Origin of the sequence: Pelagibius sp. 7325 (assembly GCF_037652055.1) — a bacterium.
GTDB lineage: Bacteria > Pseudomonadota > Alphaproteobacteria > Kiloniellales > Kiloniellaceae > Pelagibius.
In genome coordinates this window covers 1-55,734 of record NZ_JBBKAH010000007.1, presented here as the reverse complement: position 1 = coordinate 55,734, position 55,734 = coordinate 1, and the positions used below count along the sequence as shown (strand labels likewise).

Here is a 55,734-nt window from a genome sequence, read left to right as displayed (position 1 = left end):
CGACACCGCCCTCGGCCGGGCGATCGTGGCGGCGCAGATCGACACCGTCATCGCCCTGCTCGACGCCGGGGCCGATCCCACGCTGCCCGGGGGCGCCGGCCGTCCACCGGTGGTGCTGGCGGCGGCCGCCGGTCAGCCCGGCGCTCTCGTCGTCCTGCTTTCGCGCGGCGCCGATGCCAATGCCCGCGAGGCAGAGACGGGCAACACCGCGCTCATGCTGGCCGCCAACCGGGCCAGACTGGAGGAGGTGAAGCTGCTGCTGCAGGCCGGTGCCGACCCCAATCTGCAGGCTAAGGACGGCTGGACGGCCCTGGCCGCCGCCGAGATGATCGGCGACAGCGAGATCGCCGCCCTGCTGCGCGCCGCCGGCGCCAAGAAGTAGCCGCGGCTTACAGCCGCACGTTGGAGGTCGAGAAGACTTCCGCGGTCGGCATCGAGAACTGCGTCAGCACCACCGCGCCGAGCACGGCGATGAGGATGGCGACGACGGCTCCCATTACGATCGATTTCATAGCTTCGTTATCCTCAACAAAAACTTCCAACAGGTTCGCTTGCTACTGCGCCGCCCCATGGGCGGCGGTGATGCTCTTCAGGTAGGCAATCAGGTCTTCGCGGTCCTTCGCCGAGGGCATGCGCTGCAGCGGCATCTTGCTGCCGGGCGTGAACGCGTCGGGACCCAAGTCAAAGAGCTTGTCGATGGTCTCCTCGGTCCATACCAGCTCGCTGTGGCGCAAGGCCTCGGAATAGTTGTAGCCGTCGATGGTGCCGGCACGGCGGCCGAACACACCGTAGAGCGTCGGCCCTGCCCGGTTGCCCCCGTCGGCGGTGACCGTATGGCAGGCGACGCACTTGCGGAACAGCTTCGCGCCGCGGCTGTCGTTATCCGCCGCCGCCTCGGCGATCCGGGCGGCCTCGCTGTCAGCGCCGGTGACGCCGATTTCACGGCGCGTCGCCAGGTCCCACACGCGCGTCACCGAATCGGACCCGGCCGAGAGCAGCCGCTTGCCGTCGGGCGTGAAAGCCAGCGACCAGACCGGCTGGCCATGGCCGTAGAGCGACGCGACCACGCGGCGCTCGTCGATCTTCCACAGGTTCACGGTGCCGTCGACGCCGCCGGACGCGGCCCACTGGCCATCCGGCGACACGGCAACGGCGAAAACCGGGCCCTTGTGGCCGCGCAGCTCGGCGAGTTCGCTGCCGGTCGCGAGATCCCACAGCCGCACCGTCTCGTCGACCGAGGCAGAGAGCGCCTGGCGGTCGCCGGGCAGGAAGGCCAGCGCGTTGACGCCGAAGTCGTGGCCGTCCATGACGGCGACCAGGCGCGGACGGCTGCCATCGGACGGCAGTTCGAAGGTGCGGATGGTCGAATCATAGCTGCCAGTCAGGAGGTGGCGGCCATCGTGGGAGAAGGCGACGGCGTTCACGTTGCTCTGATGCTCGTCGAGCACATAGAGCTGCTGCCTGGCCTGGAGATCCCACAGACGCACCGTGGCGTCCCAGCCGGCCGAGGCCGCCAGCCGTCCATCCGGCGCCACGGCGACGCCGGCGACCTTGGCGCCATGCCCCGTGAAGACATGCAGCAGCCCGCCGCCGCCTTCGAGGTCCCACAGCCGGAGGGTGCCGTCGTCGCTGGCGGAGAGCGCGCGGCGTCCGCCGTCCAGCAGGGCGACGGCGTTCACCGCGCCCTCGTGGTCGTCCAGCACCTCGACCGCCTCCTGCTTGCCGAGGTCCCACAGGATGAGGCTGTAGTCGAAGCTGGCGGAGATCGCCTGCTCGCCGTCCGGCGTAACCGCAATGCCTTTGACGAAGCCGCCGTGACCCCGCAGTTCGGCCCGCGCCGGCGGGGCCGCCGCAGCCAAGAGCATGGCCAGTAACAGCGGCAGCGCGCGGGCGAAAACCGGCGGCATCAGGCGTCTAGTCGAGCTGAAGCGGTTCGCGGACAACAGATTGACCCATCTTATCCACCAGGGGCGCAACGAGCGCGCGGGCGACCCGTTCGGTCTCCGGCCCGCTGAGATCATAGTAGGCATCGCCCTGCCAGACCACCTCGCCGCTCGCCTTGTCGCGCAGCACGGCATTGATGTGAAACACGCTGCTGCCCAGTTCGCCGGGCTGCTGGCGTCCGCCGAGGACGCTGTCCTGGCTGGACGACCAGACATTCACATTGACCTCGGCACCGCCCTCATCGACGCGCGCAGAGCCCAGGCTCGGCCTGCCGGGCGCCTGCTCCGCCGGAACCACCTCCGACTCGAAGAGAAAGAGGAAGCTGGCGGTCCGCTCCGGCGTGACGCGGGCGCCGAGCTTGTCGGCGAGCCGGCCTTCGAAATCGCCCTGCAGCTTCAGATTCAGTTCGCTGTCGTCATAGGGAGCCACGTAGACGGCGAGATCCTGCGGCGGCGGGCTGAAAGTGCGGGTGGTGAGCATGCCCGGCGCGCGCGGCGTGGCGGCTTCCGCCCCGCCCGCGGCGGCGGGCGCCTGCTGAGCATGGCCGCCGGCCGGTACTACCGCCAGCAGCACGAGACAGGTCGCCGCGGCTGCCACGCTACGGCGCACCGCCCCTTCCCGGGATCTGGCCACGGGGTGGGCGCCCCGGCTCAGGGCCGCTCGCCGCCTGGCGCCGCCGGCGGCAGGGTATAGCCCTCGGTATGGTGACGGAACGAGGGCACCAGGTCGCCGCTTTCCTGGTCGACCGCCAGACGGTGGACCTGGAAGGCACTGTTGCTGTTACCCCCGGGAACCATGACCGTGAGCAGCCAGACCTTGCGGCCGTCGATCTCGCCCGGAGCCACCTTCAGCACCTGGACGTCATAGCGCTCGGCGATCTGCTTGCCGGCCGCCTCGGCACCGACCGCCGCCCGGGCGGGCTGCGGTGCCGCGGAGAAGGCGGCCGCCGCGAGCAGCACGCCCGCGACGGTCAGACATGAAAGACGCCGGCAGTGGGCGGGAGAGCGCGAGCGCATCGCCTACTCCGCCGCCTGCGTACGCCCGCCACCGCGCACCTCGGCAACCCACTCGGCATGGTGTTCCTTCGCCCAGTTCAGGTCGACCTGGCCGCTGCCCATCGCCTCGAAGGCACCTTCCATGCCCAGCGAGCCGATGTAGATGTGGCCGATGACGATGGCGATGAGGACCAGCGCCACGACGCCGTGCCACACCTGGGAAAGCTGCATCTCCTGAATCGGCGCGAGGTTGGTCGGCAGATCCAAGCCGAAGATGTTCAGGAAAGCGAAGGTCTTGCCGAACAGCGCGAACTCGAAGGGAAACATCAGTGCAAGGCCGGAAAGACTGATCGAGACGCCGCCCAGCACGACCGACCAGAAGATCAGCTTCTGGCCGGCATTGAACTTGCCCGCCGGCGGGTGGACGCCTTTCTTGAACAGGCCGCCGCCGACCGCCAGCCATTTCACGTCTTTCTTGTTTGGAATGTTATGGCGCACCCAGAGGAAGAAGATCATCACCACGCCGAGCATGAAGGCGAAGGACAGGAAGTTGTGGGCGTATTTGCCCCAGAGCGTAATCGCCGCGAAGATGTCGGGCCCGAGGATCGGCAGCAGCACATGGCGGCCGTAGAGGATGTTGAGGCCGGTCAGCGCCAGGACCACGAAGGATGTCGCCGTGATCCAGTGCGCCGTACGCTCCAGCATGTTGAAGCGCTCGATCGTGGTGCCGGCTGGCCCCGCGTCGATGCGGATGCGTCCGCGCAGCGCAAAGAACAGCGCGATGACGATGATGATGCCCAGCATCAGCCAGGCGCCGTAGACCGTGACCGGCCCGTTGCGCACCGCGCGCCAGTTGTCGCCTTCCGACTGGATGAGACGGCCGGCCTGAGCGTCCGGAATGGAGACCGATCCGGTCTCACCCTGGCGGATCGCCCGCCAGAGATCGGCATCCGCCTGGTTGCCGAGCGCATTACCGGGCACGTTGCCGCCGGTCGGGCTTTCGGTTGCCGTACCGGGCGCGGTGCCCTGTGCGAGCGCCGGGGAAACCACGGCGGCTCCCGCCGACAGCACAACGGCAGCGAAGAAAAGGGAATAGGCGGCGCGCCGCAGGCGCAACAGGGAGGCAGTCATGGTTTGTCCTCTCGCCGGATCTGGTCTTGTTGACGTCACACGGGAAGCCTTGGTCGCGGCCATCGGGATCACCCCCCTTGAAGCATGGTCCGCGACCGCAGCTCTTCGCGCTGCGCGTCGGTAAGGCCGTTGTCTGACTGGCCCTGATAGGTGCCTTTCTCGTAGTACAAAATGCGGCCCTGTTCGGACTCGTCACAGGCCGCCAAGCCCAGGACGAACCCGGTCGCGGCGAGAAGCGGTATCAGCTTTTGTAAAGCCATCGGTTTCTTCGACCTCCAATCGAGGCGTAACACCAAAGCAACAAGACTCGCGCCTTGTGCGGGGAAGCCGGGGTGCCATGGGAAAGGTGGGGACGGCGATAGACGCCGCCCCCACCCAGAGGCAATCCCGTTACCTGGACCAGGCTGGAACCCAGCCCGGGCTCAAGAGCCCGACTTCTGGTCGTAGGCCGTTCCCCAGCCCCAGGCACCCGATCCAAAACCGCGGGCAACGACACGCTCGCGATAGATGTCGGACACCATATCGCCGTCGCCGGCGAGCAGGGCCTTGGTGGAGCACATCTCCGCACAGAGCGGCAGCTTGCCCTCGGCCAGACGGTTGCGCCCGTACTTCTGGAACTCGGCTGCGGAGTTGTCCGCCTCCGGGCCGCCAGAGCAGAAGGTGCACTTGTCCATCTTGCCGCGGCTGCCGAAGTTGCCCGCCTGTGGGTACTGCGGCGCGCCGAACGGACAGGCGTAGAAGCAGTAACCGCAACCGATGCAGAGATCCTTGGAGTGCAGCACCACACCGTCGTCGGTCTGGTAGAAGCAGTCCACGGGGCAGACAGCCATGCACGGTGCGTCTGAGCAGTGCATGCAGGCGACGGAGATCGACCGCTCGCCGGGCTTGCCGTCATTGATGGTGACGACACGCCGGCGGTTCACGCCCCACGGCACCTCGTGCTCGTTCTTACAGGCCGTGACACAGGCGTTGCATTCGATGCAACGCTCGGCATCACAGAGGAATTTCATACGTGCCATAATTCAATCCCTCCCTTACGCCGGTTCGATCCGGCAGAGCGTGCACTTGGTTTCCTGCATGCCGGTCACCACGTCGTAGCCATAGGTCTGCGCCGTATTGGTCGCCTCGCCCAGGACGTAGGGATCGGCTCCCGCCGGGTACTTGTGACGCTGGTCCTCGCCCTGCCAGTGGCCACCGAAGTGGAACGGCATGAAGGCAACGCCGCTGGCCACACGTTCGGTGACCAGCGCCTTCACCTTGACCTTGGCGCCTTCCGGACCATGCACCCAGACCATCCCGCCGTCGCGCACGCCCGAATTGTTGGCGTCGACCGGATTGATCTCCACGAACATGTCCTGCTGAAGCTCGGCGAGCCAGGGGTTGGAACGGGTCTCGTCGCCACCGCCCTCGTACTCGACCAGACGGCCGGAGGTGAGGATGGTGGGATAGTCGCCCGAGAAGTCCTTGTCCTGGATCGACTTGTAGAGCACCGGCAGGCGGTGGTTCCGGCGATCGTCGTAGGTCGGGTAGTCGGCCACGAGGTCGCGGCGTGGCGTGTAGAGCGGCTCGCGGTGCAGCGGCACCGGATCCGGGAAGTTCCACACCACACAACGTGCCTTGGCATTGCCGAAGGGCGCGCAGCCGTGCTCGATAGCGACCCGCTGGATGCCGCCGGACAGGTCGGTTTTCCAGTTGGTCTTCTCGCCGGCCACCGCGTCGATCGCCTTACGCTCGTCGTCGGTCAGGTCCTTGTCCCAGCCAAGCTTCTGCAGCATGGCCATGGTGAACTCGGGATAACCGTCCTCGATCTCCGAGCCGACGTTGTAGGAGCCTTCGGCCAGCAGGTTGTCGCCGTCGCGTTCCACACCAAAACGGGCGCGGAAACAGAGACCGCCCTCGGCCACCGGCTTGGAGGTGTCGTAGAGGATCGGCGTGCCGGGATGGTTCATCTCCGGCGTACCCCAGCACGGCCACGGCAGACCGTAGTAGTCCCCGTCGGCGGGCCCGCCACGGGCCAGCAGGGTGGTCTTGTCGAAGGTATGCTGGTTCTCCATGTGGGTCCGCATGCGCTCCGGCGACTGGCCGGTGTAGCCGATGGTCCACATGCCGCGATTGAACTCGCGGGTGATGTCCTCGACCAGCGGCTCGTCGTTCTCGACCTTGATGTTCTTGAACATCTGGTCGGCGAAGCCGAACTTCTTGGCGAAGAGATAGATGATCTCGTGGTCTGGCTTGGCTTCGAAGAGCGGCTCGAAGATCTTCTCACGCCACTGCAGCGAGCGGTTGGACGCGGTGACCGAGCCATAGGTCTCGAACTGCGTCGCCGCCGGCAGCAGGTAGGTGCCGTTCTGGCGATCCTGCATGACCGCGGTCATGGTCGGATAGGGATCGACGACGACCAGCAGGTCGAGCTTTTCCATCGCCTTCTTCATGTCGGGCAGGCGCGTCTGCGAGTTCGGCGCGTGACCCCAGAAGACCATGGCCCTCAGATTGTCGGGCTGGTCGATGTTCTCCTTGGCTTCGAGTGCCAGATCGAACCAGCGCGAGACCGGCGTGCCGGCCATTTCCATCAGGTCCTTGCTGGCGAAGCGGCTCTTCAGCCACTCGTAGTCGACGTCCCAAACGCGGGCCCAGTGCTGCCAGGACCCGGCCGCGAGGCCGTAGTAGCCGGGCAGCGTGTCGTTCAGCACGCCCAGATCGGTGGCGCCCTGCACGTTATCGTGGCCGCGGTAGATGTTCGCACCGCCGCCGGCGACGCCGATCGTGCCGAGGGCAAGACCGAGGACGCAGTAGGCGCGCGTGTTGTTGTTGCCGTTGGTGTGCTGGGTACCGCCCATGCACCAGATGATGGTGAAGGGCCGGTTGTTGGCCAGCGTCCGCGCGACGCGCTTCAGCTGCGAGCCCGGCACGCCGGTGACCCGCTCGACCTCTTCAGGCGACCACTTGGCGACCTCGGCCTTGATCTGGTCCATGCCCCAGACGCGCTGGCGGATGAACTCCTTGTCCTCCCAGCCGTTCTCGAAGACATGCCAGAGGATGCCCCAGATCAGCGCGACGTCGGTGCCGGGACGGAACCGCACGTATTCATCGGCATGCGCGGCCGTGCGCGTGAAGCGCGGGTCGCAGACGATGAAGGGCGCGTTGTTCTGTTCCTTGGCCTTCAGCATGTGCTGCATAGAGACCGGGTGCGCTTCCGCGGGATTGCCGCCGATCAGGAAAATGGCGCGCGAATTGTGGATGTCGTTGTAGCTGTTGGTCATCGCGCCATAGCCCCAGGTGTTGGCAACACCCGCGACCGTGGTCGAGTGACAGATGCGCGCCTGGTGGTCGCCGTTGTTGGAGCCCCAGAACGCGTAGAACTTGCGGAAGAGATAGGCCTGCTCGTTGGAGTGCTTGGCCGAGCCCAGCCAGTAAACGGAATCGGGGCCGGATTTCTCGTAGATCTCCAGCATCTTATCGCCGATTTCGTCGATCGCCTGCTCCCAGGAGATCTTGGTCCACTTGCCGTCGACCATCTTGGTCGGATGCTTCAGGCGGCGTTCGCCGTGCGCGTGCTCGCGCACCGAGGCGCCCTTGGCGCAGTGAGAGCCGAGGTTGAAGGGGCTGTCCCAGCCGGGCTCCTGCCCGATCCAGACGCCGTTCTGCACCTCTGCCATTACCGTGCAGCCCACCGAGCAGTGGGTACACACGGATTTGACGATCTTCACTTCGCCTGTCGCCGCAGTGGCCGCTTCGGCCTTTTTCACCATCCCGAGCGGGATCGATGCCGCGGCGATGCCGCCGGCGGTCAATCCGGATCGCTTCAGGAAGCTACGGCGGTCAATGGCGCCACCAGCAATGCCGGCTACCGCCTTTGACAAACGGGGGCCATTCGCAACCCCATTCGTCCTTTTGGTAAGCATTGACCTCTCCCTTAGAGTCGGTTGTCAAAGAGGACCTTACCGGTCCTCCGATCGAGAAAACCGAACGGCCCGGTTCAGAACCGGGCGAGCTCGTAGTACTTCCGCACGTGGTCGGTTTCCGTGTAACCGGACCCCTTCGACGTCGGCGAGGCAGCCTCGACAGCACCCGCGTGGGACGCTGTCACGGCAACGGCGGCCGCGGCACCGGCACCAAGGCCGGCCTTCTTGAAGAAGTCGCGGCGACCCGCATTGATCTCTTCCTTCTTACTCATTCGGTCCACCCTCCTTTGCTAACGTGGTGACCTTACCTGTTGCGACACATCGGCCTAGGACCCGTCGCGTACTTCCGTCACGCCCCTCCCCGGCCCGAGAGCCGGTGCAAGCAGCGCTGGCGCTAGGCCGCCATTTCGAAAGCCTGCGCCTCGATCGCCATGAACAGACGGCCGATGGTTCCAACAGGCATGTAGAGAACGGCCGACTGCGCGGCCTGCAGGTCCTCGAAGAACCGCGGCGCCCAACAGCCGATATGGGTATCGAAGAACGCGCGCTGCTCGGCGAGCTCGGCCGGCCGGCCGAAGCTGCCGGTGATCAGTCCCGCCATCATCTCGCAGAGCGCGGCGATATGGTCTTCCGGCTCGCTGACGTCGTCGGCCCGCGCAATGTGGAGCCGGGCCATGTCGCCGCGCAGCCGTGCCAGGGGCTTCTCGTTGAGAAAGCCGGTCAGATAGTAGGAGGCATAGGGCAGCAGCTCGCCCTGGCCGAGGCCAACGAAGAGATCGAAGTATTCCTGCTTTGCGGTTTCGGCCGACGTACCGCGCGCCGCCGCCGCCAGCGCCTTGATGCCTCGGCCCAGTTCGGACTCGTCGCCCTGCAGGCCCCGCATCATCTGCAGCAGCGCCTCGCTCGGCTCGCGCGACAACAGCTGCGCCAGCAGTGCGTACCACCCGGCCCGCAGCTGGTCCTCTTCGGATATCTGGCTTTGCGCCGCCATACTACCCAAGCGCGACACTCTCCTTAACCTCAGCAGGAGATCGTCGATGGCGTGCCTGCAGGCTGTACCGATCGGTACCGCCGAAACCCCGCCTGACCACCTCTGCTATTGTTATATCCCTGATTTCACCAGGGTTTTTCCTTAGAACCGTTCGAATTAGACCCCCTTTGCGTCACAACTGTCAACTTAATCGCATGTTGCGGCGCACAAGCAGGCGGGGTGAACAATGGCGGGAAATTTCGGCAGGAAATGCATAAAAACGCACCACAGTCGGCAAACCGAAAACAACCTGAAGATGCTCTCAGCTGTCGGTATCGCCCCAGCGGCGCCCACGGGCCGAACGGACGGTTCCGCTGCTGGCCGGATGGGCGCTGCCGGGGGTCGGAGTCGGGGCGGGCTTGACCAGGGGGGTGCCCGGCTTGCGTGGCGCCCGGCGCGGCACCGACGGCGAGCTGGCCGGCTGGGCTTCAGAGCTTTCCGCAGCCGCGACGTCGGCACCCTCCTCTTCCGGCCCTTCCGGGGCCGGCAGCGCGGCAGCTTCTTCAGTGCCGACCGCCTCAGCATCCGACCGCTCGGCCTGCTCCGCCGCCGCTTTCAGTTCAGCCTCCAGTTCCTCAGGCAGGACCATGCCGCGACCGACCTGGTAGGAGGTTTTCAGATTGGGCACCACCATCGCCGCGTCGGTGTAGTCGAGGTTGTAGTCGTCCAGCATGCAGATCTCGTTGAACACCGGATCGACCTGCCACAGCTTGCGCAGGGCGCGGCGTTGCAGGACTGCCGGCACGCCCTGCTTCATGAAGACCGAGAAGTCGGCGCCCGCCTCCAGAGTGTCGATGTCGGGCAGTTCGGCGGGAACCGTGCTTTCGGCATCGGCGCCGGGCACCTGCTGTGCGGGAGCCGCATCGGCCTTGGCGGCCTCGCTGCCCGCTTCCGCCTCCTCCGGCAGCGTGCCGGCCTCCGCCGCCCGCTTGCGCTCCGACCAGCGGGAGAGGAAGCCCTTGTCGTCGCCGTCGGCTTGTCCGCCGCTACCTTGTCCGCTGCCGTGCTGTCGCCTGCGCGTGACCATGCCGCCTCAGCTTTCCCCGCCGGCCGCGCCGTTGCGCCTGCCGTTGGCGCGTCCCAGCGGTGGGCGGTCGACAGGCGCCCGACGGCTGAACGGTTCGTCCTTGCCCTTGGTGCCTTTGCGGCGGCGCTTCACGAAAACCTCTTCGACATGATGCGCGGCGACAAAGTCGCTCACCAGCGCCAGCACCTCCGGCGGCATGGTGATCACTTCGACGGTCTCCTCGCCGCTGTCGAGATAGTGCTGCGCCTCGAAGGGATCGGCGGTGACGAGATAGGGGATCAACTCGTGATCGATGGCGCGGTCGTCGTTGTTGCGCAGCACAACGAAAATGCCGGGCGGCTCCTGCGCGAGATTGACGCGGTAGGCTTCGGTCTCCGAGCGGAACAGGTTGAGCGCCAAGGTGCCGGCATGAAACTGGATCCAGCCATCGCCTTCGCGCAGCAGCGTCCAGGGCCCCTGCGGATCCAGCGCCGGCGCGCCCGGTATCACCGCCACAGGCCGCCAGGAATGATCCTTCCAGGGGTGGTCGATCCGCCGCCGCTCGATTACCACGCCAAGCGGCATGGTCTCGTTCTTCTCCATAACCTCTGCAATCCTGCCCGTCCAACCCGGCAATCACCTTGCCGGAAGCCGCCTGCGCCCTGCGAACTACATAGCCCGAAAACGCGAGGGCGCAAGGCCGTCGGCCGCCCCCGCTTCCATGGGCGGCCACACGGCATCGCAGAGGGTAGAGCTTCGGCCGCCCCTTGACCAGCGCCCCCTGAGACGGGGGCGCCGATCATGGCGTCCGGTCTGCCGGGGAAGTTACTCCCAGGCCGTCTTCACCGGAGCGTCGAGCAGCGCCTCGGCACCGGCCATCTTCGCCGAGTAGGAGCGCGCCAGCCGCACGTAATAGGCGACCTCCTCGCTCTTGGCCTCGCAGCCGTCCATCGCGTTGAAGACGGCGAACTGCAGCAGGCTGCCGAGTTCCTCGCCCTCGATGTGACGGCGACCGGCCTCCTGGAGCGGGCCGCAGGCTTCGTTAAGCTGCTCCTCGACGGTATAGAGCGCGTCAAGCAGCGGCAGGTCATGCGTCTCGGCCTCGACGATGGTCTGCGCCAACGCCGCCGAAACCTGGTTCTGATAGGTGAACGCCGTCGCCGCGCGCTGCTCGATGTCGTCATCGATCAGCATCGGCAGCACCAGCGAGTGAGCCGCACTCACCGAGGTGCCGATCGTCGCCATCGCAACCAGCGCCGCGAAGGCGCGCTTCTTCAGCCGGCCTTTCTGGCTGAATCGCTTCTTCTTCTTGTTGTTCAACATGCCCATATCTTTGTCCTCGCCTGAAGTATTTACATCGCATATCCGGAGGACCTGTTCTGCCGTTCGCGCGGCGGCCCTTTCCGGTTCGTACTCTCGCAAGGAACAGTTTGAAAGATTCAGGCTTTCGCAAATCTTACCGCGCCTCGGAGGCTCCGGGTTTGTCACAGATAGCGGGAACTTGAGGCAAATCGACGGCGGAAAAAGTGCCGAAAGCAGCGCTTCCGGCGTGGCGGGGAATGTTCAATTTTAGAAGAAGTCGCGGTAACACCGCCGACTAGCTGGACGCCCGCAGCTTCAGCTTCAGCCCAACCACCGCGTAGATGTCGAGGCCGGTGATGTTGGAGATCTCGCGGAACGACAGCGAGGTCTCGCGCAGCAGCGTGGCGGCATGTCGGTCCGGATTCATGCGCCGCTGGCGCGTCGACTTGCGCTGGGTGACGCTTGCCGTGACCGCCTTGCGCAGTTCCTCGGCATCCAGTCCGCGCTGCTGCGCGGCGCGCAACGCCTCTTCGCGGCGCACCTTGTCGCTCAGGATGTAGTTGTCCATCAGGTGCATGGCGCGAGCGAAGCGATCGAGCGACTGCGGCCGGAAGCCGAGGTCGTCGGACATGAAGTCGTCGCTGCGTGGCCCGTAGTCCGGGTACTCGTCGCGTGCGCGGCCGCGCGGACGATCCTCCTTGACGCCGCCGCCGGCCGCCGCCTCGTCGAGCGTCATACCGTATCGCCCGGCCAGCCGTGTGGCAGCCGCCAGCGCATTGGCGCGCTCGCCCTCGAAGGGGCTTTCCGCCGCCAGCTGCAGCAGATTGTGAAAACGCTGGCGCTCGGCCTCTGTGAACCCGGTTGAGATTCCCGGTCTCCTAAATCGCGTGACGGGCCACTGGAAGCGGCCGGGTGTTACCTGCCACTCGCAGCGGCGAACGGCAAATCGAAAATGGCAAGTATATCACCAGGCGTTAGCAAAGCCCAAAAGGCCTGCCATGATTCCTTCGTGACATCCCAATGAAATCCGGCCCAATGAAATCCGGCCCAATGAAATCCGGCCCAATGAAATCCGGCCCAATGAAATTCGGCCCAATAAAAGTCGGCCGTGAAGGCTCGATCGCGACGCCCCGCGGAGGTCCGGATCAGTCGCGCTTGTTGACGTCGCGGATGCGCGCGCCCAGGCGGCGGGCAAAGCCGGCGGGATCGCGCAGCGGATCGCTCTCACGGGCAAGGTCGCGCAGCTCATCGCCGGCCGCTTGCAGGCGCGGCTTCACCGCCGTCTCGTAGGAATCGGCGGCGCGCGCCTGGACTTCCGGGTTGGCGGCGATGCGCCGGGCGGCACCGATCAACAGTCTACGCAACAGGGGCACCGCGCTCCTCCTCTTTTACCCGCCCTTCTCCGGCTCTTCTGCCGGCCGCGCCTCGCCATCCAAGATGACGTTTCAGCCCGCCGGTTCAAGGGTCTTTTCGAAACGGCGTACCGCGCGGCTGACGGTGCTGTAGTGTACCGCAAAATGCCGGGCAATGCTGACCTGGCTATAGGCGCCGCTCAAGTAGGCCCGGGCCATCGCCTCGTCGCGGCTGGCCGCTTCGGCAGCGAAGGTTTCGAGCGGTGGCGGCGGCGCCTGCCACTGGGCTTTCGGGATCTCGGCCAGGTTGCCGCGCCCGGCGGCCTCCGCCTTGGCCCGCTCGCGCATCGCCGTGACGAACGCCTCCGACCCGAGAAAGACCTGGTGGCGCAGGTGGTCCCATACCGCCTCGCGATCCGTCGCGGATACGTCGTCGGCATAGCGGGCCGGGTCGCCGCCGTGCAGCGCCAGCAGGGCGTCGACCGCGAGCCAGTCCGGCGCCGGGCGGCCCGGCGGCAGCCGGCCGGCCACCGACCGGTGGCTGCTCCAGCGCCAGGCCAGCGGGTCGTCCGCCAGGCCGCGGGCCAGCGGCTGGCGAACCGTGTCACGGCAGACCGCCGCCATGAAATCCGGGCTTTCCACCATCACCGCCCGGTAGCGCCCCTGGAATACGTGACCGCCGACGCCGTGGCGGCGATTGAAATCCTGGGTATAGCGGCCGTTCAGCTGGCGCATGCCGCGCGCCAGGGTCGCCTGCCGGGTCTCGACCACCAGGTGATAGCGGTCCGGCAGCAGGCAATAGGCCCAGCAGGCCCAGTCGAAGCGGCGGCACACCTCGCCGAGAAACTCGAGAAACCGGGCCGAGTCCTCAGGCAGCCGGAACGCCAGCTGCCCGCCGTTCCCGAAGGAGGTCACGTGATAGGCCGCACCGGGCAGTTCGAGGCGAAGGGGACGTGCCATGGCGGAACCTTAACGGCAGTTGCCGCAAATTCCAAGACCTGACCCTTTTTTGAGCAAAAAGAGGCCGCGGCCAGGAACCAGCCGCCCGCCGGCGCCGGAGGACGGCGGCGCAGTTCAAGAGGAGCCGTGAAGAACGGGATTGGCCAAGAACGGGATCTGCCAAGAACGGGATCCGCGCAAGGGCGGCGGGGCACCGGATCGAGTCCGATGCCCCGCCAATCCAGGGACTGGGTGATCCCTGGTGTTCCGGAGCGCTGGGAGATGGGGTAGCCCTCCGGAACGGGGCAGGTCAATGCGAGCGAAACTAGCCACGCCATGTTTCTGGTGCATGTCGTAACGCCGGAAAAATTGTTTCGATCGCTTCTAACCGGCGGGTTTCCGCGCCGTCCTCACTTCCGGTCCCGGCCTCCGCCCCGCCCTGCCGGGGTCAGCGTCGCTCGCCAGGCCGGCCAGCTGGATGGCGTGGAGCGCCCGGAAACGACCGTCCGCGCGTGCCAGCAGCTCCGCGTGGCTGCCCTGCTCGACGATGGCACCCGCCTCGAAGACCAGAATGCGGTCGGCACTGCGCACCGTGGAAAGACGGTGGGCAATGACGATGGTCGTGCGCCCTTCCATCAGCCCTTCGATGGCGTCCTGGATTTCCGCCTCGGTGATCGAGTCCAGGCTGCTGGTCGCTTCGTCGAGCACCAGAACCGGCGCATCGGCCAGAAAGGCGCGGGCGATGGCGACCCGCTGGCGCTCGCCGCCGGAAAGCTTCACCCCCCTTTCCCCCACCAGGGTTTCGTAGCCTTGCGGCAGCCGTAGGATGAAGTCGTGCGCGTGGGCACGCTTGGCCGCCGCGACCACCGCTTCGAATGACGCCTCCGGCCGGCCATAGGCGATGTTCTCCGCCAGCGAGCGGTGGAACAGGGCCGGGTCCTGCGGCACCACGGCGATGGCTCGGCGCAGGCTTTCCAGCGTGACGCCCGCGATCTCCTGACCGTCGATCAGGATGCGCCCGTCATCGACGTCGTAGAGCCGCTGCAGCAGTTTCACGAAAGTCGACTTGCCGCTGCCCGAGGGCCCGACCAGAGCGACGCGCTCACCCGCGGCAATCTGCAGCGAGAAATCCGCATAGATGGGCCGGCTCTGGTTGCCGTAGGTGAAGGTCACCCGGTCGAGCTCGATGCATCCACGGCCGGCCCGCAGCGCCGTGGCATCCGGCCGCTCGACGATCAGGGGCTTGCGCTGCTGAAACCGCACGAGATCCTGCAACTCGTTCACCGCCTGCTGCAGAGTGCGCACATACTCGCCGATCTGGCGCAGGTATCCGTTGATGACGAAGTAGCTCGTCAGCACGAAGGTAACGTCGCCCGGCGAGGCCTCTCCCCTCGCCCAGTACCAGAGGGTGAGCGTCAGCAGGCCGCCCAGCAGCAACAGCGCCATGACGGACTGCGCTGCGCTGCCGTTGATCTCCCGCGTCCAGGCGTGTCGCGCCAGCTGCCGCCAGCGATCGGCGACGGCGAAGAAGCGGCCGTCCTCGCGGTCCTCGGCGCCGAAGGCCTTGATCGTGGCGTTGCAGCTTACGGCATCGGCCAGCGCGCCGCCCATCTCCGCATCGGCCGCGTTCATCACCACGTTGGCAGGCGAGATGTAGCGTACCGCCAGCACCACGCCGACGCCGACATAGGCGGCGACCGCGCCCAGCACGAAGAGTCCGATCAGCGGCCAGTGGAGCATCAGACTGGTGGTGATGCCGACGACGATCACCGCCGCCGGCAGAAAGCCATGATAGACGATGTCTGCGAAGTCATCGTAGGCCCAAATGCCGCGCGAGATCTTGCGCACCGTGGCGCCGGCGAAGGCGTTGGCGTGCCAGTCCGCGTTGAAGCGCTGCACCCGCATGAAGGCGTCGCAGGCCATGCGGCGCATGGTCAACGTCGCCAAGGGAATCCAGAAGCGGTAGGACAGCTCGCGGAACAGGTGGAACCCGGCGGTCACCGCGAGCACCGCCGCGAGGGCGACAAAGGCACGCCGCACCTCAGACGGCTGCGGGGCCGAAGCGGCCGCGACCAGGGAGTCGATCAGGCTTCCGGCCAGCAGCGGCAGGAACACGTCGCAGACCGTCGCCAGCAGAATCAGCACCATTGCGGCGCTCACCAGCCAGCGGCTGCGCCACCAGTAGCCGAGAACGAAGCCGGCTACCGCACGAAAACGAACGTCATTCATCTCTTGTCCGCACCACGCGCCGATCCTAAAGGCGCGTATCGGTGCCCTCTCCTTGGGAGAAAGGGAAGCGGCGTCGGCGGACACCGCGGGGTGGTCTTGACCGAGTGGCCGGAAAGCTGCGGAGGGTGGTGCGCGCGCACGACGAACACACTTATCGCGTTGCGGCGAACCGGCGGCAGCAAATGTTCGGAGGAAGAATCCGGCGGCCCGGTCTAGGTCCCGGGCCGAACCGTCACCGACCTAATTCGGTGGGCGGATCGCCTGGGAAACGAAATTGCGATAAGCAGCGCTTGGCATTCGCGTTCCCTCTCGTTGCGGCGCAGCGGCCCAGGAGCGGGCCGTGGACGAGCTTTGTGCCACAACACGCCACAGTTGGAAAGTGACAATGTCATTGCACCTGCATCATTGCACCTGCAGCCGCGCGCTTCTCCCGGCACGCTGCCCGATGCTGAAGCGCCTATTCGAATTCCATCTGCTCGAAGACGCGCCCGGCGTTGCGCTTGGCCAGTTCGTCGAAGGTGTCGAGCCGGGCGTAGGGTGACTGGTCGACGTAGAAGGCGTCTTCCAGGCCGCCGCCGGCATCGGTCAGTTCGCCGATCTTGCCGCGCAGGTAGAGGAGGTAGTCCTTGGTGTAGCGGCGCACCTGGTCCATGTTCGTCGGGTGGCCGTGGCCGGGAATCACGTAGACCGCGCCCAGCGCCTCGAAGTTCTCCCAGCTTTCCAGCCAGGCAGCGGTGTCGGTGTCCTCGAAGATCGGCAGCATGCGTTCGTGAAACGCCATGTCGCCGGCAATCACCAGGCGCGGCTCCGGCAGCCAGACGGCGATATCGCCCGGTGAATGGGCGGGGCCGAGATTCTTCACCTCAATGCGGAAGCGGCCCATCTCGACGATGCGCTCATCCTCGAAGGTGTCGGTTGGTCCTTGCACCACCGTGCCGGCGGCCTTCTCTTTATTGAAGGCCTGCATCTGCGCGAGGCTCTGGGCACCGCGCTCCTCAAACTCTGCCGCGGCATCGACATGGGCGAGGATCGGGACGCCCTGCTCCGCCCAGTAGGCGTTGCCGAGCATGGCGTGGCCCTGGCCGTTCTCGTTGATCACCAGCTTCACCGGCTCGTCGGTGATCTGATTGATCTCTTCATGCAGCGCCTTGGCCAGCAGATAGCAGCCGCCGCCGTTGACCACGACCACGCCATCGCCGGTGACGATGAAGGAGAGATTGTTGTTGTGCCCGGAATTGTCGTAGCCCGGCGGCGCCGTGGCGCCGATCGCCGACCAGACGTCGGGGATCACCTCCACCGGCTTGCTGTAGAGCGCCGACTGCGGATACTGGTCGGGAATGTCCTCGCTGGCGGCGCAGGGCGTGGCCGCAATCATCAGCATTGCGGCAGGAATCAAAGCGCGCATTCTCCCAAACCTCCTACGGTCTGACGTAGGCGTAGCCGCCTTCCTGCAACTCCACCAGCCGCACGACACCGGAAGGCACCGTCCGCGACTCCGAGAGTAGCGTGATGTCTTTGCCTTCGTTCTTCGCCATGCCCTGCAGTGTGTTGGCGCAGGCCGAAAATGTCAGGCCCTCGATCTCCAGCGACATGGCCGAGATGCGATTCTTCACCGGCGAGGTGTCGGCGCGCAGCATGTGCAGGCCGGGACCATAGGCGACCACTTCGATCTCCACCTTCTGGCCGGCCGATTCATAGAAGGACTGCATGTTCTGCACGTTATTGAGAGCCATGTTCATGCGCTGCGGATCGTTCTCATTGACGTGCACTGCGACTTTGTGAACTGGCTCCGCGGCGAACGCTTCGGTGCCCTGCAATGCCGGTCCGGCCAGCAGCCACCCGCTCAAAGCGAGTCCGAGGGCGAGGACGAAAGTCGGGAAGAGTCTGATCATGGGGATTTCCTCGCTGTTTTGTTATTTGTTCTTCACCGCTGCCGGGATCGCGGCTGGCGCAGTCCAGGCAGGGCCGTATCTTGATCACGATAACATATTCGAGTATTCAAATGTTAGCATAAGAATGACGGACGGGGCCTTATGGCCCCCGAAAGGCGGCGCTGGCACGCAGCGGGCCGGGTGCCCTAGACTGATCGCTGGACCCGAACGATCGAGGTGGCGCCATGGCCTGCCGTTTTGCCCTCCGCCCTGCCCTGGCCTGCGCCCTCGCGCTGGTTCTGGCCGGCTGTGCGACCGGCGGAAATCCCGCGCCGCGGCAGATCGAGGGCGTCGACGGCGAACTGGCCGCCTATCTTAACGAGCAGGTCGCCGCCTATCAGCAGCGGCTCGCCGACCTTCCCGACAACGCGGCGATGGACGTCACCGTGGCTGCCTACGACACGGTCATCGATCTCACTTTCAAGTATCTGCGTGACGATGCCGCCAAGGCCGCATTCGTCGCGCAGTTCACCAGCGCCGTGCTGGTGAAGCACAGCTGCGCCGATCCCAAAGCGACTTACTGGATGGCAAAGGGCGTCGTCTTCCGTTTCAGTTTCCGTGACCGCGATGACGACTTGATGGTGCGTTCCGACGTCACGGACGGCACTTGTGCGGAGCTTCGCACGCGGGGCGAGACGTTGTCGTCATGACCGGACACCTTTAGCGCGGCCGCTTCCGCTTCATCGATCAGGACGACGACGACATCATGGCCAACAAGCCGCCTTCCTATCGGCCGGTCTCCGGCTTCGTGCTGCCGCGCTTTGCCGGCATCGCCACCTTCATGCGCCTGCCTCACGTGCCGCTGGAGGACCTGGCCGACATCGGCGAGGTCGACATCGGGCTGATCGGCGTGCCGTGGGACGGTGGCACCACCAACCGCGCCGGCGCGCGCCACGGACCGCGGCAGATGCGCGACCTCTCGACGCTGATGCGCAACGTGCATCATGTCTTGGGCATCGCACCGTTTGAAATCGCCAACTGCGCAGACATCGGCGACACGCCGTCGAATCCCATCGATCTCAACGAGTCCATCGCCCTCATCGAGGCGTTCTATGCCGAAGTGCACAAGGCCGGTGTCATTCCGCTGTCGGCCGGCGGCGACCACTTGATCACGCTGCCGATCATGCGCGCCATCGCCAAGCACCGCCCCGTCGGCATGGTGCATTTCGACGCACACACCGATACCAACGACCGCTACTTCGGAGAACACAAGCTGACCCACGGCACGCCCTTTCGCCGCGCCATCGAGGAAGGCCTGCTCGATCCCCGGCGCACGGTGCAGATCGGCATCCGCGGCTCGCTCTATACGGCCAAAGACATGGACTGGGGCCGCGAACAGGGCATCCGCGTCATCACCATCGAGGAGTACTTCGACCTCGGGGTCGAGGCGGTGATCGCCGAGGCGCGGCGGGTGGTCGGCGACGAACCGACCTACATCTCCTTTGATGTCGACGGCCTCGATCCCGTCTACGCGCCGGGCACCGGGACGCCGGAGATCGGCGGCTACAGCACGCACGAAGCCCAGCGCATGCTGCGTGGCCTGCGCGGCGTTAACCTTGTCGGCGCCGATGTCGTCGAAGTTTCCCCGCCGTTCGACCCCTCGGGCTCGACCGCACTGGTCGGCGCAACGCTTATGTATGAGATTCTCTGCCTGCTCGCGGAAACCGTCGCCAAACGGTAAAAATTCGCTTAAAATATTTAATAATTTCAAGGGAATGGTTAACGGCCATGCCCTCCTGGGCCGGCCGTCTCATGAAAAAGGGGCGAAAATGGACAGGCATACGAGGAACAGGAAGCCAGTGGCCCGGGCGCGCGCCGTCGCCGCATCGGGCCGCCGGCAGAGTGCACTGCTCGGCGTCGTCATCACCGTTCTCATGGCGCTGCTGCTGCTCATGGGGGCACAGCAGGTGCGCGCCGCCGTCGGCAACGCCGAGATCGCCAACGGCCAGATCGACGAGAGCCTGGCGATGGCGAAGTCGCCGCGCGAGATCTTCGTCGGCCGCTGGTACGGCGAGATGGCCAAGACCGACGGAGGCGCCAAGCGCTGGATCGTCGATGCCTTTCCCGACGGTGTGTTCCGCATCACCTTCCGCTTCTACGAAGAGGACGGCAGCTACCGCGAGCAGATCGAAGTCGGCGAGTGGGGCATCTCCGGCCCGGTCTACTTCCTCTCGACCAAAGGCTGGGTCGACGACGGCATGTTCCTGAAGGCCGATACGCGCAACGGCGAGCTCTACGACGCCTACAAGATCCTGAAGCTGGACACCGCGGTTTTCGAGTACGAGCACTACGTGAACGGCAACCGCTACCAGATCCGCAAGGTCGACACCGGCTTCGCGCTGCCGGAATAGACTCGCCTAGGTCGCGTAGTCGACCGGCAGGGCTGTGGTGTACTTCAGCGTCTCCATCGCGAAGCTGGAACTGACGTCGAACAGCGGCACGGCGGCGATCAGCCGCTTGTAGACCGTGTCATAGGCTTTGATGTCCGGCACCACCACGCGCATCATGTAGTCGATCTCGCCGCTCATGCGGTAGAGTTCCACCACCTCCGGAATGCGCGTCACCCGCTCGGCGAAGTCGCGCAGCCATTGTTCGTCGTGCTGGCTGGTACGGATCGCAACGAAGACCGTCACGCCGACATTCATCTTCTCCGGATCGAGCAGCGCCACGCGGCGCTCGATCACCCCCTCCGCCTCCAGCTTCTGAATGCGCCGCCAGCAGGGCGAGGCGGACAGACCCACCTTCTCGGCGATCTCGGCCACAGGCAGGTCTGCCGCGACCTGCAGGACCCGAAGGATTCTCCGATCAATCTCATCCATGGAATAATTTTCCATTTTGTTAGTTTTATTAGCTAAATTTTTCCAGATATTGGTCATTAAGAAGCAAGATTGCAATCCTATTTCCACTCCGCCGGGCTATCATGGCTTGCCACTTCAGCAAGGAGAGCCCGCAGGTGTCCGTCCACAATCCCTTTACCGACCATCCGGCCACCGTCGGGGAGACCTACTGGCAGCACCTGGCCTCGGCCTGGGGTTTTTCCTGGCGCATGATGCTGGCCTCCCTGGCCTGTCTGGTGCATGCCCTGCTGCCCTTCCTGTTCGAGAAGACCGGTAGCCGCGCGATCACCCAGTTGCACGACCGCATGGTGGTGAACCGTCACCGCCAGGCCGTGGCCACGGCGGCTTCCAACGTGACCCCGGCGCAGGGCGAGCGGCGCGAAGCGACCGCCTGAGTGCTCCGCCGGACCGGTGGTCCGGTTCTCCTTGACCGCCCAGTTCTCCTTGACCGCCCAGTTCTCCTTGACCGCAGGGCGCTTGCCACGATCTAAGGAAGGCAACCGATACTCAAGGAGGCGATAGCCCGTCTTGCGCCGTTCCCTTTGCCTCGTCGCGCTCATCGCCGTCCTCGGCAGCGGCCCCGCCGCGGCCGCCCCCGCCACCCTGCTGCACGATCACCCGCTCAACGCCACCCTGTGGGACACCCGCAGCGGTCTCGCCGTTGAGGAGAACGCCCTGTTCGCCGAAGCAGCCGCTGCGCGCTGGGTGCTGGTCGGCGAAAAGCACGACAACGCCGAGCACCATCGCCTGCAGGCCCGCGTGGTCGACGCCCTGGGCCGTGCGGGGCGCCGCGTGGCGGTGGTGTGGGAGATGGCCGAGCCGGAGCACACGACGATCCTGCGCGACGCACGCCCGGACGGCGCCGTCGCCCTGGGTGACGCCCTCGCCTGGGAAGCACGCGGCTGGCCGGCGTGGGCCGAGTACCAACCGATCGCCGAGGCGGCGTTGCGCCATGGCCTGCCGATGCTACCAGGCAAGCCCTCGCGGCAGATGGTGCGCGCTGTCTCGAAGGACGGTCAACTGGCGCCGGACCTCGCCGAACGTCTCGATTGGACACGCCGCTATCCGGCGGACGTGGAGGCCGCGGTACAGGAAGAAATGCAGGACAGCCATTGCGGCGCGCTGCCGCAGACGGCCCTCGCTCCGATGGCCCGGGTGCAGCGCTTGTGGGATGCCTGGATGGCCAACAGCATGCGCAAGGCAGTGGCGCCCGAGGGCGGCGCCGAGGCGGCGATCCTCATTGCCGGCGCCGGCCATGTGCGCGAGGACCGCGCGGTGCCCTGGTTCCTGCCGGGCGACAGCGTGACCGTCGCGATGGTCGAGGTGATCGCCGGCCGCGAAGAGCCAAATGCCTACTCCGCTTTTGATCCTCGGCTTTTCGACTATGTCTGGTTCACTGCGCGCGTCGACGACGAGGATCCCTGCGCGGATTTTAGCGCCAAGTCCGGCTAGCGCATCGCGTTACGTCAGGCGCCGGCACCGTTGCGCAAGCGCACGAGCGTGGCCCCGGCCCCGTCGAGCAGCATCAGGCTGCCGTCCTGCAGGCGATAGCCGCGCGTGCCATCGAGGGCACGCAACAGGCGGTCCTCCTGGCTCATCACCGGTTCCGGACAAGCCCGGCGGGTGGCGCCGAGGTTGCCGAAGGACATCGCCTCGCCGTCGATGATAACTGACCCGAAGTAGCCGTTGCAGCCGCCGTTGCCGCTGACCTTGCCGTCGGATTCTACCAGCAGGCTGGGCTCGACGCCGGCAGCCACGGCTTCGCCGCCGACTTCTTCGGCAATCCAGGTCGTGCCGTAGAGGCGCTCCGCCTGCACGTCGGTTTCCTCTTCCACCAGTGAACAGGCGGCAAGGGACAAAGTGGAGACTGCGATCAGCAGGCGGGCAAGGCGCGGCAACGCCGGATTGATCCCCGTCACGTCAACGTTTCCTCTACAGCTCGCACTCTGCCACGCCCTTGGGGGCACCATCGGGCAATCAGGCTATCCCCGACTCGCTCTGCAATGCTACCACTGTCTTCGCTGGGTCTAGCGCTTTTTCCCCAGAAAGGATTCTTCCCATGCCTGCTGCTTTTCCCGACCGTTCCACCGGTCTGCGCCTGGCTCTCGCCGCATCGCTTGCGATCGCCGCGGGCGTCGTCGCGGGCCCCCTCGCCGCCCAGGACACGGGTGCCATGGCGGAGAAGCGAAAGATGGTCGTTCCGCTGGCCAGCGCCGAGGAGGGGCTGAAACTCTTCGTCGGCAAGGGTTGCGTGGTCTGTCATCAGGTCAACGGCGTCGGCGGCAAGGCCGCGCCCGCCCTCGATGCCGACAGCGAGATGCCCTACTTCGACGTCTTCGAATTTGCCGCACGCATGTGGCGCGGCGCTCCGACCATGATCCTGCTGCAGGAAATGGAGCTGGGGTACCAGATCGAGCTGACCGGCGACGACCTGGCCAATCTGGCCGCCTTCGCCGCCGACCCGGACGTTCAGAGCCGGTTCAGCGACAAGGACATCCCCGAGGTAATCCGCGACTGGATGGTCGACGAGGTCTACCAGGAACTGGATCCCGACTACATGGCGCGCTGACCGTGGTCCGTCGGGAGGAAACCGCGCGATGACGGTAACGCGGGGCCGCTGTCTTTGTGGATCGGTGCGCTATGAGTACAGCGGCCCGGAGAACTGGCGCGCCTATTGCCATTGCGAAAGCTGCCGGCGCAATACCGCCTCGCCGGTGACCGCCTTCCTGGGGGTGCCTTGCGAGACCTTCCGCTACACCGGGGCGGCACCGAAGGTTTATCATTCTTCGCCCGGCGTCAGGCGCTCGTTTTGTGCGGACTGCGGCACGCCGATGGCCTACCAGTCGGATCGCTTCCCCGGCGAGATCCATCTCTACGCCGCCAGCCTGGAGAACCCTGAAGCCTACGCACCGCAAAGCCACGTGCACTGCGACGAGCGGCTCTCGTGGTTCGACGTGAAGGACGACCTGCCGCGCCATCCCGCCGGCGACGCAGCGCCCTGACGGCCGCCGGTCCGCCAGACCTTGGACCTGTCCCGATGACGCGCCGACGACGCTTTCCGCACTATCGCCGTGCTTCAGCGCAGTCGAAAAGTAATTGCTTGGCGAGTGAACTCGGCCTTGGCAGAGTATTAACCATTTTTCGGCATGAATTTCTTTGCTTTTCAGCGCGTTCTTTGTTTTGCAGCTCGGGTACAGGGTGAAAGCGGTGCTGGTTTTCGGGCGGAGAAGTACAATGCAACATGGCAATCTTGCCTTCGCCAGGGAAAGTGGGGCGACTTGGTAAGCTTTGCGCTGGAAGGCATCCCCGAGACGGCCTGCGCGGAAGTCCGGTACTTCTGCGACTATTGGCTTAAGCTCAAGGGAGATGCCGCCTTGCCGTCCTGCGACGTGCTGGATCCTCTTGATTTCTTTCACTATCTCTCGCGGGTGTTCATCCTGGAGGGCGGCACGATCGACGATCTGCGGGTCCGCCTGGCCGGGACCGTGTACCGGGAACTCTATGGCTTTGAGGCCACCGGCATGCGGGTTGGCGAACTGATCCCCTTCGAAAGCCGCAACGACCTGCTGGGCAGCTATGACCGCTGCCTGCGCCAGCAGGTGCCCGTCTATGACGTCGACAAGATGACCTGGCGCGAGCGCGGCTCGGAAGTCTGCTTCGAGCGCATCCTGCTGCCTTTCGGCCAGCCACAGAAGACCGAGCGGATCCTGGGTTTCGCGCAGTTCTTCGACAGTGATGGTAAGAAAATATTCACCTAATAGTAAAATTTTCATAGACGTTACGATGATGTTAAGTAAATAAATTGTTTAATCTAATAGATTCAATTTTATTTTAATTCAACCCAAGTAACCTAGAAGCTCTAGTTGCGTGCATTCGGGGGGCTCGCGCCCGCACGCGACGAACTTTCGGGGGGCTGGGTTGCCATGTCGTATTCATCCTGTGTCAAAAAAGGGCTATGGCAGCCTGCGCTGTCGCGGGAAGCGGACGGCTACACCATCGCCGGCTTCACCGCCCGGGACGCGGCCGATATCCCACGCGCCTTCACCTCGGTCTACGGCCGCGACTATCTGAGTTCGGTGGTCTACGACCCCGAAGCCTTCAAGGCGCTGATCGCTTCAGGCGAGCAGATCTCCTTCATCGCCCGCGACGGCCAGGGCGACATCGCCGGACATATCGCCCTCGCCTTCTCGGCGCCAAACCGCGGCCTGGTGGAGTTGTGCCAGGGCATCGTGACCCCGGAGCACCGCAAGTCCGGCATCTTCGTGCGCATGATCGACCGCGCGCTCGACTTCGCGCGCGACGACCTCGGCGCGCACGCCGTCTATGGTATCTCGCTGACCAATCATATCGTTTCGCAGAAGGTGGTGGCGCGGCGCGGCTTTCGTGATGTCGGCATGGAGGTCGACTACGTGCCGCAGCGCATGCTGACCCGTGAAGGCCACGGCGGCGCGGCCGCCACGCTGGTGCAGTACCTCGACTACGGGCAGCACGACTACCTGCCCTGCCATCTGCCGCCCTCCTATGCCGTGTGGTTCACGCGCCTGCTGGAAGGCGCCGCGATCGGCGGACAGCGCCAGATCACGCTGGCGACCGGCCTGGACCGCCGCGCCACGGTGAGTGAGCTGATGGACATGCCGCGCTTCGACATGGCCCGCCTGCTGGTGCGTCGTGCAGGCTTCGACTTCTGGAGCCTGGTCGGCGATCACGAGGCGGCGGCCGAGGCGAACGGCCGGCGCAGCTTCCAGGTGCTGATCAATCTGGGCAATGCCGAAGGCGCCGCCGCGGTGGAGCTGCTGCGCGGCTGGGGCTATGCCTGCAGCGGCCTGCTGCCGGGCTACCTGGAAGGCGGCCAGCACGCCGCCATCATGTACCGCAACTTCGAGGCCCCCTACTTCGAGGGTATCAAGCTGCACGACGAAGGTGCCCAGCGCCTGCTCGCCAACATCTCCAATGACTGGCAGCGTGCCGAACGGCTGGGCAGCGAGCTGCGCCACCTCATCGACGAGCAGGCAGCGGAAGCCCCCGCCGCCATCAGCCTGGCGCGCCAGCCCGATGCCGGCGTGCCGAGCCTGGATATGGCCCGCGAACTGCTGGGCATCGGCGGCCGCGTGCCGCTGGAGAGCGGCGGCATGTCGCCCGTCACGCTGAACGAAAGCGCCAGCGCCGCGAACAAGGACGACGTGCCAGTGCCAGCGGCGGAAACCGGCTTGGAACATGACGTGCCCGGCAGCAGCACCGCCGCGAACTGAGGGCACCTTCTTCTTCTGCCCCCCTTGCTCCCCTGGCCTGGCCTGGCTTGGCCGGGCAGGACTGGGGTCGCTTGCCGCAGACTAATATATTAGTATCTTGGTGGCCGCGCGGTTCTATGATAAGCGAATAGAATTCAGCACTTGGCGATATCCACAGGTTTCATGTCCCAAAGTCAGGCCCGCGATCCCTTCCTCCAAGTCCTGCAAGCCACGCCTTTTGCCATCGACCGCAAACGGCTGGCCGCGCAGCAGATCTACGACGACTTGCGCGAGCGCATCATCGGGCTGGATCTGAAACCGGGCACCGGGCTGTCGCGCCCCGCCCTCACCGAGTTCTACCGGGTCAGCCAGACGCCGATCCGCGACGCCATCCTGAAGCTGGAGCAGGAAGGTCTTGTCGAGATCTATCCGCAGTCGAAGACCCTGGTCGCCCGCATCGACGTCGCCGATGCCAAGGAAACCCAATTCCTGCGCACCGCCATCGAACTGGAGGTCGCCCGCGCCCTGGCGCTCGATGGCGACAAGATGAAGCTGGCGCCGGCGCGCCGGCTGCTCGATCAGCAGCGCGAGGCCATCGCGCGCGGCGACCTCGGCGGCTTCATCCACCTCGATCGCCAGTTCCATGCCAGCCTCGCCGCGGCCTCCGGCCACGGCGGGCTGTGGGACCTGATCCGCACGCGCAGCGGCCACCTCGACCGCCTGCGCCAGCTCCACCTGCCGTCGCCCGGCAAGGGCCAGGCCATCCTGGCCGACCACCGCGAGATCCTCACCGCCATCGACGGCGGCCACGAGGAGGCGGCGCGCAAGGCGGTGCGCAAGCACCTGTCCGGCACCCTGCGGGCAATCGACCAGATCGTCGCCAAGCACCCCGGCTATTTCTGAAGTTCGCGCCGCAACGAGCGGATCAGAAGTTCCGCGCCGTCATCGCCTTCTGGATCTCATAGATCGAGCCGACCGTCGGCGGCTGCGGCTGCGGCAGGCGAACGGGAACCTCGGCGACCCGAGGCGTGATGGTCGGCGTGCCGCAGAGCAGGCGCTTGTCGTACTCCGCTAGGCTCTCGAAGGACGACATCGACCCATGGACCGGAAAGGCGTCCGCCGCGGTGATCTCGAGAAACAGCATGCGGCGGTCGCGCGGCGACAGGTTCGGCGCCGAGCCGTGGACCGCGCGCACGTGGTGCAGCGAGATCGAGCCGGCCGGCCCGGTCAGCGTCACCGCTTCGCGGGTGTCGAGGCCGTTGGCGGCCAGATTGATCGCACCGGCGAAGTAGCCGCCGGCATGGTGATCGTAGACCGGCCCCCTGTGGCTGCCGGGGAATACCATCAGCGGGCCGTTCTCGACGTCCATGTCGTCGATGATGACACCGACCGCCAGGATGTCGTCGTTGGTGTGGGGGTAGAAGGCCCAGTCCTGATGCCATTCCACCGCGGCGCCGTAGCCAGCCGATTTCATGTTCAGCTTGGAGGTGTGCAGGCGCAGGCCGGGGCCGATGAGATCGCGCACCGGCGCCAGGATCCAGTCGGAGCGCAGCAGCTCGTCGAAGACCGGCGAGAGCCTGTGCGGCAGCTTGATGCGCCTGACGCGCGGCGCCTCCGGCGTATGGCTGTCCTCCAGGTCGAGGCGGTCGTTCGACACGGTCATGCCGCGCGCTTCTTCGACGAAGCGCGCGATCTCCGCGCGCACCCGGCCGATCAGATCGTCGGGAACGCGCTTTTCCAGCAGGAGATAACCGTTGTCCCGGTAAGACTGGACCTGGTCCTCGCTCAACACTTCGGCCATGGCCAAAAGCTCCCTCAACAGAGCGCTCAGCATATACCCGGCGCGGCCACCCGGCTACTCCGTGAGCGCGTCCTTCACGGTCTGCAGCTTGTTGGCGAGGTGATCCTTCAGCAGCACGGCCAGACGCTTGCCGTCGCGCGCGCTGAGCGCCTCCAGAATCTTCTCATGCTCGGCGACCGCCCGGGACCAGCGCGCCGGGGACATGTTGGCCATGTAGCGCGCCCGGCGCACGCGGCCGGAAAGGCTGAGCTGCATCTGCGCCAGGGTCGGGTTGCGCGCGGCGTTCAGAATCAGCTGGTGGATCTGCTCGTTGAGCTTGAAGTAATCCCTCAGGGCGCCGGCTTCGTACTTCTTCACCATGCGCTCGTGCAGATCGCGAATGCGCGCGATCTCCGCGTCGGTGATATGGCGGCAAGCGAGCTCGCCGGAGAGCGCCTCCAGGGCGCCCATGATCGGGAAAGCCTCGTCGAGATCGGCCAGCGTCAGCTTCGCCACGGCGCAGCCACGGTTGGGTGTCAGCAGCACGAGGCCCTCGGTCGCCAGCACCTTCATCGCCTCGCGCAGCGGCGTGCGGGAGACGCCGAACTGCTCGCAGAGCTCCTTCTCGGCCAGCTTCTCGCCGGGCGCCAGCTCGCCCTCGACGATCATGTGGCGCAGGCGGTCGGCCAGCTCGTTGTGGAGCGGTCGGCGCTGAATCGGGGCTGCAATCTCGATGCTCATGGCAGGCTCTGGTTCGGTGCCTAGTTTAGCGTCTAGTTTAGCGCCTAGTTTAACGCAAGATCGGAGGATTCGCGAAGCAAGCGCGCGACGTGCACCGCCTCGCGCGCGGCGCCTTCGGCGATCTGGTGGCGGCAGGACGTGCCGTCGGCGATGACAAGGGCCTCTGCCCCCGCCGCACGCACCCTCGGCAGCAGGTTCAACTCGCCCATCGCCAGGGAGACCGCCGCCGTCTCGGCCTGGTATCCGAAGTTGCCGGCCATGCCGCAGCAGGAGGTGTTCACCAGCTCGACCTCCAGCTCCGGCACGAGCCCCAAGACCTCCTGGATCGGCGCCACCGCGTTGAAGGCCTTCTGGTGGCAATGGCCGTGCAGCAGGGCCGAGCGCTGCGGCAGCGGCGCCAACGGCAGGTCGAAGCCGCCGCCTTCCGGGTCGAGCCGCGCGGCGATGTATTCCTCGAACAGCATGACCTGCTTGGCCTGCTCCGCCGTCCACTCGTCGCCCAGCAGGGCCGGCATCTCATCGCGGAAGGTCAGCATGCAGGAAGGCTCCAGGCCCACCACCGGCACGCCGCGCGCCACCGCCGGGCCGATCACCGTCAAGGTGCGGCGCATCTCGGCCTTGGCCTCCTCGATCATGCCCGCGGCCAGGAAAGTGCGCCCGCAGCACAGAGGACGCCGGCTGCCCCCAGGCCCATGGCGCACCGCCTCGCCCACCGGCGGGCGCGCCTCGACCGGTGCGAAGCCGGCACGCTGCAGCACCACCTCGGCGTCGCGCAGGTTCTGCGGCTCGAAGTAGCGGTTGAAGGTATCGGCAAAAAGCATGACCTCTTCGCCCTGCATCGGCAGTTCCTGCTGGCGGTAGATGTCGCGGCGCCACTGCGGCAGCCGGCGGCCGGCGGCGAGGCCGAGGAAGCGTTCGGAGAGCTTGGCGAAACCCGGCACGCGGTCGCGCAGGTTCCCGAGCCAGGGCGCCTTGGCCGCATAGGGTGCATAGCGCGGCAGGTAGGCGACCAGCATCTCGCGCAGCGCCACGCCCTGCTTTGCCGCACGGGCGGCCAGCACTTCGATCTTCATCTTGGCCATGTCGACGCCGGTCGGGCATTCGCGCTTGCAGCCCTTGCAGGAGACACAGAGCGCCAGCGTCTCGGCCATCTCCTCCGACGTGAAGGCGTCGGGGCCGAGCTGGCCGGAGATCGCGAGACGCAGGGTGTTGGCGCGGCCCCGCGTCAGGTCACGCTCGTTGCGCGTCACCCGGTAGGAGGGGCACATGACGCCCTCCACCTTGCGGCAGGCGCCGTTGTTGTTGCACATCTCCACGGCGCCCTGGAAACCGCCGCCGGCACCACTGTAGGCTGACCAGTCGAACACGGTCTCAAGCTCCGGCACCACGTAGTCCGGCGCAAAGCGGAACAGGCTGCGGTCGTCCATCTTCGGCGGGCGCACCACGCGGCCGGGGTTCAGCACGCCGGCCGGATCCATGCGATCCTTCACCCACTCGAAGCTCTCGACCATGCGATCGCCAAACATGGCGCGATGGAACTCCGAGCGCACGATGCCGTCGCCGTGCTCGCCGGAATGCGAGCCCTTGTATTCGCGCACCATCTCGAAGGCTTCCTCGGCGATGGCGCGCATCGCCTTCACATCCTGGTCCAGCTTCAGGTTCAGCACCGGACGCACATGCAGCGTGCCGACCGAGGCGTGGGCGTACCAGGTGCCGTCGGTGCCGTGCTTGTGGAAGATCTCGGTAAGCCGGCGGGTATACTCGGCAAGGTCGGGCAGGTTGACGGCACAGTCCTCGACGAAAGAGACCGGCTTCCGCTCCGCCTTCATCGACATCATGATGTTGAGGCCCTGCTTGCGAACCTCCCAGATCTGCTTCTGGAAACCCGGATCGACAGCCTCCACAACGCCGCCATCCTTCTTGCCCGCATCGCCCCAGCGGAATCCCAGCTGCGCCATCATGTCGCCCAGCATGGCCAGGCGGCGCAGGTTCTCGGCCTGGTCCTCCTCGGCGAACTCGACCAGCAGGATGGCGCCCGGCTCGCCGCGCACGAAGCGGTCGACCACCGGGCGGAACATGGCGATGTCGCGGCTGAGCTCGATCATCGTGCGGTCGACCAGCTCGACCGCCGTCGGCCCCAGGGTTACCAGATGCTGGGCCGCGTCCATGGCATCGTAAAGCGTCGGGAAATGGCAGGCGCCCAGGGTCTTGTTGGCGAGGATCGGGCTGAGCTTGAGGGTGAGGCGCTCACTGAGCGCCAGGGTGCCTTCCGAACCGACCAGCAGATGCGCCAGGTTGTTGGTGCCGCCGTTGTCCGGCACGCCATTGGGCACCAAGGCATCTATGTTATAGCCGCCGACCCGGCGCAGGACGCTTGGGAAGCGCGCGCGGATCTCCTCGGCCTCGCGGCCGCCAAGATCCAGCAGATCCTGGAACAGCGTGGCGACGGCGTTGTTCTCCGGCATGGCGTCGCGCGACAGCTCGCCGAACACCGCCTTGCTGCCGTCGGCGAGCAGCGCTTCGATAGAGGTCACGTTATCGCGCATGAGGCCGTAGCGGATCGACCGCGAGCCGCAGGAATTGTTGGCCGCCATGCCGCCGATGGTGGCGCGCGATGCCGTCGAGACGTCGACCGGAAACCACAGGCCGGTCGGCTTCAGCGCTGCGTTCAGTTGATCAAGCACCAGACCCGGCTCGACCACGCAGCTGCGGTTTTCGCTGTCGACCTCGACCACCTTGTTGAGGTGCTTGGAGAGGTCGATGACGACGGCGCGGTTCACCGTCTGGCCGCACTGCGAGGTGCCGCCGCCGCGCGGCAGCACGGGCACGCCCGCCTCGCGTGCGATGGCCAGGGTCGCCTCCACGTCGGCCCAGGTCTTCGGCACCACCACGCCCAGCGGCACCACTTGGTAGATCGAGGCATCGGTGGCATAGCGCCCGCGGCTGAAGAGATCGAAGAGCACCTCGCCCTCGACGTTATTCTCCAGGCTTCTCGCCAGTTCGCCGCCGCCGCGCATTATTGACATTCGCTCCGATCTTGTATTTTGTATTCAATATTCATAACGACAAAGCCTGCCGCCACGCAAGCACCCGATGGTCCGGGCGGGCAACAAGCAGAGTGATTGGGGAAGCATGCCAGGGCGTCATTTTCTGCAGATTCCGGGTCCAACCAACGTCCCCGACCGCGTGCTGCGGGCGATGGACCTGCCGACCATGGACCACCGCGGACCCAAGTTCGGCGAACTGGGCCAACGGGTGCTGGACGGCATGCGCGTCATCTTCAAGACCAAGGGCCGCGTGGTGATCTACCCCGCGTCGGGCACCGGCGCCTGGGAAGCCGCACTGGTCAACACCCTCTCTCCCGGCGACCGCGTGCTGATGTACGAGACCGGCCACTTCGCGTCCCTGTGGAAGGGCCTCGCCGAGCGCCTCGGCGTGGTGCCGGAGTTCATCGCCGGCGACTGGCGCAGCGGCGCCGACCCGGCCGCCATCGGCCAGCACCTCGCCGCGGACAAGAAGCACGCGATCAAGGCGGTCTGCGTCGTCCACAACGAGACCTCGACCGGCTGCACCAGCCGCATCGCCGAAGTGCGCAAGGCGATCGACGACGCCGGCCACCCCGCCCTGCTGATGGTCGACACCATCTCCTCGCTGGCTTCGATCGACTACCGCCACGACGAATGGGGCGTCGACGTTACCGTCGCCGGCTCGCAAAAGGGCCTGATGCTGCCGCCGGGGCTCTCCTTCAACGCGGTCAGCGACAAGGCGCTGGAGGCCTCCAAGAAAGCAAAGCTGCCGCGCTCCTACTGGTCGTGGGACGAGATGGAAGGCCCCAACGACAAGGGCTTCTTCCCCTACACGCCAGCCACCAACCTGCTCTACGGCCTCGCCGAGGCCCTCGACATGCTGCACGAGGAGGGCCTCGACAAGGTCTTCGCCCGCCACGACCGCCATGCCGAGGCGACGCGCCGCGCGGTGCGCGCCTGGGGCCTGGAAGTGCTGTGCAAGAACCCGCGCCACTATTCCAGTTCGCTGACCGCGGTGCTGGTCCCGGAAGGCCAGAGCGCTGATCACTTCCGCAAGGTGACGCTGGAAAATTACGACATGTCGCTCGGCAACGGCCTCTCGAAGATCGCCGACAAGGTGTTCCGCATCGGCCACCTGGGCGACTTCAACGACCTCATGCTCATGGGTACCCTCTCCGGCGTGGAGATGGGGCTCGAGCTTTCCGGCATGCCCTATCGGCGCGGTGGGGTGCAGGCGGCCCTCGGCTATCTCAGCGGCCAGGACCAGACTTTGGCGGAGGGTGCCGCCGACTGAACAGAAAGCCGCGCCCCCTTGCGGAACCACGACAACGATAAACACGAAACCTGGGGAGGAAATGATGAAAATACTCGGTCTAGTGAGTGCCCTTGCGGTAACGACGCTGCTTGCCGGCCCGGCAGCGGCGCAGCAACTCACCCTGAAGTTCGGCCACGTCGGCGAGCCCGGCTCGCTGTTCGAAGCGAGCGCCAACGAGTTCGCCCGCTGTGCCAACGCCTCGCTCGGCGACAAGGCGGAAGTGCAGGTCTTCGGTTCGTCACAGCTCGGCAGCGACACCGAACTGCTGCAGAAGCTGAAGCTCGGCCAGGTCGACTTCGCCCTGCCGTCTTCGGTCATGTCGTCGGTCGCAGAGATCTTCGGTGTGTTCGAGATGCCCTACATCATCAAGAGCCGCGAACACATGAAGCGGGTCGAAGCGGCAGTGTTGGACAGCAAGCTGCAGCCGGCCGTCCAGGAGAAGGGCTACCGCATCATCGGCATATGGGAGAACGGCTTCCGCCACATCACCAACAACGTGCGGCCGATCAACGAGCCGGCGGATCTGAAGGGCGTGAAGTTGCGCACGCCCAAGGGCGAGTGGCGCGTGAAGATGTTCCAGCTCTATGGCGCCAATCCCTCGCCGATGGCGTTCTCGGAGGTCTTCACGGCGCTGCAGACCGGCGTGATGGACGGCCAGGAAAACCCCTATACCCAGATCTGGTCGGCCAAGTTCCAGGAGGTGCAGAAGTACCTTTCCATCACGGGCCACGTCTACACGCCGGCCTATGCCCTGGTCTCCGACAAGCACTACGGGAACCTGCCCCAGGACGTGCGCTCGGTGCTCGACCGCTGTGGCAAGGAGACCCAGGCCTTCGTCCATGAGACGGCCGCCAACATGGAGACCGACCTTCTCGACAAGCTGAAGGCCGGCGGCATCCAGGTGAACGAAGCGAATAAGGACGCCTTCATTTCGGCCTCGCAGCCCGTCTACGACGACTTCGCCACTTCCGTCGACGGCGGACAGGAACTGATCGACACCCTGCTGAAGCTCGGCGAGGGCGCCTGACACCTCCCAAGACGCGGGGGCCCGGAACGCGACGGTTGCGGGCCCCCTCCCAATCCAGTTAGCGGCGGCTTCGCCCGCCGCCGAGATCAACCCGCCGGCGGTGCGTCGCCAGCGGTGCCCTAAGGAGTACCCCTGCCGATGCTGAGGCAGACACACAGCGCCATGCAATGGCTGCTGGAGTGGGTCATGATAGCGCTGATGCTTGCCTTGACCATCGTGGTGATCGTCGGCGTGACCTACCGCCTCGCCGGCAACTCACTCTCCTGGTACGACGAAATCGCCTCCGTGCTGCTCGCCTGGATCACCTACTACGGTGCAGCCCTGGCCGCTCTCAAGCGCCGCCACATCGGCTTCGATACCGCGCTGCTCGCCTTGCCGGTGCAACTGCGCATGGCGGGGCTAATCGCCGCCGAAGTCCTGGTTATCGGCTTCTTCGTGCTGATGACCTGGGCCGGCCTCGAGGTACTGGACGTTCTGGAGGGCATGCGCCTGGTAGCCCTCAACTGGATGCCGATCCAGGTCACGCAATCGGTGATCCCGATCGGCGGCGCCCTCTTCATTCTCTGTGAATTGATCAGCCTGCCGGATTATTGGCGCATGACCGCCGCCGGCATCTCCCTCGAACACGCGGAGATCGAAGAGGAAGTGGCACAGGAACTGAAGCAGGCGGGGCAGCGCTGAGCCATGCTTATACTCGCCATGTTCATTGCTCTGGTCGTGATGGTCTGCCTCAACGTGCCGATCGCCATTGCGCTCGCCATCACCGCCATCGTCGGCCTGCTGGCCAGCGAAGGTCCCAGCAGCCTGGTCACCGTCGCGCTCGATATGTACAACGGCGCGACGAACTTCTCGCTGATCGCAATTCCCATGTTCGTGCTGGCCGGTGCCATCATGAACGCGAGCGGCATCACCGACCGCCTGATCAACTTCGTCTCCGCACTCATCGGCTTCGTGCGCGGCGGCCTGGCGATGATCAACATCGGCGTCTCGCTGTTCTTTGCCGAGATCTCAGGCTCTGCCGTGGCCGACGTGGCGGCGCTGGGCTCCATCCTCATCCCACAGATGAAGAAGCGCGGCTACAGCGGCGCGTTCTCGGCGGCGGTAACCTCTTCCTCCGCCTCACTGGCGATCATCATTCCGCCCTCGATTCCGATGATCCTTTACGCCGTATCGGCCGGCACCTCGGTGGAGCAGCTCTTCGTCGCCGGCGTCGTGCCCGGCCTTCTGGGGGCGGCCGGCCTTATGCTCGTCGCCTACATCTTCGCGCGGCGCTACGACCTGCCGGTCGAGGAAGCCTTCGAGCTGGCCCGCCTGCGGCGCACCTTCATTGAGGCGCTGCCCGCCTTCAGCCTGCCGGTAATCATCCTCGGCGGCATCTTCGGCGGCTTCGTGACCGCTACCGAGGCCGCGGGCCTGGCGGTGCTGGCTGCCCTGCTGGTCGGTTTGCTCTACCGGCAGTTCGACCTGCGCCACATGAAGCGGGCAATGCTCGACGGCGGGATGCAGACGGCTGTGGTCATGCTGCTGGTCGCCGCCTCGGTTCTCATGGGCGGCTTCCTGACCCGGGCCCAGGTACCGCAGGACCTGGCGGCGGCGATCATCGATTTCACCGACAACAAATACGTCATCCTGCTGATCCTCAACGTCTTCTTTCTGGTGATCGGCTTCTTTCTGCACTCGGCTGCCGCGATCATCCTGGTGGTGCCGATCGTGATCCCGCTGATCGGCGCCGTCGGCATAGACCCGGTCCACTTCGGCTTGGTAGTGACCCTCAATCTGGCCATCGGCCAGCAGACGCCGCCGGTCGCCAGCGTGCTGATCACCGCCTGCGCCGTGGCGCGCGCCAACATCTGGGAGGTCTCGAAGGTCAACATCTGGTTCGTCGCCGTGCTATTGGTGGTGCTGATGATCTGCACCTACGTGCCGGCCATCCCGATGTTCCTGGTCGAGTATTTCTACAGATAGGAAAAGCCCCATGAGCGACGAGCTGCTCTACGAAGTCCGCGACGACATCGGCGTCGTCACGTTCAACCGGCCGCAGGCGCGCAACGCCCTGACCTTCGCTATGTACGAGGGCCTCGCCGAAATCTGCGAGACGGCGCCGGGCCGGGGGGATGCCAAGGCCCTGGTGGTGATCGGCGCCGGCGACAAGGCCTTCGCCGCCGGCACCGACATCGCCCAGTTCCGCAGCTTCAAGACGCCGCAGGACGCCATCGACTACGAGCAGCGCATCGACAAGGTGCTGAGCGCGGTGGAGCGCTGCCCGCTTCCCACGGTCGCCGCCCTGGCCGGCGCTTGCACCGGCGGCGGTGCCGGCATCGCTGCGGCCTGCGACATCCGCATTGCCGCACGCGACCTGAAGTTCGGCTTCCCCATCGCGCGCACCCTCGGCAACTGCCTTTCCGCGCGCAACCTCGCCCGCCTCTCGGCCTTGATCGGCGCCGGGCGCACGAAGGAGATCATCTTCACCAGCCGCCTGATGGGCGCCGAGGAGGCGCTGGCCGGCGGCCTCGTCACCGAACTGCTGGGCGACCGGGCCGCCGTCGAGGCGCGCGCCCTGGAACTGTCCGCGCTGCTGGCCGGCCAGGCGCCGCTCACCCTGCAGGCGACCAAGGAAGCGCTGCGCCGTCTCACCGCCGCCACGGCTGCGGTCGACGACCAGGACCTCATCGTGCAGTGCTACACCAGCGCTGACTTCCGCGAGGGCCTGGAAGCCTTCCTCGGCAAGCGCAAGCCGCAGTGGACGGGCCGCTAAGGTGGCCCAGAAGCCCACAGGCCCGCTTGAAGGCTGCCGGGTCGTCGAACTGGCGCACATCATGGCGGGGCCGGTCTGCGGCATGATGCTGGCCGACATGGGCGCCGAAGTGATCAAGGTGGAAAAGCTGGGCGGCGACGACACCCGCCGCATGCTGCCGCCGGATATCGCGGGCGAGCCCGCCGCCTTCATGATGATGAACCGCAACAAGCGCGGCATTGCGCTGGATCTCAAGCACCCCGACGGGAAAGAGGCCCTGCTGCGCCTGCTCGACAGAGCCGACGTGGTGATCGAGAACTACCGCAAGGGCACGATGGAAAAGCTCGGCCTCGGCTACGAGGCGCTGAAGGCACGCAATCCCGGGCTCATTTACTGCGAGATTTCCGGCTTCGGGCGCACGGGACCCTATGCCGAGCGTGGCGGTTTCGACCTTATCGCGCAGGGCATGTCCGGCCTCATGTCGATCACAGGCGAGGGCCCGGGGCGCCCGCCGGTGAAGGTCGGCGCCCCGGTGACCGATATCACCGCCGGCATCCTAGCCGCCATGGGCGTTGCCGCCGCCTATGCCCGCAAGCTGCAGACCGGCGAGGGCCAGAAGGTCGACACCTCGCTGTTTGAGGCCGGCATCGTGCACAGCTACTGGCAGTCGGCCATCGCCTTCGCCACCGGTGTCTCGCCGGGCGCCATGGGCTCCGCACATCCGTTGAACGCACCCTACCAGGCGTTCAGAACCGCGGATGGCTGGATCAACATCGGCGCCGCCAACCAGAAGAACTGGGAGCGCCTGGTGGGCATCCTCGGCCACCCGGAGCTGGGCGAGGACCCGCGCTTCCTCACCAACGACAGGCGCATGGCGAACCGGGCGGCGCTGGAGGCCGCGCTCAACGCGATCTTCGAGGCCAGGAGCACCGACGACTGGCTGACGATCCTGGAACAAGGCGGCTTCCCCGCCGGCCCCGTCCTCTCGATCGGCGAAATGCATGCCGACCCCCAGGCCCTCGCCCGCGAGATGATCGTAGAGACCGACCATCCGACCGCCGGCCGCGTGAAGGCCATCGGCCTGCCGGTGAAGTTCTCCGCGACCCCCGGCGGCGTCACCCGCGCGGCGCCGCTGCTCGGCCAGCACAGCCGCGCGGTGCTGGCCGAGGCCGGCTTCTCCAAGGTCGAGATCGATCGCATGGTCGCCGAGGGCGCCGTCCTCGCAGCCGATAGGGCCGCCGGCGGACCTGCCAATTCATAACCGCTTTCCGGAGAGTACCGCCATGCGCGTCATCACCCTGGCCGAGGCCAACCGCATCATCGAGGTCACCCTTACCACCGCCGCCGCGATGAAGCTGAAACCGCTGACCGTCGCCGTGCTCGACGCCGGCGGCCACCTGAAGGCGCTGGTTCGCCAGGACGGCACCTCGACGCTCAGGCCCGAGGTGGCGCAGGGCAAGGCGCGCGGCGCGATCTCGCTCGGCATCGGCTCGCGCGCGATCTTCAGGCGCGCGCAGGAACAGGCTTTCTTCATCCAGGCGATCAATGGCCTCGCCGGCGGCTCGCTGGTGCCGGTGCCCGGCGGCGTGTTGGTGCGCGACGAAGCCGGCGACATCGTCGGCGCCGTCGGTGTGACGGGCGACTCCTCGGACAACGACGAGGCCTGCGCCATCGCCGGCATCGAGGCCGCCGGATACAGCGCCGATCCCGGCTGAACTCGCCGCGCTAGCCGGTGACCTGCGCGGCGAGCGCACCGTAGGGGCCCAGGGTGATTGCCCCCTCTGCGACCTCTGCTCCGACACAGACATCGTCCAGAGGCGTCAACGCCCCGCCCTGCCATGGCAGGGTGACGTTCTCTTCGGCGAGGTTCACCGCGATCAGCAGTGTCTCCGCGTCGCTGCGGCGCAAGAAGCTCACCTGACGCTCGCTGACATACTGGAACTCGATGCGGCCGCGGCGCAGGGCAGGACGCGCCTTGCGCAGCGCCACCATGCGCCTGGTGAAGTGCAGCACGGAATCGCTGTCCGCCTCCTGCGCGGCCACGCAATGGGCGATGTGATCGTTCGGGATCGGCAGCCAGGGCTCCACGTCGGTGAAGTGCGCGAGGGGATCGGTGTCGCTCCACGGCATCGGCGTGCGACAACCATCGCGCCCCTTGAACTCTGGATAGAAAGTCAGGCCGTAGGGATCGACGATACCGCTGTAGGGCACGTCGACCTCGCTGAGGCCGAGTTCCTCTCCCTGATAAAGAAACACCGTCCCGCGCAGGCTCAGCAGCAGGAACAGCAGCGCCCGCGCGAAAGCCGCCGGCGCCTGCTGCCCACCCCAACGGGTGATCACCCGCGCCACGTCGTGGTTCGAGAACGCCCAGGCCGGCCAGCCCTGGCGTTCCTCGTCCATGAAGGCCTCCAGGTTCTGGCGCAGCACATGGAGGTCCAGCGTATCGCCCAGCAGCGCGAAGGAATAGCCGGTGTGCAGCGGACCGCCGGGCCCAGCGTACTCCGCGATACGGGCAATCGAGTCGTCGTCGGCGATCTCGGCCAGCAGCACGATATCGCTGTACTTCTCGGCAAGCTCGCGCAGGCGACGCAGGAAATCGACCGTCTGCGGCTGCGACTTGTCGTGGACATGGAGCTGGAAGTTATAAGGATTGCCGGGCTTCACCGCATCGGTCGGTGGATGGCCGGGCGGGCGCGGCGGGTTGTCACGCAGTTGCCGATCATGGGTCAGGAAGTTGCAGGCATCCAGACGGAAGCCGTCGACGCCGCGGTCGAGCCAGAACTGGCATTCGGCCAGCATGGCGTCCTGAACTTCCGGATTGTGCAGGTTCAGGTCCGGCTGACTCGGCAGGAAATTGTGCAGATAATACTGCTCGCGCCGCGGCTCCCAGCTCCAGGCCACACCGCCGAACATCGACAGCCAGTTGTTGGGCGGCATGCCGTCAGACCGGGCGTCGGCCCAGACGTACCAGTCGGCATGGGCGTTGTCGCGGCTGCGCCGGCTTTCCTCGAACCAGGCGTGGCGGTCGGAGGTGTGACTGAGCACCATGTCGACCAGCACCTTGAGGCCCTGACGGTGCGCCGCCTGCACCAGTTCGTCGAAATCGGCCAGAGTGCCGAACAGCGGATCGACCTGCCGGTAGTCCTCGACGTCATAGCCGAAGTCGCGCATCGGCGACTTGAAGAAGGGAGAGACCCAGATGGCATCGACACCAAGGCGCGCGACATACGCCATGCGCTGCGTAATTCCGGGTAAATCTCCGATTCCATCATGGTTGGTATCTTGAAAACTTCTCGGATAGATCTGATAGAATACCGCTCCGCGCCACCAATCGTTTGACATCAAACTACTCCGCCGGAGAAATTTTATTCTCCGCTGAATCCTGCGAATATCTGGGAATTTTCGATCATCGGTGAAACTATATCGATCATCTGGGTAGAATTTCAACGCCCAAGCCTCTATTATTACATAACGACGAGATTCGATGCGTCGCATGGGCTCTGGCCTCGCGCCTGGCGGGCTCCGACGCCGAGAAGTGACAAGCAAAGTCGCACTGTCTCGCGGCCGGGCACGGCATAACATCTGCCGCTCAGCCCGGTCCCTAGGGGGAAATGCCAAACCGATGAACGCTGATGCGCCGAGCGGCGCCACGGATAGGTTTGGAATGCACCCGCAAAGAGATTTCACCGACATCGCCGTCATCGGCGCCGGCGCCTGGGGAACGGCCCTGGCCATCACCGCCGCGCGTGCCGGACGCCGCGTGCGGCTTTGGGCGCGCGAACCCGACGTCGCCGCCGCCGTCGAGCAAGACGGCGAGAACACGCCTTTCCTGCCCGGCCACACCGTGCCGGCCGACGTGAGCGTAACGGCGGACATGGCCAAAGCGGTCCACGGCGCCGACCTGATGCTGCTGGTCGTCCCCTCGCAGTTCTTGCGCCGCGTCGCCGCAGAGGTTCAAGTACTGGCACCGGCCGGCGTACCCGTGGTGATCTGCTCCAAGGGCATCGAACGAGACAGCGGCAAACTGATGTCCGCAATCGTCGAAGAGGAGATGCCCGGTCGCCGCCTCGCGGTGCTGTCCGGCCCGACCTTCGCCGAGGAGGTCGCTGCCGGGTTGCCGTCCGCGGTCACCGTCGCCTCCGTCTGCGCTGGCAGCGGCCACGGCAAGCAGTCCCTCGCCGCCCGCATCGCCGTTGCCTTCGGTTCGGCGACCTTCCGGCCCTACATCTCCGACGACGTCATCGGCGTCGAGGTCGGCGGTGCCGTGAAGAACGTCCTGGCGATCGCCTGTGGCATCGCGACGGGCCTCGGGTTCCGCTCCAATACCCGCGCCGCGCTGATCACCCGCGGCCTCGACGAGATGAAGAGCTTGGCCGAGACCCTGGGCGGGCGCCGCGAGACGGTGACCGGTCTCGCCGGCATCGGCGACCTGATGCTCACCTGCTCCAGCGAGCAATCGCGCAACATGTCCTTCGGCCTGGCGCTTGGTTGCGGCAAGAGCAGAGATGAGATTCTGGCTGGCAAGGCCCAAGTCGTCGAAGGTGTCGTCAACAGCGGCTCGGTCACCGGCCTGGCCCGCCAGCTCGGCCTGGAAATGCCCATCTGCGAAGCCGTCCACGCGGTGGTCGAGCAGGGTATGGATGTCGGCGATGCCCTCGCGGCATTGCTCGGCCGGCCGCTGAAGGCCGAGCCGAAAGCTCTGAACATCGCGCTGCCGCATCCTGCCGCCAAGACCATCGACCAAGAGATCGCGGCCCTCGCGCCATGACACACTCTTTGATTCTGGCAACCGATCTCGACGGCACGTTCCTGGGCGGCTCCGACGACGCGCGCCAACGCCTCTACGATGCCATAGCGGCGCGGCGCGCGGAGATGCTGCTGATCTTTGTCACCGGGCGTGACCTGCCCTTCATCCGCGAGCTCTGCGCCACGACGGCGGTGCCATGGCCCGACTATGTCATCGGTGATGTCGGCACCACCATCGCAGGGGGCGACAACCTGGTACCGATCGAGGCGCTGGAAATCCCGATCGCCGAGGCCTGGGGAAATCGCGGCGACACGGTGCGCGCCATGCTGGACGGCGTGCCTGGCCTCAGCCTGCAGGCGACGCCCTTCCGCTACCGTGTCAGTTACGACTACGACCCCGCCGCCTTCGATCACAGCCTGGTGCCGGAGATCGAGGCCAAGGGCTTCGATGTGCTGATCTCGGCGGACCGCTTCCTCGACGTGTTGCCCTCCGGTGTCGCCAAGGGGCCAACGCTGCTGCGCCTGATCGACCACCTGGGGATCGCACCCGGGCGCGTGCTGGTTGCCGGCGATACCCTGAACGACCTGTCGCTCTTCGAGACCGGCCTTACCGGCGTCGCCGTCGGCAACAGCGAGCCGGCGCTGAAGCGCCGCCTTCAGGGACGCGGCACCGTCTATCACAGCCAGGGCGCCGGTGCTGCCGGCATCCTGGAAGCCATCGATCACCTGCAACTGCTGCCGGAGCTTACAGCGTGAAAAAATCTGAACTGGTAATCGTCTATCACCGCCAGCCCATGGAAGAAGCCGTCGTCGACGGCAAGACGGTTTACCGGCCGCACAGCAGCCCAAACGGCATCGTGCCGACGCTGAAGAGCTTCTTCGGCGAGATCGACCGCGGCGCCTGGATCGCCTGGACCCAGGTGAAGGCCAAGGAACAGTCAACCTTCGAGCAGGTCGTCACCGTCAGCGACTCGGTGGGCGAATACAACGTCTCGCGCCTGCCGCTGACCCCACAGCAGGTAAAGAGCTTCTACAGCGTCACCTCCAAAGAAGCCCTATGGCCCATCTTGCACAGTTTTCCGGAAACCTACGACTACGAGCCCGTGGACTGGCCGACCTACCGAGAGGTGAACTGGCGCTTTGCCGAGGCGGCGGCATCGCAGGCTGCCGATGATGCGCTGATCTGGATTCACGACTATAATCTCTGGCTGGTGCCGGCCTACCTCCGCAAGCTCAAGCCCAACGCCCGCATCGCCTTCTTCCACCACACTCCCTTTCCCTCGGCCGATGTCTTCAACGTCCTGCCGTGGCGCGGGGAGATTATGGAAAGCCTGCTGCATTGCGACCTGGTTGGCTTCCATATCCCGCGCTATGCGGTGAACTTCGTGGCCGCCGCACGTTCCCTCTGCGGTGTCTCCATCACCGAGGAAACCCAGACCGAAGCCGGCATGTCACCTACCGGGATGGCGCTGTCCGAGCCTAGCGTGCCGACGCGCATCGGCCACCAGGGCCGCACCATCAACATCGACGCCTTCCCGGTTGGCACCAACGCGGACTACATCGAGGAGGTGGTGTCGAAACCCGAGACCGACCGGCTGGTCGCGGAAATCCAGCAGGCCCTGCATGGGCGCCGCCTGATCGTCTCCGTCGGCCGCACCGATTACACCAAGGGCACCCGCGAGATGCTGGAAACCTACGAGCGGCTGCTGGCGCGCAGACCCGACCTGCGCGACAAGGTGTCCCTCATGGTCACCTCCGTCTCCGCAAATCCGCACATGGCCGTCTACCGCAAGGCCCAGCGCGAGATAGAAGCTCTGGTCGGCCGCATCAACGGGCGCTACGGCAATCTCGGCTGGCAGCCTATTATCCTCTTCACCACGGCGATCCCCTTTGAAAAGCTGATCGCCTACTACCGTGCCGCCGACGTCTGCTGGATCGCGCCGCTGCGCGATGGCCTGAACCTGGTGGCCAAGGAGTTCTGCGCCGCGCGTCCCGACGGGCAGGGCGTGCTGGTGCTCTCCGAATTCGCCGGCGCCGCGGTCGAATTGCCCAACGCAGTGCTCACCAATCCCTATTCCCACCGCTCCATGGACGCCGCCATCGACCAAGCCCTCGACATGGGCGAGGAAGAACAGCGCGCCCGCATGAAGCGCCTGCGTGCCAGCGTGAAGCACTACGACATCGGACACTGGGCCCACCATGTCATGCAGCGCTTCGACGAGATCAAGCGGCCGGCCGCGCCCCTGCCCTTCGCCGCCAATGCCTGACTCTCCCCGCCGTCCGGTCCCAACCGCGCATAGGCCTTTGGCACTATAGGCAGGCCGGCGCCGCGGACGTTACCCTCTCGGCAAATAGAACAACTCCAAGGTAGCCATACAAAGCCTTGGAAAGCCGGGAGGAAACGATGCGCTTGCTGCTCCGCGCGGCAGGACGGCTCGCCGCTCTGCTTGCCCTCGTGACGGCGATGGGAAGCGTCCCCACGCTTGCCGCCGACGACGTGCGAGTCGCAGTGCTGAAGTTCGGCACCGTCAACTGGGAGCTGAGCACCATCCAGCGCCACGATCTCGACCGGCAGCACGGCTTCACCCTCGAGGTGCTGGAGCTGGCCGGCGACCAAGCGACAAAGGTCGCGCTGCAGACCGGCGAGGTCGACATGATCGTCTCCGACTGGCTGTGGGTGTCGCGCCAGCGTGCCGAAGGCAGACCCTACACCTTCGTACCCTTCTCCTCCTCGGTCGGCGCACTCATGGTTCCGCCGGACTCCGAGATCCGCTCGCTCGCCGACATCAGAGGCAAAAAAATCGCCGTCGCCGGCGGGCCGCTGGACAAAGGCTGGTTGCTGCTGCGCGGACTGACGCGGCGCGACTACGGGTTCGACCTGGAGGCAGAGAACGAAGCGGTGTACGGAGCGCCGCCGTTGCTGGCCAAGAAGGCCGAGCAGGGCGAGGTCGACGCTGTGCTGAACTACTGGCACTACAGCGCGCGCCTGGAGGCCAAGGGCTTCCGCCGCATCATCGGCGCCAACGAGGCCGCGATGGCGCTCGGCGCCGAGGGGCCGGTCTCCGCCATCGGCTATGTCTTCGACGAGGACTGGGCCGCGCGCAATACCGAGACCGTGCGCGGCTTCGTCGCCGCTTCGCGCGACGCCAAGGAACTGCTGCGCCGCTCCGACGCCGAGTGGGAGGTGCTGCGGGAGATGACCGGCGCCAACGACGACGCCACCCTGGCGGCCCTGCGCGAACGCTTCCGCGAAGGCATACCGTCGCGCCCGCTGAGCGAGGAAATAGCCGACACCGCCCGGGTCTACGACCTGCTGGCCGAGTTGGGCGGCGACAAGCTGGTCGGCCGATCCGAGACCATGGCGCCGGGCACCTTCTGGCCGGTCCTGGTCAACGGCTACTGAGCGGACGGCAGCCGGGCGTGGCGGCGGGACCCGAAGCCTCGCACCGCGTGCCGCTGCGCCTGCTCTCCATCCTGGCCTTCCTCGCGTTGTGGGCAGGAGCGGCCGCGCTGGCCGACAGTCCGGAGGTGCCGGGTCCTCTGGCCGTGGCCGCCTTCGTTGCCGCGGAGGCCGCCAGCGGAGAGCTCTTCTACCACCTCGCCGTGACCCTGGCGCGGGTCGCCGCCGCGTTCCTCATCGCCATGGGTGTCGGCACTGCCATCGGCATGCTGATGGGCCAGCACCGCGACCTCAACCGCCTGCTTGATCCCTGGGTGATCCTGATGATCAACATGCCGGCGCTGGTGGTGATCGTGCTGTGCTACATCTGGATCGGCCTCACCGAGGCCGCCGCCATCACCGCGGTGGCGCTGAACAAGATCCCCAACGTGGTCGTCACTCTGCGCGAAGGCGCCCGCGCGCTTGACCCCAAGTTGATGGAGATGGCCGCCGTGTTCCGCTTCTCGCGGGCGCGTCTATTACGCCACGTGATATTGCCGCAGCTGTTTCCCTTCATCGCCGCGGCCGGACGCTCCGGACTCGCCCTGATCTGGAAGATCGTGCTGGTGGTCGAACTGCTGGGACGCTCCAACGGCGTCGGCTTCCAGATCCACCTCTACTTCCAGCTCTTCGACGTGGCCGCCATTCTCGGCTATGCCCTCGCCTTCGTCTCAGTCATGCTGCTCATCGAATTCGTCGTGGTTCAGCCTCTTGAAACCCATCTCAACCGCTGGCGGCCCGGCCCAGCCACCCGGCCGGCTTAGGGTCCAGATCGACAGCAAGGCCTTCCGCTCCGCCGACGGCGCGGCGACGGAGGTGCTGCGCGACATCGACTTCACGCTGGAACCGGAGACCTTCACCTGTCTCATCGGCCCATCCGGCTGCGGCAAGACGACGACCCTCAGGATCATTCTCGGCCTCGACCGCGACTTCACCGGCCAGGTGGAACGGGCGCCGCAGCGCCCGCGCATGGCCGCGGTGTTCCAGGAACCGCGCCTGCTGCCCTGGCGAACGGTGGAGCAGAACGTGCGCCTCGCCCTGCCGGCCCAGGAAAAGAAGCCGCAAGAAACGCCCGCGGGCGCGCCGAACCTCGATGCGCTGTTCGGCGCCCTCGGCCTGCAGGAAATGCGCGAGCGCTTTCCCGCCGAGCTTTCGCTCGGCCTCGAGCGCCGCGTCGCTCTCGCCCGCGCCTTCGCCGTGATGCCCGACATCCTGCTGCTCGACGAGCCCTTCGTCTCCCTCGACGAACACACCGCCGACCGCCTGCGCGCGCTGCTGATCGAGCTGTGGCAGGCGCGGCGGACGACCGTGCTGATGGTGACGCACAACGTGCGCGAGGCGGCACGCCTGGCCGACCGCCTGCTGCTGATGAACGGCCGCCCGGCACGGCTCGTCGGCGATGTCACCGTGCCGGTGGCGCGGTCCCAGCGAGGCGGCGAAACTCTCCGCCACTTCCTCGCGGAACTGGCCGCCGCACACCCCGAAACCATCCTCGCCTGACCTCACGGGCAGGGGAGCGGAAGCGCGTGTCGGAGATGTTGCGGCGCACCACGCCAAAGCGCGCTTTTCGGCTTATCTCCTGAGCTTAGTACTATGGTTCTATCGACATTTTGCGGGTCTGTTCGCAGACTTCCAGCGCTAAATGGCGCCTTCTATTTGGGCTCGGTTTTGGCAACGAGAATCGTGGGCAGCTTTCTTGAGCGAATGCGTGCCAACCACACACATCAGGGGACGGGAAATGCAACGGTTTAGACTCTTTGCGGCCTTGTCAGCGGTCGCTCTGACCGCGTCATCGGCTGCGCTCGCCAACGACGAGCTGCTGAAGATGCAGGAGAACCCGAGTGACTGGGTGATGCCGCTCGGCGACTACTCCAGCACGCGCTACAGCGAGCTCGACCAGATCAACAAGAGCAACGTGGGTGACCTGCAGGTCGCCTGGACGTTCTCGACCGGCGTGCTGCGCGGCCACGAAGGCGGCCCGCTGGTAATCGGCGACGTGATGTACATCCACTCGCCGTTCCCGAACAAGGTCTTCGCGCTCGACCTCAATGACAACGGGCGCATCATCTGGAAGTACGAGCCGCGCCAGGATCCCAACGTCATCCCGGTGATGTGCTGCGACACCGTCAACCGCGGCGTCGCCTACGGCAATGGCATGATCTTCTTGCACCAGGCCGACACCACGCTTGTCGCGCTTGACGCCGCCACCGGCGAGGTCAAGTGGTCGAAGAAGAACGGCGACCCCGGCAAGGGCGAGACCGGCACCTCCGCGCCGCTGGTGGCGGGCGACAAGGTCCTGATCGGCATTTCCGGCGGCGAGTTCGGCATCCAGGGCCATCTCACTGCCTACAACATGAGCGACGGCTCCATCGCGTGGCGCGGCTATACGCAGGGCCCGGACGATATGCTGCTGGTCGACCCGCAGAAGACCACCCACCTGGGCCAGCCGATCGGCAAGGACTCGAGCCTGAAGACCTGGGAAGGCGACCAATGGAAACTGGGTGGCGGCGCCACCTGGGGCTGGCTGTCCTACGACCCGGAACTGAACCTGGTTTACTACGGCTCCGGCAACCCCGGCACCTGGAACCCGGTGCAGCGGCCCGGCGACAACCGCTGGTCCATGACCATCTTCGCCCGCGACCTCGACACCGGCATGGCCAAGTGGCTCTACCAGATGACCCCGCATGACGAGTGGGACTACGACGGCGTCAACGAGATGATCCTTGCCGACCTCGAGATCGACGGGCAACAGCGCAAGACCCTGGTTCACTTCGACCGCAACGGTTTCGCCTACACCATGGACCGCGTGACCGGCGAACTGCTGGTGGCCGAGAAGTACGATCCGGCAGTTAACTGGGCGACCCACGTTGACATGCAGACCGGCCGTCCGCAGGTGGTCGCCGAGTACTCCACTCACCAGAACGGCGCTGACGTGAACTCCACCGGCATCTGCCCGGCGGCGCTCGGCACCAAGGACCAGCAGCCTTCCGCCTACTCGCCGAAGACCGGCCTGTTCTATGTGCCGACCAACCACGTCTGCATGGACTACGAGCCCTTCCAGGTCTCCTACACGGCCGGCCAGCCCTACGTCGGCGCGACGCTGTCCATGTATCCGGCCCCCGGCGGCGATCACCTGGGCAACTTCATCGCCTGGGACGCCGCCAAGGGTGAGATCGTGTGGTCGAAGGCGGAGCCCTTCTCGGTGTGGTCGGGTGCCCTGGCCACTGCCGGCGACGTCGTCTTCTACGGCACGCTCGAGGGCTATCTGAAGGCGGTCGATCCGGCGAACGGCGATGAACTGTTCCGCTTCAAGACCCCGTCCGGCATCATCGGCAACGTGAACACCTTCGAGCACGGCGGCAAGCAGTACGTCGCCGTCCTCTCGGGCATCGGTGGCTGGGCCGGCATCGGCCTCGCCGCGGGGCTGACGGAGGACACCGCCGGCCTGGGCGCGGTGGGGGCTTACAAGTCCCTGTCGAGCTACACCAACCTCGGTGGCCAGCTGACGGTGTTTGCGCTCCCCAACTGAAGGCCTCCCTGTGAAAAGACCTGACGTTTGAGTCCAACCTGCGGGCCGATGAAACCACCATCGGCCCGCATCCTTGTCAGGGGGCCGATCCCAGAGCCGGGCCCCCTGTTCCCGGCGCCACGCGACAAATAAGGCCCGGATAACCAAAACCCTTAGGGAGACGGAGTTGATGCGTTCTTGGAAGATGACCTTGCCGCTGGCTGGCGGCGCCATGATGGCCCTTACCCTGGCGTGCGGCATTGTGCTGCCCGGCAGCGCCGCCGCGCAGAGCGGTGAGGTGGATTGGGAGAAGAAGCCCTACATCGTCGAGGACGGCAAGGTCGACTACGGCACCTACAACGGCTACCGCCGCTATCACTCCTACTGCCACGTCTGCCATGGCCCGGACGGCATGGGCAGTTCCTACGCGCCGGCGCTCAAGGATTCGATGAAATCCCTGAGCTATTCCGAATTCCTCGACGTCGTGGTGAACGGCCGTCAGAACCTTTCGGCCGGCAAAGAGTCGGTGATGCCCGGCTTTGCCGAGGCGCAGGACGTGATGCTCTACATCGACCACATCTATGCCTACCTGAAGGCGCGCTCCGACGATGCTGTCGGCCGCGGGCGCCCGGACCGGCTGCCGCCTGATCAGGATCCCGTCTTCCAGGAGTGGAAAGCCAGCCAATGACCGCGCCGCGGCCCCGTCCCCCCTTCGCCTTCCGACGCCTCGTACTGGCGGCGGGGCTGCTGGCCGGCGCGGCGGCGCTCGGGGTGGCGGGCGGAGCCGGGCCGGGACCGGCGCGGGCCGCAACCGGCGAGATCGTGGACCTCTCGAAGCTGCGCGTCTGCGCCGACCCCGGCAATCTGCCCTACTCGAACGACCAGGGCGAGGGCTTCGAGAACAAGATCGCAGAGCTGATCGCCGCCGAACTCGGCGTGCCCTTGGAGTACACTTGGTTCCCGCAGACCATCGGCTTCGTGCGCCAGACCCTGGCGGCCAAGCGCTGCGACCTCATCATCGGCGTCGCGACGACCAACGAGCTGATGCAGAACACCAACCCTTACTACCGCTCGGGCTACGTCATCGTGCACCGCGCTGATGTGCCGGTCGGCACCGGGCAGCTGAACGATCCCGCCTTCAAGGACCTGCGCCTCGGCCTGCAGCCGCGCACGCCGGTGGCGACCCTGGCCGCACGCAACGGCCTGCTCACCCACGCGAAGAGCTACAAGCTGATCGTTGACACCCGGCTGGAGAAGCCGGCACGCGACATGGTGACCGATGTCGCCAAGGGTGAGATCGACGCCGCCCTCGCCTGGGGGCCGCTGGCCGGCTACTGGGTGAAAGAACTGGCGCCCGATCTAGTGATCACCCCGCTGGCGCCGGATCCCGGCCACGAGCGCCTCGACTTCCGCGTTTCCATGGGCATCCGTTACAACGAGCCGGACTGGAAGCACCTGCTCAACGGCCTGCTGGAAAAGCACGCCGACGAGATCGAGGCGATCCTCACCGGCTACGGCGTTCCCTTGCTGGACGGCCAGGGTAAGCTGATCCAGCGCGCCAGTGCCGATCCCAAGGAAAGCTTTGCGCCCAGCGGCGACGCGGTACCCGAGCCGGCAACCTATCGCACGGACGACTACCGCGCGCCGGTGCCGGCGGGCCTGGCCGGGGCGCGCACCGTCGACGTCGACGGACTGCAGGCGCTACTGACGAAGGACGGTGCGCTGCTGGTCGACGTCATGCCGACCCAGCGCAAGCCGGAGAAGCTCCCGGAAGGATCGATCTGGCGCGACCCCAAGCGGGAGACCATCGCCGGCGCCGTCTGGCTGGCGAATATGGGCTATGGAAAATTGCCCGACTCGGAAGAAGCTGCCTTCAAGGCGGAGCTGCTGAGGCGCGCCGGCAGCCTGGATCGACCCCTCGTGTTCTTTTGCGAGCCGGACTGCTGGATGTCGTGGAACGCGGCAAAACGGGCACTTAGCTATGGATTTAGGAATGTGGTCTGGTTTCCGGATGGTGTTGAAGCGTGGCGAAACGCTGGATTGGCGGCTGAAATGGTGACACCATGGCGCCCGTAGAAGCGCGTCAGGCGCCAACGAAGTCCCGGGAGGAGTGCGGCAGTGGCGCAACCCTTCCTGGCCTTTTAATATATATTTAGGCCTTCTGATTAGGATGTTGCGTCATGGATTCGTCCCACGGCGCACGTCCGGTCTCCACCGAGGCGCGGCTTGGCGCCCCAGAGAAAGGTGGAGAACCGATGTACGAAGTCCTGATCGTAGCCTGCCTGATCTCCAGCCCGGCCGACTGCAAGACATTCGAAGTACCGCTGTACCACTACGAGACGCTGCACCAATGTTCCGTCATGGCTCAGCTCAACGTGGTCGAATGGGCCTCGCACGAACCGGATTGGCTGATCCGGCGCTTTACCTGCTCGCCCATGGGGTCCAGCATTTAGCAGGCAAGCCTGACCGGCGGCCGTCGCTCACCCGGCGCGCGTTACTGCGGGCCACCGGTGGCCTTGGTCTGCTTGGCGCCCTGACGCTCCCGGCGGCCGGCCTGTTCTCTCCCGCCCAGGCGGCGCTTCCCTTCAGCGAAGTCGCCGACGGGGTCTATGTCCGCTACGGCGTCCACGAAGAGGTCACCGCCGCCAATTGCGGTGCCATCGCCAACATCGGTTTCGTCGTGGGCGAAGACAGCGTCGCCGTCATCGACACCGGCACGACGCACAGTCAGGGCATGTCCTTGCGCGCGGCCGTCGCGGCGGCGACCGATAAGCCGATCAGCCACGTCATCAACACCCACGTCCATTTCGACCACTGCTTCGGCAACGCTGCCTTCAGCGCGCTGACGGTCCCCATCATCGGCCACAAGAACCTGCCGCGCGCCCTGGCCGACCGCGGTACCTTCTACGCCGAACTGCTGACCGATCTCTGCCCGGATTTTGCCGGCACCACGGTCGTGGCGCCGACCGCAACCGTCGCCGAAACGCTCGACATCGACCTCGGCAATCGGCCGCTGCGCCTGACCGCCTGGCCGACCGCGCATACCAACACCGATCTCACCGTGTTCGACGGCAGGACCGGCACCCTGTGGACCGGTGACCTGGTCTTTGCCGAGCGTTTGCCCACTCTGGACGGCAGCATCAACGGCTGGCTGACGGTGCTGGACAGCCTGCTGCCGGAGAACGTCCGCCAGATCGTTCCGGGCCATGGCCCCGTCAGCGATGGCCGCGCCGCGCTGGACGCCGAGCGCGCCTACCTGGAGGCGCTGCGCGACGGCGTGCGCCAGGCGCTTGCCGACGACCTCGACATTCCGGACGCCCTGGCACGGCTCGACAGCGACGACTGGCCCGGCTGGCCACGTGATTGGCAGGTCGTCGAGAACGTGCACGGCCGCAACATCGTCAGTGCCTACACGGAACTGGAGTGGGAATAATGAAGACCCCCGTGAGACCGACCTCAAGGACATCCGCCGCCGACGGCCCCCGCCGCGTCGTTGCCGCCACCGCGGCGCTGCTGCTGGGGGCGGCTCTGCTGCTTGCCGCCGGTGCGGCCCGTGCCGAAAGCACGGCCTGGGACGACATCCGCGACAGCCTTTTCGGCAGCGAACGCGCGATCCTGCCTGCCGAAGGCATCATCGCGCTGGAGGCGCCCTACCGCGCACTGGACGCCTCGACGGTGCCCATCACCGTCACCTCGGAGATTCCGCAATCCGAAGGGCGCTACATAAAGAGCCTGACGCTGATCGTGGACGAGAACCCGGCGCCGGTCGTCGGCACCTTCCACTTTTCACCCGCCAACGGCATCGCCAGCGTTTCCACCCGCGTGCGCGTGAACGCCTACACCAACATCCGCGCCATCGCCGAAACCAGCGACGGCACGCTCTACATGGCCGCCGAGTACGTGAAGGCCTCGGGTGGCTGCTCGGCACCGGCCTCCAGCGACCAGGACCTGGCCATGGCGCGCATCGGCAAGATGAAGCTGAAGCAGCTCGGCGCCTGGAAACAGAACGAGATTGCGGAGGCGCAGTTCCAGGTCAGCCATCCCAACTATTCCGGCATGCAGCAGGACCAGGTCTCGCAGCTGTGGATCCCCGCCCACTACGTGCGTTCGATCGAGCTGACCCTGGGCGGGCGCGAGATCCTGCGCTTCGAGGGCGATATCTCGATCAGCGAGAACCCGACCTTCCGCTTCTTCGTGAAGCCGCAGGGCCCCGAAACGCTGCATGCCAAGGTGATTGATTCAGAAGACAAGGTTTTCGAGCAGTCCTGGCCGATCCTGGTCGAACCCTCGTCGTGATGCGCTTCGCCGTTTTCCCACTCCTCGCGCTGCTCATCGCCCTCCCGGCCGCAGCCTCGCCGGGGGCCGCGCCGGTGAAGGTCGCCGTCTTCGACCTGGAGCTCTACGACACCAGCCTGGAAGGGGAGATGCGCGGCAAGGACCCGGCGGAGACCGCCCGCCTGGAAGAACTCACCGCCCTGCTGCGCGAAGCGGTGGCGCACCGTGACGACATGGTCGCCGTCGACATCGGCCCGCTGCGTGAGCGCCTGGCCAGGATGCCGGCACTCTACAGCTGCAGCGGATGCGAGGCTAAGCTTGCCGGCGAACTGGGTGCCGAGCGCTCGGTCAGCGGCTTCGTCTACAAGATCTCGACCCTCATTCTTTATATCACCATCGCGGTGCGTGACACCGCCACCGGCAAGCTCATCGAGGAGGGCAGCGTCAGCATCCGCGGCAACACCGACGAGAGTTGGCGCCACGGCATGGATTCTCTGTTGCAGCGTCAGATATTCAAAGCAAGCATGGAGTAGTACAGTAAGGTGACCGCGGCATAAGAAGCGCGGCATCCGTGAGGGAGTGTGGATGGACGCGGCAGAGAACAGAAGCGAGCCCCGTGAAGAGGCTGCGGCCGGCGCCGCGCCGACCCTCCAGGTCCGCGATCTTTCCTACAGCTACGGCAAGGCCAAGGCGCTGGACGGCGTCTCCCTATCCGCCCGTGCGGGCCGCGTCACCGCGCTGCTCGGCCCCAACGGCGCCGGTAAGACCACCCTCTTCTCACTCATCACCGGCCTCTTTGACAGCCGCCGGGGCGAGATCGTCATCGCCGGCCACCCGATCCGCCGGGCACGCAGCAAGGCGCTTGCGGCGATGGGCATCGTGTTCCAGGCACAGACCCTCGACATCGACCTCACCGTCGATCAGAACCTGCGCTACTTCGCGGCCCTGCGCGGCCTGCCGGGGCGTCACGCGCGCGACCGCATCGCCGCGCTGCTGGCGGAGATCGGACTCGCCGACAAGGCCAAGGCGAAGGTCCGCACCCTGAGCGGCGGCCAGCGCCGCCGCGTCGAGGTAGCGCGCGCCCTGCTGGACCGCCCGGCCCTGCTGCTGCTCGACGAACCGAGTACCGGCCTGGACATCGCGACGCGCCGCTGGCTTACGACGCACATCCACAGCCTCGCCCGCGACCACGGCATGGCGGTGCTCATGGCCACCCACCTGGTCGATGAGGTGCTGGCCGAGGACGATCTCATCGTGCTGGACAAAGGCAGCGTGGTCGCATCCGGGCCGGTCGGCGAAGTCGTCCTGCGCAGCGGTGCCGCCGACCTCGATGCCGCCTTTACCCGCCTCACCGCCGGCAAGCCGGAGGCGAAGCCATGAATGCCGCCCATGCCGGCCGCGCCTTCCGTGCCATCCTGTGGCGCGAGCTGCTGCGCTTCGTGCAGCAGCGCGAGCGCTTCTTCGCCGCCCTGGTGCGCCCCCTGGTGTGGCTGCTGGTCTTCGCAGCGGGCTTCCGCGCCACCCTCGGCCTCTCGATCATCCCGCCCTACGAGACCTACATCACTTACGACGTCTACGTGGTACCGGGCCTCATCGGGCTGATCCAGCTGTTCAACGGCATGCAGAATTCGCTCTCCATGGTCTACGACCGCGAGATGGGTTCCATGCGGGTGCTGCTGGCAACACCGCTGCCGCGCGGCTACCTGCTGGTCGCGCGCATGCTCTCGGGCACGGCGGTCTCGATCATCCAGGTCTATGCCTTCCTCGCCATCGCCGCGCTCTGCGGCACCGAGATGCCCCCCTCGGGCCTGCTGCCGCTGCTGCCGGTGCTGGTGCTGACCGGCCTCACCCTCTCGGCACTCGGCATGTTCCTCTCCTCGCGCATCCGCCAGCTCGAGAACTTCGCCGGGGTGATGAACTTCCTCATTTTCCCGATGTTCTTCATGTCGTCGGCGCTCTACCCGCTGTGGCGCGTGCGCGAGGGCAGCGTCACGCTCTACGAGCTCTGCCGCTTCAACCCCTTCACCTACATCGTGGAACTCGTGCGTTCGACGCTTTACCTGCAGTTCAATGCCACCGCGCTGGCCGTCGTCGCCGGCACCCTCGTGGTGTTCGGCGCCCTGGCCCTCATCGGCTACACCCCGGCCCGCGGCGGCCCCGCTGCGGGCCGCGCGGGTGGCGGCGGCTGACAGAATCGACCTCATCCTGAGGAGCGGTCTGAAAGACCGCATCTCGCAGGACTTCGGCGCAAAACGCCGACTTACAGCGCCTTCAGTATCCGGGCGTGGTGGCGCAGGTGGTCGTCGATGAAGGTGGCGATGAAGTGGTAGGAGTGATCGTAGCCGTGCTGCATGCGCACCTTGGCCGACTGGCCGGTTTCCTTCAGCACGGCGATCAGCCGCCAGGTCTGCAGCTGCTCATCCAGGAAGGGATCGGCGTCGCCCTGGTCCACCAGGATCTGCGAGGAGAAGCTGCGCGAGCGCAGCAGGTGGCAGGCGTCGTGCTGCTGCCAGATCTTCTCGTCGGGACCGAGGTAGGCGGTGAACGCTTTCCGGCCCCAAGGCACCTGGCTGGGCGCCACGATCGGCGCGAAGGCGGAAACCGACTTGAAGAGCTCCTGGTGCCGTAGCGCCAGGGTCAGCGCGCCGTGGCCGCCCATCGAATGGCCGCAGATACCCAACGCCCCCGGCTTCACCGGGAAGCTCTCGGCGATCAGGGCCGGCAGTTCCTCGGTGACGTAGGAGTACATCCTGAAATGCTTGGCCCAGGGCTGCACCGCGGCGTCGACATAGAAGCCGGCGCCCTGGCCCAGGTCGTAGTCCGGTGCATTGGCGACGCCGTCGCCGCGCGGTGAGGTATCGGGCGCGACGACGATAAGGCCGCATTCTGCGGCCATGCGCTGCGCCCCGGCCTTGACGGTGAAGTTCTCCTCCGTGCAGGTGAGGCCCGAGAGGTAGAATACCACCGGCAGGGGCTCGTTCTTGACCGTCGGCGGCAGGTAGACGCTAAGACGCATCCTGGTGCCGGTCGCCGCGCTGTCATGGGCAAGGGTGAGCTGGGTCCCACCGAAGCACTGGGTACTCGCGACTTCCTCAAAGACATTCGCGCTACGAACGCCGTTCTGCCCGGCTGCACTCACGGCCTCTGACATAATCCTATCCGTTCCTGTCCCGCGGCCCCTCCCCAGAAACGCGCGGTCTGCTCCTCACCCTCTGTGCAGCAGATGCTGCGGCCCCGCCCCCCGAGGCCCCGTGTTCAGTAGACGACGACCGATCGGATTGACTTGCCCTCGTGCATGAGGTCGAAGCCCTTGTTGA

At 66.1% G+C, this 55,734-nt stretch carries 58 protein-coding genes and 2 pseudogenes (1 of these 60 only partly in view); 33 read left to right on the top strand and 27 right to left on the bottom strand.

Annotated features, from left to right (window positions below):
• A protein-coding gene (locus WDC82_RS17075) for an ankyrin repeat domain-containing protein (RefSeq protein ID WP_340118572.1) crosses the window boundary here: on the top strand, positions 1-382 show its final stretch. Its footprint begins 842 nt before the window's first position; only the last 382 of its 1,224 coding nucleotides appear in the window; its start codon lies off the left edge, out of view; the stop codon is at positions 380-382.
• 7 nt (positions 383-389) lie between these two features.
• On the opposite strand, the gene WDC82_RS17070 is transcribed toward WDC82_RS17075, so the two are convergent.
• The 20 genes and pseudogenes from WDC82_RS17070 to WDC82_RS16980 form a co-directional block, all read right to left on the bottom strand.
• On the bottom strand, positions 390-512 hold the full coding sequence (locus WDC82_RS17070; RefSeq protein ID WP_340118571.1) for a hypothetical protein: 123 nt from the start codon (positions 510-512) through the stop codon (positions 390-392).
• A 42-nt stretch (positions 513-554) separates the two neighbouring features.
• On the bottom strand, positions 555-1,907 hold the full coding sequence (locus WDC82_RS17065) for a c-type cytochrome (RefSeq protein ID WP_340118570.1): 1,353 nt from the start codon (positions 1,905-1,907) through the stop codon (positions 555-557).
• A gap of 7 nt (positions 1,908-1,914) precedes the next feature.
• Positions 1,915-2,553: a hypothetical protein gene (locus WDC82_RS17060; protein ID WP_340118569.1), complete on the bottom strand. Its 639-nt coding sequence runs from the start codon at positions 2,551-2,553 to the stop codon at positions 1,915-1,917.
• Positions 2,554-2,594: 41 nt separating this feature from the next.
• A complete protein-coding gene (locus tag WDC82_RS17055; RefSeq protein WP_340118568.1) occupies positions 2,595-2,960 on the bottom strand; it encodes a hypothetical protein in 366 nt (121 codons plus the stop codon).
• A 3-nt stretch (positions 2,961-2,963) separates the two neighbouring features.
• Positions 2,964-4,070 (bottom strand): formate dehydrogenase subunit gamma, encoded by a 1,107-nt coding sequence (locus WDC82_RS17050; RefSeq protein WP_340118567.1) that lies wholly within the window; start codon positions 4,068-4,070, stop codon positions 2,964-2,966.
• A gap of 68 nt (positions 4,071-4,138) precedes the next feature.
• Positions 4,139-4,330: a hypothetical protein gene (locus tag WDC82_RS17045; RefSeq protein WP_340118566.1), complete on the bottom strand. Its 192-nt coding sequence runs from the start codon at positions 4,328-4,330 to the stop codon at positions 4,139-4,141.
• Between the two features lie 162 nt (positions 4,331-4,492).
• Entirely contained in the window at positions 4,493-5,089 is a 597-nt protein-coding gene (gene fdh3B, locus WDC82_RS17040; protein WP_340118565.1) for a formate dehydrogenase FDH3 subunit beta, read from the bottom strand.
• 15 nt (positions 5,090-5,104) lie between these two features.
• Positions 5,105-7,972, bottom strand: a complete 2,868-nt coding sequence (locus WDC82_RS17035) for a formate dehydrogenase subunit alpha (protein ID WP_340118564.1) — start codon at positions 7,970-7,972, stop codon at positions 5,105-5,107.
• Between the two features lie 74 nt (positions 7,973-8,046).
• Entirely contained in the window at positions 8,047-8,244 is a 198-nt protein-coding gene (locus tag WDC82_RS17030) for a formate dehydrogenase (protein ID WP_340118563.1), read from the bottom strand.
• 122 nt (positions 8,245-8,366) lie between these two features.
• Entirely contained in the window at positions 8,367-8,963 is a 597-nt protein-coding gene (locus WDC82_RS17025) for a molecular chaperone TorD family protein (protein ID WP_340118607.1), read from the bottom strand.
• Between the two features lie 301 nt (positions 8,964-9,264).
• Entirely contained in the window at positions 9,265-10,029 is a 765-nt protein-coding gene (locus WDC82_RS17020; RefSeq protein WP_340118562.1) for a DUF3306 domain-containing protein, read from the bottom strand.
• 6 nt (positions 10,030-10,035) lie between these two features.
• Positions 10,036-10,611 (bottom strand): DUF3305 domain-containing protein, encoded by a 576-nt coding sequence (locus WDC82_RS17015; RefSeq protein ID WP_340118561.1) that lies wholly within the window; start codon positions 10,609-10,611, stop codon positions 10,036-10,038.
• Between the two features lie 222 nt (positions 10,612-10,833).
• Positions 10,834-11,331 carry a hypothetical protein gene (locus tag WDC82_RS17010; protein WP_340118560.1) on the bottom strand — a complete coding sequence of 166 codons (498 nt, stop codon included), beginning with the start codon at positions 11,329-11,331 and terminating at the stop codon, positions 10,834-10,836.
• 274 nt (positions 11,332-11,605) lie between these two features.
• Positions 11,606-12,046 carry a hypothetical protein gene (locus tag WDC82_RS17005; RefSeq protein WP_340118559.1) on the bottom strand — a complete coding sequence of 147 codons (441 nt, stop codon included), beginning with the start codon at positions 12,044-12,046 and terminating at the stop codon, positions 11,606-11,608.
• 9 nt (positions 12,047-12,055) lie between these two features.
• Positions 12,056-12,124: pseudogene (locus WDC82_RS25205) on the bottom strand (hypothetical protein); the annotation flags it as partial.
• A gap of 331 nt (positions 12,125-12,455) precedes the next feature.
• Entirely contained in the window at positions 12,456-12,674 is a 219-nt protein-coding gene (locus tag WDC82_RS17000) for a hypothetical protein (protein WP_340118558.1), read from the bottom strand.
• Between the two features lie 81 nt (positions 12,675-12,755).
• Positions 12,756-13,622 carry a transposase gene (locus tag WDC82_RS16995; RefSeq protein ID WP_340118557.1) on the bottom strand — a complete coding sequence of 289 codons (867 nt, stop codon included), beginning with the start codon at positions 13,620-13,622 and terminating at the stop codon, positions 12,756-12,758.
• Positions 13,623-14,300: 678 nt separating this feature from the next.
• A pseudogene (locus tag WDC82_RS16990) lies at positions 14,301-15,749 on the bottom strand (ABC transporter ATP-binding protein); the annotation flags it as partial.
• Positions 15,750-16,287: 538 nt separating this feature from the next.
• A complete protein-coding gene (locus tag WDC82_RS16985; protein ID WP_340118555.1) occupies positions 16,288-17,235 on the bottom strand; it encodes an MBL fold metallo-hydrolase in 948 nt (315 codons plus the stop codon).
• 13 nt (positions 17,236-17,248) lie between these two features.
• Positions 17,249-17,722: a DsrE family protein gene (locus tag WDC82_RS16980; RefSeq protein WP_340118554.1), complete on the bottom strand. Its 474-nt coding sequence runs from the start codon at positions 17,720-17,722 to the stop codon at positions 17,249-17,251.
• Positions 17,723-17,946: 224 nt separating this feature from the next.
• Between WDC82_RS16980 and WDC82_RS16975 the strand changes: the two genes are divergently transcribed.
• The 3 genes from WDC82_RS16975 to WDC82_RS16965 all read left to right on the top strand — a co-directional run bounded on the left by WDC82_RS16975 (position 17,947) and on the right by WDC82_RS16965 (position 20,112).
• Positions 17,947-18,411: a hypothetical protein gene (locus tag WDC82_RS16975; RefSeq protein ID WP_340118553.1), complete on the top strand. Its 465-nt coding sequence runs from the start codon at positions 17,947-17,949 to the stop codon at positions 18,409-18,411.
• 56 nt (positions 18,412-18,467) lie between these two features.
• A complete protein-coding gene (gene speB, locus WDC82_RS16970) occupies positions 18,468-19,442 on the top strand; it encodes an agmatinase (RefSeq protein ID WP_340118552.1) in 975 nt (324 codons plus the stop codon).
• Between the two features lie 118 nt (positions 19,443-19,560).
• Positions 19,561-20,112, top strand: a complete 552-nt coding sequence (locus tag WDC82_RS16965) for a hypothetical protein (RefSeq protein WP_340118551.1) — start codon at positions 19,561-19,563, stop codon at positions 20,110-20,112.
• 6 nt (positions 20,113-20,118) lie between these two features.
• Here WDC82_RS16965 and WDC82_RS16960 read toward each other — a convergent pair whose 3' ends face one another.
• The gene (locus tag WDC82_RS16960) at positions 20,119-20,580 is read right to left on the bottom strand and encodes an Lrp/AsnC family transcriptional regulator (protein ID WP_340118550.1); all 462 of its coding nucleotides are present in this window, start codon (positions 20,578-20,580) and stop codon (positions 20,119-20,121) included.
• 134 nt (positions 20,581-20,714) lie between these two features.
• Here WDC82_RS16960 and WDC82_RS16955 point away from each other — a divergent pair, with 134 nt between their 5' ends.
• Entirely contained in the window at positions 20,715-20,993 is a 279-nt protein-coding gene (locus WDC82_RS16955) for a DUF6356 family protein (protein ID WP_340118549.1), read from the top strand.
• Between the two features lie 133 nt (positions 20,994-21,126).
• Positions 21,127-22,050, top strand: coding sequence for a ChaN family lipoprotein (locus tag WDC82_RS16950; protein ID WP_340118548.1), 924 nt, complete (start codon positions 21,127-21,129; stop codon positions 22,048-22,050).
• Positions 22,051-22,064: 14 nt separating this feature from the next.
• On the opposite strand, the gene WDC82_RS16945 is transcribed toward WDC82_RS16950, so the two are convergent.
• A complete protein-coding gene (locus WDC82_RS16945) occupies positions 22,065-22,517 on the bottom strand; it encodes an META domain-containing protein (protein WP_340118547.1) in 453 nt (150 codons plus the stop codon).
• 140 nt (positions 22,518-22,657) lie between these two features.
• Between WDC82_RS16945 and WDC82_RS16940 the strand changes: the two genes are divergently transcribed.
• The 5 genes from WDC82_RS16940 (at position 22,658) to WDC82_RS16920 (ending at position 26,729) form a co-directional block, all read left to right on the top strand.
• Complete coding sequence (locus tag WDC82_RS16940; protein WP_340118546.1) at positions 22,658-23,167, top strand: c-type cytochrome; 510 nt, start codon at positions 22,658-22,660, stop codon at positions 23,165-23,167.
• A 28-nt stretch (positions 23,168-23,195) separates the two neighbouring features.
• Positions 23,196-23,600: a GFA family protein gene (locus WDC82_RS16935; RefSeq protein WP_340118545.1), complete on the top strand. Its 405-nt coding sequence runs from the start codon at positions 23,196-23,198 to the stop codon at positions 23,598-23,600.
• Between the two features lie 276 nt (positions 23,601-23,876).
• On the top strand, positions 23,877-24,356 hold the full coding sequence (locus tag WDC82_RS16930) for a PAS domain-containing protein (RefSeq protein WP_340118544.1): 480 nt from the start codon (positions 23,877-23,879) through the stop codon (positions 24,354-24,356).
• A gap of 165 nt (positions 24,357-24,521) precedes the next feature.
• Positions 24,522-25,847 (top strand): GNAT family protein, encoded by a 1,326-nt coding sequence (locus tag WDC82_RS16925; RefSeq protein ID WP_340118543.1) that lies wholly within the window; start codon positions 24,522-24,524, stop codon positions 25,845-25,847.
• A 162-nt stretch (positions 25,848-26,009) separates the two neighbouring features.
• Positions 26,010-26,729 (top strand): GntR family transcriptional regulator, encoded by a 720-nt coding sequence (locus tag WDC82_RS16920; protein ID WP_340118542.1) that lies wholly within the window; start codon positions 26,010-26,012, stop codon positions 26,727-26,729.
• Positions 26,730-26,751: 22 nt separating this feature from the next.
• Here the strand turns inward: WDC82_RS16920 and WDC82_RS16915 are convergent, their stop codons facing one another.
• The 3 genes from WDC82_RS16915 to WDC82_RS16905 are packed head-to-tail and all read right to left on the bottom strand — an operon-like array spanning position 26,752 to position 31,373.
• On the bottom strand, positions 26,752-27,627 hold the full coding sequence (locus tag WDC82_RS16915) for a phytanoyl-CoA dioxygenase family protein (protein WP_340118541.1): 876 nt from the start codon (positions 27,625-27,627) through the stop codon (positions 26,752-26,754).
• Between the two features lie 54 nt (positions 27,628-27,681).
• A complete protein-coding gene (locus tag WDC82_RS16910; protein WP_340118540.1) occupies positions 27,682-28,347 on the bottom strand; it encodes a GntR family transcriptional regulator in 666 nt (221 codons plus the stop codon).
• A 44-nt stretch (positions 28,348-28,391) separates the two neighbouring features.
• A complete protein-coding gene (locus WDC82_RS16905; RefSeq protein ID WP_340118539.1) occupies positions 28,392-31,373 on the bottom strand; it encodes an FAD-linked oxidase C-terminal domain-containing protein in 2,982 nt (993 codons plus the stop codon).
• A 106-nt stretch (positions 31,374-31,479) separates the two neighbouring features.
• On the opposite strand from WDC82_RS16905, the gene WDC82_RS16900 reads away from it, so the two are divergent.
• The 7 genes from WDC82_RS16900 (at position 31,480) to WDC82_RS16870 (ending at position 38,164) form a co-directional block, all read left to right on the top strand.
• Complete coding sequence (locus WDC82_RS16900; protein ID WP_340118538.1) at positions 31,480-32,667, top strand: aminotransferase class V-fold PLP-dependent enzyme; 1,188 nt, start codon at positions 31,480-31,482, stop codon at positions 32,665-32,667.
• Positions 32,668-32,731: 64 nt separating this feature from the next.
• Positions 32,732-33,715: a TRAP transporter substrate-binding protein gene (locus WDC82_RS16895; RefSeq protein ID WP_340118537.1), complete on the top strand. Its 984-nt coding sequence runs from the start codon at positions 32,732-32,734 to the stop codon at positions 33,713-33,715.
• 138 nt (positions 33,716-33,853) lie between these two features.
• Entirely contained in the window at positions 33,854-34,396 is a 543-nt protein-coding gene (locus WDC82_RS16890) for a TRAP transporter small permease subunit (protein ID WP_340118536.1), read from the top strand.
• Between the two features lie 3 nt (positions 34,397-34,399).
• Positions 34,400-35,680 (top strand): TRAP transporter large permease, encoded by a 1,281-nt coding sequence (locus tag WDC82_RS16885; protein WP_340118535.1) that lies wholly within the window; start codon positions 34,400-34,402, stop codon positions 35,678-35,680.
• Between the two features lie 10 nt (positions 35,681-35,690).
• Positions 35,691-36,470: an enoyl-CoA hydratase/isomerase family protein gene (locus WDC82_RS16880; protein ID WP_340118534.1), complete on the top strand. Its 780-nt coding sequence runs from the start codon at positions 35,691-35,693 to the stop codon at positions 36,468-36,470.
• A 1-nt stretch (position 36,471) separates the two neighbouring features.
• Entirely contained in the window at positions 36,472-37,710 is a 1,239-nt protein-coding gene (locus WDC82_RS16875; protein WP_340118533.1) for a CoA transferase, read from the top strand.
• A 22-nt stretch (positions 37,711-37,732) separates the two neighbouring features.
• Positions 37,733-38,164 (top strand): heme-binding protein, encoded by a 432-nt coding sequence (locus WDC82_RS16870; RefSeq protein ID WP_340118532.1) that lies wholly within the window; start codon positions 37,733-37,735, stop codon positions 38,162-38,164.
• A 10-nt stretch (positions 38,165-38,174) separates the two neighbouring features.
• On the opposite strand, the gene WDC82_RS16865 is transcribed toward WDC82_RS16870, so the two are convergent.
• On the bottom strand, positions 38,175-39,791 hold the full coding sequence (locus WDC82_RS16865; protein ID WP_340118531.1) for an alpha-glucosidase family protein: 1,617 nt from the start codon (positions 39,789-39,791) through the stop codon (positions 38,175-38,177).
• Between the two features lie 322 nt (positions 39,792-40,113).
• On the opposite strand from WDC82_RS16865, the gene WDC82_RS16860 reads away from it, so the two are divergent.
• From WDC82_RS16860 to WDC82_RS16790, 15 genes are all read left to right on the top strand, one after another.
• The gene (locus WDC82_RS16860; RefSeq protein WP_340118530.1) at positions 40,114-41,217 is read left to right on the top strand and encodes an NAD(P)H-dependent glycerol-3-phosphate dehydrogenase; all 1,104 of its coding nucleotides are present in this window, start codon (positions 40,114-40,116) and stop codon (positions 41,215-41,217) included.
• Positions 41,214-41,951, top strand: a complete 738-nt coding sequence (locus tag WDC82_RS16855) for an HAD family hydrolase (RefSeq protein ID WP_340118529.1) — start codon at positions 41,214-41,216, stop codon at positions 41,949-41,951. The genes WDC82_RS16860 and WDC82_RS16855 overlap by 4 nt, the downstream gene beginning before the upstream one ends.
• Positions 41,948-43,462 carry a glucosylglycerol-phosphate synthase gene (gene ggpS, locus WDC82_RS16850; protein ID WP_340118528.1) on the top strand — a complete coding sequence of 505 codons (1,515 nt, stop codon included), beginning with the start codon at positions 41,948-41,950 and terminating at the stop codon, positions 43,460-43,462. The genes WDC82_RS16855 and ggpS overlap by 4 nt, the downstream gene beginning before the upstream one ends.
• 137 nt (positions 43,463-43,599) lie before the next feature.
• Positions 43,600-44,598, top strand: coding sequence for an ABC transporter substrate-binding protein (locus WDC82_RS16845; protein ID WP_340118527.1), 999 nt, complete (start codon positions 43,600-43,602; stop codon positions 44,596-44,598).
• Positions 44,599-44,615: 17 nt separating this feature from the next.
• Positions 44,616-45,398 carry an ABC transporter permease subunit gene (locus WDC82_RS16840; RefSeq protein ID WP_340118526.1) on the top strand — a complete coding sequence of 261 codons (783 nt, stop codon included), beginning with the start codon at positions 44,616-44,618 and terminating at the stop codon, positions 45,396-45,398.
• Positions 45,346-46,134 carry an ATP-binding cassette domain-containing protein gene (locus tag WDC82_RS16835; protein ID WP_340118525.1) on the top strand — a complete coding sequence of 263 codons (789 nt, stop codon included), beginning with the start codon at positions 45,346-45,348 and terminating at the stop codon, positions 46,132-46,134. The genes WDC82_RS16840 and WDC82_RS16835 overlap by 53 nt, the downstream gene beginning before the upstream one ends.
• A 238-nt stretch (positions 46,135-46,372) precedes the next feature.
• Complete coding sequence (locus WDC82_RS16830; protein ID WP_340118524.1) at positions 46,373-48,163, top strand: methanol/ethanol family PQQ-dependent dehydrogenase; 1,791 nt, start codon at positions 46,373-46,375, stop codon at positions 48,161-48,163.
• 169 nt (positions 48,164-48,332) lie between these two features.
• The gene (locus WDC82_RS16825) at positions 48,333-48,830 is read left to right on the top strand and encodes a c-type cytochrome, methanol metabolism-related (protein WP_340118523.1); all 498 of its coding nucleotides are present in this window, start codon (positions 48,333-48,335) and stop codon (positions 48,828-48,830) included.
• A complete protein-coding gene (locus tag WDC82_RS16820) occupies positions 48,827-50,218 on the top strand; it encodes a quinoprotein dehydrogenase-associated putative ABC transporter substrate-binding protein (protein WP_340118522.1) in 1,392 nt (463 codons plus the stop codon). Before WDC82_RS16825 ends, WDC82_RS16820 begins: the two co-directional genes overlap by 4 nt.
• Before the next feature lie 104 nt (positions 50,219-50,322).
• Complete coding sequence (locus tag WDC82_RS16815; protein WP_340118521.1) at positions 50,323-50,595, top strand: hypothetical protein; 273 nt, start codon at positions 50,323-50,325, stop codon at positions 50,593-50,595.
• Complete coding sequence (locus WDC82_RS16810) at positions 50,547-51,575, top strand: quinoprotein relay system zinc metallohydrolase 2 (protein WP_340118520.1); 1,029 nt, start codon at positions 50,547-50,549, stop codon at positions 51,573-51,575. The genes WDC82_RS16815 and WDC82_RS16810 overlap by 49 nt, the downstream gene beginning before the upstream one ends.
• An 11-nt stretch (positions 51,576-51,586) precedes the next feature.
• Positions 51,587-52,438, top strand: coding sequence for a quinoprotein dehydrogenase-associated SoxYZ-like carrier (locus tag WDC82_RS16805; protein ID WP_340118519.1), 852 nt, complete (start codon positions 51,587-51,589; stop codon positions 52,436-52,438).
• Positions 52,438-52,950 (top strand): DUF3280 domain-containing protein, encoded by a 513-nt coding sequence (locus tag WDC82_RS16800; protein WP_340118518.1) that lies wholly within the window; start codon positions 52,438-52,440, stop codon positions 52,948-52,950. The genes WDC82_RS16805 and WDC82_RS16800 overlap by 1 nt, the downstream gene beginning before the upstream one ends.
• Before the next feature lie 52 nt (positions 52,951-53,002).
• Positions 53,003-53,797 carry an ATP-binding cassette domain-containing protein gene (locus WDC82_RS16795; RefSeq protein WP_340118517.1) on the top strand — a complete coding sequence of 265 codons (795 nt, stop codon included), beginning with the start codon at positions 53,003-53,005 and terminating at the stop codon, positions 53,795-53,797.
• Entirely contained in the window at positions 53,794-54,606 is an 813-nt protein-coding gene (locus tag WDC82_RS16790) for an ABC transporter permease (protein WP_340118516.1), read from the top strand. The genes WDC82_RS16795 and WDC82_RS16790 overlap by 4 nt, the downstream gene beginning before the upstream one ends.
• 71 nt (positions 54,607-54,677) lie before the next feature.
• On the opposite strand, the gene fghA is transcribed toward WDC82_RS16790, so the two are convergent.
• Positions 54,678-55,556 (bottom strand): S-formylglutathione hydrolase, encoded by an 879-nt coding sequence (gene fghA / locus WDC82_RS16785; RefSeq protein ID WP_340118515.1) that lies wholly within the window; start codon positions 55,554-55,556, stop codon positions 54,678-54,680.
• Between the last annotated feature and the right edge of the window lie 178 nt (positions 55,557-55,734).

Excerpts from the sequence above, each read along its gene's own strand:
- WDC82_RS17070 (WP_340118571.1), bottom strand. The coding sequence starts at position 512 with ATGAAATCGATCGTAATGGGAGCCGTCGTCGCCATCCTCATCGCCGTG.
- WDC82_RS17065 (WP_340118570.1), bottom strand. The coding sequence starts at position 1,907 with ATGCCGCCGGTTTTCGCCCGCGCGCTGCCGCTGTTACTGGCCATGCTC.
- WDC82_RS17055 (WP_340118568.1), bottom strand. The coding sequence starts at position 2,960 with ATGCGCTCGCGCTCTCCCGCCCACTGCCGGCGTCTTTCATGTCTGACC.
- WDC82_RS17050 (WP_340118567.1), bottom strand. The coding sequence starts at position 4,070 with ATGACTGCCTCCCTGTTGCGCCTGCGGCGCGCCGCCTATTCCCTTTTC.
- WDC82_RS17045 (WP_340118566.1), bottom strand. The coding sequence starts at position 4,330 with ATGGCTTTACAAAAGCTGATACCGCTTCTCGCCGCGACCGGGTTCGTC.
- fdh3B (WP_340118565.1), bottom strand. The coding sequence starts at position 5,089 with ATGGCACGTATGAAATTCCTCTGTGATGCCGAGCGTTGCATCGAATGC.
- WDC82_RS17035 (WP_340118564.1), bottom strand. The coding sequence starts at position 7,972 with ATGCTTACCAAAAGGACGAATGGGGTTGCGAATGGCCCCCGTTTGTCA.
- WDC82_RS17030 (WP_340118563.1), bottom strand. The coding sequence starts at position 8,244 with ATGAGTAAGAAGGAAGAGATCAATGCGGGTCGCCGCGACTTCTTCAAG.
- WDC82_RS17025 (WP_340118607.1), bottom strand. The coding sequence starts at position 8,963 with ATGGCGGCGCAAAGCCAGATATCCGAAGAGGACCAGCTGCGGGCCGGG.
- WDC82_RS17020 (WP_340118562.1), bottom strand. The coding sequence starts at position 10,029 with ATGGTCACGCGCAGGCGACAGCACGGCAGCGGACAAGGTAGCGGCGGA.
- WDC82_RS17015 (WP_340118561.1), bottom strand. The coding sequence starts at position 10,611 with ATGGAGAAGAACGAGACCATGCCGCTTGGCGTGGTAATCGAGCGGCGG.
- WDC82_RS17010 (WP_340118560.1), bottom strand. The coding sequence starts at position 11,331 with ATGTTGAACAACAAGAAGAAGAAGCGATTCAGCCAGAAAGGCCGGCTG.
- WDC82_RS17005 (WP_340118559.1), bottom strand. The coding sequence starts at position 12,046 with ATGACGCTCGACGAGGCGGCGGCCGGCGGCGGCGTCAAGGAGGATCGT.
- WDC82_RS16995 (WP_340118557.1), bottom strand. The coding sequence starts at position 13,622 with ATGGCACGTCCCCTTCGCCTCGAACTGCCCGGTGCGGCCTATCACGTG.
- WDC82_RS16985 (WP_340118555.1), bottom strand. The coding sequence starts at position 17,235 with ATGCGCGCTTTGATTCCTGCCGCAATGCTGATGATTGCGGCCACGCCC.
- WDC82_RS16980 (WP_340118554.1), bottom strand. The coding sequence starts at position 17,722 with ATGATCAGACTCTTCCCGACTTTCGTCCTCGCCCTCGGACTCGCTTTG.
- WDC82_RS16975 (WP_340118553.1), top strand. The coding sequence starts at position 17,947 with ATGGCCTGCCGTTTTGCCCTCCGCCCTGCCCTGGCCTGCGCCCTCGCG.
- speB (WP_340118552.1), top strand. The coding sequence starts at position 18,468 with ATGGCCAACAAGCCGCCTTCCTATCGGCCGGTCTCCGGCTTCGTGCTG.
- WDC82_RS16960 (WP_340118550.1), bottom strand. The coding sequence starts at position 20,580 with ATGGATGAGATTGATCGGAGAATCCTTCGGGTCCTGCAGGTCGCGGCA.
- WDC82_RS16940 (WP_340118546.1), top strand. The coding sequence starts at position 22,658 with ATGCCTGCTGCTTTTCCCGACCGTTCCACCGGTCTGCGCCTGGCTCTC.
- WDC82_RS16935 (WP_340118545.1), top strand. The coding sequence starts at position 23,196 with ATGACGGTAACGCGGGGCCGCTGTCTTTGTGGATCGGTGCGCTATGAG.
- WDC82_RS16925 (WP_340118543.1), top strand. The coding sequence starts at position 24,522 with ATGTCGTATTCATCCTGTGTCAAAAAAGGGCTATGGCAGCCTGCGCTG.
- WDC82_RS16920 (WP_340118542.1), top strand. The coding sequence starts at position 26,010 with ATGTCCCAAAGTCAGGCCCGCGATCCCTTCCTCCAAGTCCTGCAAGCC.
- WDC82_RS16915 (WP_340118541.1), bottom strand. The coding sequence starts at position 27,627 with ATGGCCGAAGTGTTGAGCGAGGACCAGGTCCAGTCTTACCGGGACAAC.
- WDC82_RS16910 (WP_340118540.1), bottom strand. The coding sequence starts at position 28,347 with ATGAGCATCGAGATTGCAGCCCCGATTCAGCGCCGACCGCTCCACAAC.
- WDC82_RS16905 (WP_340118539.1), bottom strand. The coding sequence starts at position 31,373 with ATGTCAATAATGCGCGGCGGCGGCGAACTGGCGAGAAGCCTGGAGAAT.
- WDC82_RS16900 (WP_340118538.1), top strand. The coding sequence starts at position 31,480 with ATGCCAGGGCGTCATTTTCTGCAGATTCCGGGTCCAACCAACGTCCCC.
- WDC82_RS16895 (WP_340118537.1), top strand. The coding sequence starts at position 32,732 with ATGAAAATACTCGGTCTAGTGAGTGCCCTTGCGGTAACGACGCTGCTT.
- WDC82_RS16890 (WP_340118536.1), top strand. The coding sequence starts at position 33,854 with ATGCTGAGGCAGACACACAGCGCCATGCAATGGCTGCTGGAGTGGGTC.
- WDC82_RS16885 (WP_340118535.1), top strand. The coding sequence starts at position 34,400 with ATGCTTATACTCGCCATGTTCATTGCTCTGGTCGTGATGGTCTGCCTC.
- WDC82_RS16880 (WP_340118534.1), top strand. The coding sequence starts at position 35,691 with ATGAGCGACGAGCTGCTCTACGAAGTCCGCGACGACATCGGCGTCGTC.
- WDC82_RS16870 (WP_340118532.1), top strand. The coding sequence starts at position 37,733 with ATGCGCGTCATCACCCTGGCCGAGGCCAACCGCATCATCGAGGTCACC.
- WDC82_RS16865 (WP_340118531.1), bottom strand. The coding sequence starts at position 39,791 with ATGTCAAACGATTGGTGGCGCGGAGCGGTATTCTATCAGATCTATCCG.
- WDC82_RS16860 (WP_340118530.1), top strand. The coding sequence starts at position 40,114 with ATGCACCCGCAAAGAGATTTCACCGACATCGCCGTCATCGGCGCCGGC.
- WDC82_RS16855 (WP_340118529.1), top strand. The coding sequence starts at position 41,214 with ATGACACACTCTTTGATTCTGGCAACCGATCTCGACGGCACGTTCCTG.
- WDC82_RS16845 (WP_340118527.1), top strand. The coding sequence starts at position 43,600 with ATGCGCTTGCTGCTCCGCGCGGCAGGACGGCTCGCCGCTCTGCTTGCC.
- WDC82_RS16830 (WP_340118524.1), top strand. The coding sequence starts at position 46,373 with ATGCAACGGTTTAGACTCTTTGCGGCCTTGTCAGCGGTCGCTCTGACC.
- WDC82_RS16825 (WP_340118523.1), top strand. The coding sequence starts at position 48,333 with ATGCGTTCTTGGAAGATGACCTTGCCGCTGGCTGGCGGCGCCATGATG.
- WDC82_RS16820 (WP_340118522.1), top strand. The coding sequence starts at position 48,827 with ATGACCGCGCCGCGGCCCCGTCCCCCCTTCGCCTTCCGACGCCTCGTA.
- WDC82_RS16815 (WP_340118521.1), top strand. The coding sequence starts at position 50,323 with ATGGATTCGTCCCACGGCGCACGTCCGGTCTCCACCGAGGCGCGGCTT.
- WDC82_RS16800 (WP_340118518.1), top strand. The coding sequence starts at position 52,438 with ATGCGCTTCGCCGTTTTCCCACTCCTCGCGCTGCTCATCGCCCTCCCG.
- WDC82_RS16795 (WP_340118517.1), top strand. The coding sequence starts at position 53,003 with ATGGACGCGGCAGAGAACAGAAGCGAGCCCCGTGAAGAGGCTGCGGCC.
- WDC82_RS16790 (WP_340118516.1), top strand. The coding sequence starts at position 53,794 with ATGAATGCCGCCCATGCCGGCCGCGCCTTCCGTGCCATCCTGTGGCGC.